This is a genomic window from Corynebacterium sp. AOP40-4SA-5 (assembly GCF_052377355.1).
GTDB lineage: Bacteria > Actinomycetota > Actinomycetes > Mycobacteriales > Mycobacteriaceae > Corynebacterium.
On record NZ_JBQSWS010000019.1, the window covers coordinates 1 to 56,748 of the forward strand.

The following is a 56,748-nucleotide window of genomic DNA, read 5'->3' on the forward strand; positions in this document are numbered from 1 at the left end:
AAGGTCGACGATGGTCACAGTTCCGGTTTGATCCTAGTCTCAGTATCCATAGCTGTTACCTGGATGGCCTCGATGGTTAGTGCGATTTATGCGGAAGAGGTGGGAATGATCGTCATCCGGAGTTCGGTGAGGCGGCTGAAGGCATCGGAGACTAGGTTGCAAATGGGTGCGCGGTAGGGGGCTCGGTATATACAGGAAAATATTTGGAAACTCTCATCTCGTACCGGCCATGGTATCTAATGTTGTGCCACCCCGGTAGCCGCCCAGATCAAGATTCGCGTGCCCATTTGCAAAGAAGCGGTATGCTATTGGTTGTCATTGTTGTGAATTATATTGTACGGTGGGCGAAGCATTTTTATAAGATCCTTTTCTCGTGCTAGGGCTCGTTCTCGAGTGTGTTCGTATTCGATAACGAGACGATCGGTGTCGTAGAACCACTTCGAAGTGTTTGAATGCTCGGCCATTCTGTGAAATATTGAATTGGACTGACCAACGTAGAGTACTTTCCCGTCTGTTCCGAGGGCGAGATATACCCAGTAGCCGCGAACTGCGTGTTGGGCCTTCCACTGATTGGCATATTCGAGATCTATTTCCGTTTGCTGGATAATGGAGTCGAGAATTTCTAAAAACGTGCGTAATGATTCAGTTATTGCGTTTTGTAATTCTATTTCTGTTTTCATTCTATCGAGGATATCGGCAAAGAGCCATTGCATTCCATTCTTTCGCTCTTCCACAACCTCCGTACCCGCTAGAAGCTCCAAGTGTTCGATGAATTCATCTGATTCGATATGGCAGAGAACATTCTCGGGCGACATGAATCCCGACCAGTCTATAACTGTGTTAATGATGTCATCTAAAAGTGTTTCATTTCTGATTGAGGCTATGTCCTGTTCGATTTCGTTAATGTAACTCTTCAGGAACTCGCGACGTTCTTTGGCGGGCTCATGGACATATGTGGGGTCTGCCTTGTTGTGGTATAGATCTGCATATTCTTTGACCAGCTGTTTGGTGATTTTAGATTGCAGGTCAAAAGCTCTGTAATTCTCGCTGATTATAGTTCTGTATTTGGCGGCGCGTCGTAATTGAAATGCGTATTCTGATGCGACGTAATATGCTTCACGCGTCTTACCCAGTGACCTCTTGGCTTCTTCTAGTGTGTTGTATGTTGAAAGATGGCAGCTATTGGCCTCGGGATCCGCATACTCAAGATGCGTGTTCCATTTTGGCTGCTTTGTTATAATTAGTTGTTCTTTGCCTTTGGCTGTTATTGAGATATACAAGGGAGTCCCGTTATTCTCGTCCAAGACTTCCAAAAGTGACCATTTTGGATCTGGTGGTCTGTTCACGATTTTGTACTTCCGTGTTGTGGTTAGGATTGGGCGATCGTTGCATTGTATTGGACGAATAGGAGTGTTTTCGACTGTCACACTTTTAGGTCGGACACGTTTGTTAGGGGCGGCTCGTGTTTGGGTGATATTTTATTCGTCCGTCTCGAAATTTGATGACATTGGCGATTTTCCGTAGGGGGCAATTTGCACTTTCTGATTAATTGTGTAGACGAATCGGTGATCTTGGTGACTACTACCTAGTATTCTACGTTTTCTGGCCTTCCCCGCAAATGGGCCTGACCCCCGTGTGGTGGACACCCAACCCCCAGCAGTGAGCTGGGGAAGAAAGGTAGTGTTTCCCCATGCCAAAGAACACCTACACGGAGCAGTTCAAGCGTGACGCCATCGCGCTGTACGAGAACACTCCAGGCGCATCGATGAAAACCATCGCCGCCGAACTCGGCATCAACCGCAACACCCTCAAGAACTGGGCCGGACGGTTCTCCAGTGATCCCCGCGCCGGCAGCGCTGACACGTCCGAGGCGGCTGCAGTCACCGATGCCGAACACATCCGTAGACTGCAACGTGACGTCGCCCGGCTGCGCGAGGAACGTGACATCCTACGGCGGGCCGCGAAATATTTCGCGGAAGAGACTTGCCTGGTGAGCCGCTTCAAGTTCGTTGACGACGCCAAGGCCGACTATCCGGTCAAGCGGCTCTGCGAGGTCCTGACGATCAACCGGTCCTCGTTCTACAGATGGAAGATCACTGCTGGTGGTCGCCGACAGCGCCTGATCGATGACGCGTTGCTCGCCGCGCGGATCACTGCGGTGTTCGACGCGAACAACGGCTGTTACGGCGCCAAGCGCATCACCGCCGACATCAATGACCCCGATGACGATGCCTCGGGCGCTTGCAGTTCAGCGCCGGTCAACCACAAGCGCGTCGCCCGGCTCATGCGAGCCAACGGGCTGGCCGGCTACACGAAAAGGCGCCGGGTGAAAACCACCGTCGCCGATAAGCGTCGGCGGGTATTCGCTGACCTGCTGCGTCGCCGGTTCACCGCCAACCGGGCCAACGACACCTATGTTGGCGACATCACTTACCTACCGATTGCCGACGGGTCGAATATGTACCTGGCCACGGTCATCGACTGCTACTCACGCCGGCTGGTCGGTTTCGCGATTACCGATCACATGCGCACCGAGTTGGTACAGGAAGCGTTGGTGATGGCGAAGAACCAGCGTGGCAGTCTCGCCGGTGCGGTCTTTCACTCGGACCACGGCAGTGTCTACACGTCCGGGGCATTTCAGGACACCTGTCGCCGCCTGGGGCTGCGTCAGTCGATGGGCGCGATCGGTACCAGCGCGGACAACGCGCTGGCCGAGTGGTTCAATGCCGCACTCAAGCGCGAGGTCCTCCAGGACGCGAAGACCTTCACCAACCAGCTGGTGTGCCGTCGGGACGTGTGCCGGTGGTGTATCCGCTACAACACCGTCCGTCGGCATTCGTGGTGCGGGTATCTCACACCACAGGCGTTTGAGTCGCAGTCGTCCGGTAAGCTCCGACTCGTATCTTGACTACATCCCCGTGTCCACCATCAGGGGTTCGGGCCCCACCGCTGGATCGTCCGCTTCGATCTACCGACAATTACGGCGGCTTCAGACGGTGGCACCCACACTTCCCCGACAACCGGGAACACCGCGTGGGACACGGCCCTGACGGTGAGTACCCACCCTTCGATGAACCTCATGAGATCCTCGTTCTCGGCGATCTTGTCTGCGACCCCGGCCAGGACGGTTGCGAGGATGCCGACGTGACGGAGACTGCGGTACCCACCGGCACGCCAGGATGCGAGCATTGCGCCCATAGCCTGCGGAACGAGAATGCGTTCAGTCATGACCAGGCGGTGCCACTGCTCGGGCAACAGGTCGTAGCATTCCCACCACAGGTGGGCGACCAGCTCTGCCTCGTGTCGTGCGTGGTCGAGCATGATCTCATCGGGTTCACCGCGCTTGTCCCGGAACCGCTGCTCGAACTCGTAGATCATCTCCACGGTTTCAGCGAGGACGCGCTGCACACCGTGGGCAAGAGTGCCGGCAGGGAACGTGATCGGCACCTCCGGGTAGTCCGGGATGATTGGGGTGATCTGCTGCGGAACCTCCCGCCACGGGGACGGCCCGTTCTTAATCTGTTGGCGTAGGTCGGCGCGGAGCATGGACAGGCGCGCCCGGCACTCCTGCTGGTGCTGCAAACAATCACGGCGAATGCGCTGGTGGGAACGGAAATCAGTCGTCAAGTAGAAGCCCTTTCAGGGTCGATGGGACCGTCACCTCACGGCGAGGGTGTTCATATAATGGGACTCCAGATCCCACGGAGAGAGAGAAACAAGACTGCGGGGCGGCGGGGCCGAGTCGCGGACCCATCCCCCTCATGATTTCTGGGGGTGGGGTGTTTCGCGGGGTTGTTGGATGAGTGAGCGATTGCCGGTGCGCCTCTCGGCCAGCGTTTCACTCTGTGGGATTTTCTTGCGTTTGTTGTCGCTCTCACGCGGGAGGGGTGTCCACGCTGTCCACGGTGTCCACTTGCAGGTCAGAGCGTTTTAAGGCGTCCACGTTAGTGTCCCAGCGTGGACACCTGGGGACGGGAGCGTGGACAGTGGATATGTGCTCCTACCTGCGGGTGGACAGTGTGGACACCGTGGACGGGGGTGCCGAGCGGTGAGACCAGAGGACGCCCTAGAATCCCACTCAATGGGACGCGCTTATGGGACGACAGACATGCTGCTGGTGCGCTCAATCCACACCACGGGCTTGCCGTTGTCACCGAGCTGCTCATCCATCCGGAGGTTCCCCAGTCTTAGCTGTCGGTCGAGTTCACGGGTGAAGGCGTCCCGGAACCGTCGGGCGTTCCGCTTCGCGTCAGACAGTCGAAACCTTCCCTCACCTTCGGCTAGGGTCTTGTCGATGTAGTTGATGGCACGGTGCTTCCGGTTTTCGGATACGGCATCCTTGGCGTCCTGTCGCGCTTCCTCGACCTTTGCCTTCTCTCGTGCGAGGGCCTGCATTCCGGCTTCGTAGCAGTCGTCACGGACGGTTCGGCAGTGTTCCCAGACAATGCGGGACAGCTCCCAGTCGTCCACGGTCACATCACCGTCCCGCTGGTCGAGGAGTGACAGGACTACGGCGAGCTTCTCCCGGGCGAGCATCATGTGGGAGTCCCAGCCGTTCTCGACACGCTCTCCCCTGGTGATCTGGATCCTGCGCGCTTTAATCTCGTCCATTACGGTGTCGGGGACGTGGATGATTCGGGGGGCACAGTTCCACTGCGGTACGCGAACCTCGATTGCGGTCGGGCACTCTGCGTCAGGTATGAGCCGTAGATCGGAGTCGATTCCGTTGACCCATAGGAGACGCTGCGGGAGACCACTCACGGCCCGGTCGAGGAGCTTTCCGGACAGTCCCGGTTGGATGCCAGTGAGCATCGTGAGGCGGTAGGAGTGCGGCTCTAGGTGTCGTGCACGGTCCTCGGAGGCGTTGAGGTTGCCGTCGCCGGAACCGGACCACAGGCTGTTGAGTACGCCCTCCAGTGTTGTACCTGATCTGTCGAAGAGTGCGGCGAGACTGCTCACTTCGTCAACCGACAGCAACAGAGACTTAGGTTCGGCCTGGTTCATGGATTCGATCTGCACTCCCCCGATTGAGTCCCGTCCGGGGGCGTTCTCGTTGATCCATGTGAGTGCCTGTTCTGCGGTGGTTTTCCCTAGCAGCTCGGTCATGAGCGCTCTGGTCTCAGCTTCCTTGTCCCCCGTCATGAGGGCAGTGATCAGGCCTTCACCAGATCCGGGGTGTCGGACGGTGACGTCTACGAGGTGGCCGGCATCGTTGAGGATCATGACAGCGTTCTCAGCGGTGTTGATTGCGTCGGACTTGCCGCCCCCGGACGGGCTTGCAATGCCGAAGTACATGTTGAGCGACGCCGGGGATGATTTCGCTCCGAGGGGTGGGAGTTGAACTTGCGGTGGGACACAGGCGAGGATGCGTGCCGAGACGGCGGCGAACAGCGCCCAGGGACTCATGCCTGCGTTCCAGGCGATGTCGCGGAGGTCGTGGAGACCGGGCCGTGAAGTGAAAAGGTCTGTGGTGCTCATGCGTTGTCCTTTCCGTCACGGTGACAGTTCCCTGGTGTTGTGTGGGCTGCCGCCCTCCCTCCGGTCGGTTGCCTCTTAGATGATTCGTGGCTAGTGTCGTGTGTCAGAGTGATGTTCCTTCGTCGGAGTATCTTCGTTTGATCGTTTGCAGCAGCTTTCACTGAGACGCCTACAGTTCCCGCCGTATCGTCTTCGTGTCCTGCTGCTTTTCGTTGTTCTAGGTGCCCCATGTGTCGGTCTCCAGTCGCTTCATCGATGCGCAGGAGGCACAGCGGTCGAGCGTGTATCCCTGGGCGATTGCTTCACGAGGTGGGATGTTCAGGGCTTCGGGGACTTGTATTCCGCACAGTGTGAGTAGGCCTTCCCCGATGGGGCTGGGGCCTCCGTGGTGTAGTTCGATGGTCTTGCTTCTCACTGGTGTGCTCATGGTTGCGCCTTCCAGAATTCAATGATCGGGCAGATGTTCCCCGATTCGTTGCGGGGCAGTTGTATGAGCACTTTCAAGCCGTGTGCTCTGAGGATGTTGGCGACCTTGTAGTACGCCGGGTGCCAGGTGTAGGGGTGTGAGCGCCACACGGTTCCCCTCTCGTCGTGGATCACTTCGTCTCGGTGCGTCCATGTCATGTGGTGCAGTCCGATGTCTTCCTCTTCGGCTTCTGTCCAGTGGGCTGAGGCGAGGATCTCGCGGAGCCGGTCTTTGATTGCCGAGGGCCAGGTGTTGTCGATTCCCATGCCGGCAAGGGGGTCTTGCGTGTTCACTGCTGTGCTCCTCGGGCGTGCTCCAGACGGCCGAAGAACGCTTCTCGTTCGGCGTTGCGGTCAACGCCCACGTACTCGTCGATCTCCCCTGAGAGCGCGTCAGTGAGGGATGAGGGCGCTACCTTCAGGGTGTCGAAGGCGCGGCGGATGTAGTCGGGGGTCAGGCCGACCTTCCAGATGTAGGCCTCCTCCTCCATCTCTTTCTCGGTGAGGTGGGAGTGGATGAACATCTCTCCGATGTTGCGGATGATGAGGTCTTGCAGTGTCTAGGTGGGTTGCATGTCAGTTGTCCTGTTCTGTGACGGTGTACGGGATCGGCTCATTGTCGGCGGTGAGCGCGTAGGGGATCGGAATGTCAGTCGGCATCGGGTTCCCCTTCGGTGTGCGGTAGTTCGACGCCGGCGAACACGGCCAGGAGGTCGATGTATCCGGCAAGAGTGGCGAGGGTGTCCAAGGCTGCGGTGGGCGCGTCGGGAACATCCGGCACGCCCTGACAAGTAGGTCGAGGGCGTCTTCCCGTGCCATGACGGCGGTGATCCGTCCGAGGGTGTCTGTGTCACTCATCGACGAACTCCCCTTCGTCCCCTTCGCGGAGGATGCCGACGAGGTTGACGTGGTTTTTCTTCATGTGTGTCTCCTTGTTTCTAGGCCCTCTGTGCGGTGCCGGTGGTTTCGTATGCGGTGTTGAGCCATGCGTCAACGTCGCTGGCCTTGTAGAAGCTCTTGCGTCCAAGCTTGAAGTGTCGGGGGCCTTGTCCTCGGTGCCGCCAGGCGCGGAGGGTGACTTCGGGGATGCCGGTGTGGGCTGAGAGTGCTGGGGTGTCGAGTAGTGCGGGTGTGATGTTGTCGGTCATGTGTTGTCCCTTCTGGGTTGTTGTCTTGGTCCTCCCGGGGCGGGTGCTCCGGTGAGGTGTCTTGCTGCGCGTCGTCTCTATAACGCCCGTGACTGGGGGTTCATGCTCCCCGCTTACGTCCGTGGCGCTTCGGCTAACGACCTGTGTCGCGCTTCCTGTGTCCACTGTTCAGTTGTCAAACATCGAAGGTGCTTCGCTGTCTTCATCCCCCAGGGCCACTTCACTGGGTTCCTACCGGCTATTCGGTATGAGGTTGAATCTACCTCGTCATATCAACCGTTTCCAGACTATCTTTCAACCGTTCAACGGTTATCAACATAGATTTTCGTATATCCGCAGGTAAGAACCTTAGCGCTCCTAGCAGGTGTGATGTATATCACATTGATGATGGGCCAGGAATCAACCTTTTGAAGGTGGGTACGTCTATGCCACAATCGGATGCATGACAGACCAGAGCATCCAGAGGCGCAAGCAAATAGGTTCCTTCCTAAAGGAATCCCGCACGCGAGTTGGACTCTCTCAGGCAGATGTGGCCAGCGCGATGAGCACACCCGGGGAGACCTACCACCAGACCCAGATAGCTAAAATGGAACGTGGCGAGCGTAGCGTCAGCCTGCTCGAAGCCCTTAGCTTCATGGAAGCGGTGCACCGTCCCCCGCACGAGCTGCTCACAGCTTTTGACGAAACCCCATCCGGCGCATTGGTGGCGATAGCTGCCAAGCTGGAGAAGCTGGGAGACCAGATCACAGAGCTGGCGGAAGCCTACGACGGAAATGAGCTTTCCCCGATGCTCCCTGTTGTCCAGGTATCAATTGACGCCGGCGACGACCAAGACACGACCATGCGGTACGGTACGACCTCCAGCCAGTCCAATACGGCAGTAGCCGCGTTGCTCAGACGAGCATCCTTAGTGAACACGATGCATCTGAGCTTCCTCCGGAGCATAGTCACGGGATCACCCGACCCTTCAGAGATGGCAGACCAACTTCAGAAGTACGTCACTGACGTGAGCAAGAACGATGACTAGCCAGCGCCGAACCCCCGGCACTACCCGCATCGAAGACCGCTGGACCAGGCGCGACGGCACCCCCAGCGCACGCCACGGCCAAGGGAAACGCTGGCTCCTACGCTGGATCGACCACAACAGCAAAGAAAAAACTGCATCGTATAGCCGCAAGATCGACGCACAGAACCACGAGAAAACCATCATCGCCCAGTTCCACAGCGGCGACTACATAGACCCGAACAACGCCCGCACGACCCTCGGCCACCTCCACGACCAATGGGCCACTACCACCAAACCCACCATCAAACCCAGCACCCACGCCGACCGGGAATCCAACTGGAACAAACACGTCGCTCCCGACTGGAAAGACCGGGAGATCGGCAGTATCCGCAAAGCCGATATTCAACAATGGGTAGCTGAAAAGCACGACGACGGCACCGGGGCCTCGACCCTCGAAACATGCCTCCAGAACATCCGAGGCACCCTCAACCACGCCGTGGACGCGGGACTACTCAAAGCGAGCCCAGCCACCGGCATACGACTCCCCAAGGCAACGGTCAGGGCACAGCACATCCTCACCGTCGCCCAGGTCGAACAACTCGCCCGCACAGTCAACCACCTCCCCGAGATCGTCCGGTTCCTCGCCTACACCGGCCTACGGTGGGGAGAAGCCTCAGCCCTCACCATCCGGGACATCGACCCCAAACACCACAAGATCACCGTCAACAAGGCGTACAGCGACGTACAAGGCCGACTCATCCTCGGTGACACCAAGACCTACGAGACCCGCACAGTGCGCTACCCCACCGCCCTCGACGAACACCTACACCCCCTCCTGCAAGACCGACCCCTCAGTGAGCTAGTGTTCCGCTCCTTGGAGTTGAAACCCATCCGCCACAGCAACTACGGCAGACGCACCTTCCGCCCCGCCGTGAAGCAACTACACGCCACCATCCCCGACTTCCCCAATCTCACCCTCCACGACCTCAGGCACACAGCCGCATCCCTCGCTATATCCTCCGGTGCCACACCACCAGCCGTTCAACGCATGCTCGGCCACTCCAACGCCGCCTTCACCCTCCGCGTGTACACAGGCCTGTTCGATGACGACCTCGACTCAGTAGCCATGAAGATGGATGCGCTGATCAATAGCGGACTGAAAGCGGACCAGACAAAGAAAGACCCTCACCCCGAAGAATCGGAATGAGGGTCTGACCTGGTGCTTATCCTGTGGAGCTGAGGGGAATCGAACCCCTGACCTTCTGCTTGCAAAGCAGATGCTCTACCAATTGAGCTACAGCCCCGAGGGGTCTTACTGGTGGGCCTAGGAGGACTTGAACCTCCGACCTCTTCGTTATCAGCGAAGCGCTCTAACCGCCTGAGCTATAGGCCCTCGAACGAGACAGAACTTTACCCACACAGCCCTGAACACACAAACCGTGTGGTCAGGCTACGTTTTCAACGTCCTGCGGCTCGTTCACCGACTCCGGCTCGATCGTCACGCGCAACCCGCCCACGAGCCCGGTCGCCGCGTTGTAGAGCAACGCCGTGACGGGGGCGAAGAGCGTCACCACGACGAACTCCAGCAGCCCCACACCGGCGGCCACACCGAAGTACAGGCCGGCGGAGATACGGTCCGCCCCGATGAGGTCGGCCAGCAGGTTGTTCATCCGGTCCCACACACCGCCGAGGCCCAGGAAGATGTAGATCAGGGCTGCGGCGACCATCCAGGCGGCGAACACGCACGCGCTGAGGACCGCACCGATCTTCAGCGCGCTCAGCGGCGCGATCTCCCGGAGCGAGGCCCTCATGACTTCTCCGCCGTCTGGTTGACCGCTTCCTCACCCTCGTCCTCGACGTTGCGGTCGATGGCGAGCAGTTCCACACCCTTGGCCAGGTCGACCAGACGCACACCCATCGTGGCGCGCGAGGAGCTGCGGATCTGCTTCACCGGGGTACGGATCACCCCGCCGGCGGAGGTGATGGCGAAGACCTCGTCGTCGAGGCCCACCGTCACCGCGCCGATGAGCTTGCCGCGCTTCGGGTCGTACTTGAACGTCATCACGCCCAGGGTGCCGCGCCCCTTCACGGGGTACTCCTCCACCGCGGTGCGCTTGCCGTAGCCACCGGACGTGGCGACCAGGAGGTAGGAGTTGTCGTCGGCGACGGTGAGCGCCAGGAGCTGGTCGTCACCCTTGAAACGCATGCCCTTCACGCCGGCGGTGGCACGTCCCATGGGACGCAGCGTGTCGTCGTCTGCGGTGAAGCGCAGCGCCTGGCCCTCCTCGGAGACCAGCAGCAGGTCGTCCTCCCCGGTGCACAGGCGCGCACCGATGAGCTTGTCGCCCTCGTTGAGGTTGATGGCGATCAGGCCGCCGGAGCGGGCGGTGTCGTAGTCGGTGAGGTGCGACTTCTTCACGCGGCCCTGCTGCGTGGCGAGCACCAGGTAGGGGGCGTCCTCGAAGGACTGGATCTGGATGACCTGGGCGATCTGCTCACCCGGCTGGAACTCCAGCAGGTTCGCCACGTGCTGGCCGCGTGCGGTACGGCTGGCCTCGGGCAGCTCGTAGGCCTTGAGCCGGTAGACCCGTCCGTAGTTGGTGAGGAACAGGATGATGTCGTGGGTGGAGCACACGAAGAAGTGCCGGACGATGTCGTCCTGCTTCAGCTCGGCTCCGCGCACGCCCTTGCCGCCGCGGCGCTGCGAGCGGTAGGAGTCCACCTTCGTGCGCTTGGCGTAGCCGGTGGAGGTGATCGTGACGACCACGTTCTCCCGGGCGATGAGGTCCTCCTCGGAGACGTCGCCGGTGGCGCCGACGATCTCGGTGCGGCGCTCGTCGCCGAACTTCTCCACGATCTCGGCCAGCTCGTCGTGCACGATGGTGCGCTGACGGTCGGGGGACGCCAGGATGTCCTTGAGGTCCGCGATGGTCTCCTCGATCTCGGCGAGCTCGTCGATGATCTTCTGGCGCTCCAGGGCGGCCAGACGGCGCAGCTGCATCGCCAGGATGGCGTCCGCCTGCACGTCGTCGATGTCGAGCAGGTCGCGCAGGCCCTCGCGGGCGATGTCGACGGTCTGGGAGCGACGGATCAGCGCGATGACCTCGTCCAACGCGTCCAGCGCCTTGGCCAGGCCGCGCAGGATGTGGGCCCGCTTCTCTGCCTCGTCGAGCCGGTGCTGGGTGCGCCGGACGATGACCTCGATCTGGTGCTTCACGTAGTAGCGCAGCATCTGGTCCAGGCGCAGCGTGCGCGGCACGCCCTCGACGATGGAGAGCATGTTGGCGCCGAAGCTGGTCTGCAGCTGCGAGTGCTTGTACAGGTTGTTCAGCACCACGCGCGGCACGGAGTCGCGCTTCAGGGTGACGACGATGCGCATGCCCACGCGGTCGGACGACTCGTCGTCGATCTTGGCGATGCCGGCGATCTTGCCGTCGCGGACCTGCTCGGCGATCGAGGCGACGAGGTTGTCCGGGTTGACCTGGTAGGGCAGCTCGGTGATGACGATGATCTGCCGGTTGCCCTCCTCCTCGATGGTGGTCTTGCCGCGCATACGGATCGAGCCACGTCCGGTGGTGTAGGCGTCCTTGATGCCGGTGTCGCCGACGATCATGCCCGCGGTCGGGAAGTCCGGGCCCTTGACGCGCTCCATGCAGGCGTCCAACGCGGTCTGCTCGTCCGCCTCGAAGTTCTCCAGCAGCCAGAAGACGGCCTCGGCGAGCTCGTTGAGGTTGTGCGGCGGGATGTTCGTCGCCATGCCGACGGCAATGCCGCCGGAACCGTTCATGAGCAGGTTGGGCACGCGCGACGGCAGGACGTCCGGCTCGGTCGTCTTGCCGTCGTAGTTCGGGGAGAAGTCGACGGTGTTCTCGCGGATGTCGCGGACCATCTCCAGCGCCAGCGGGGTCAGCCGGCACTCGGTGTAACGCATGGCGGCGGGGCCGTCGTTGCCGCGGGAACCGAAGTTGCCCTGCCCGTCGACCAGCGGGTAACGCATCGACCAGGGCTGCGCCATACGCACGAGGGTGTCGTAGATGGCGGTGTCGCCGTGGGGGTGGTAGTTACCCATCGTCTCGGCGACCGGCTTCGCGGACTTGACGTAGCTGCGGTCCGGGCGGAAGCCGGAGTCGTACATCGCGTACAGGACGCGGCGGTGGACGGGCTTCAGCCCGTCCCGGACCTCGGGCAGCGCACGGCCGACGATGACGCTCATGGCGTAGTCGATGTAGCTGTTCCGCATCTCCTCATTGAGGTCAATGGGGGTGATGCGGTCGAACAGCGTCTCGCCGCCGCCGTAGTTGTCGTCGCTCACTTCGGTGCGATCCCTTCCAGAAGACTAGGTATAGACCTGGCAATCTTACCACCTCATGACCCATATCCGGGTCAGGTGCGTACCATGGTCGGCGACCACCGACACCGCAGTAGAAGGAAAGCCTGTCCATGCCCCGTCCCGCCCGTCCCGTTCACTCCGCCACCGTGACCGGTTCCTCCCGGATTTCCCGCGACATGGTGCGCGTCACGCTCGCGTGCGACTCCCTGCCCTACGCCGACCTGGAGCACACCGACCATTACGTGAAGCTGCTCTTCCCGCCGGAGGGGGCGTCCTACAGCTGGCCGTTCGACCCGGCGCAGGTACGCGAGGAGCTGCCGCGGGAGGAGTGGCCGGTGACGCGGACGTACACGCTGCGTTCCTGGGACGCCGGGGCACAGACCGTGGACATCGACTTCGTCTCCCACGGTGACTCAGGCCTGGCCGGACCGTGGGCGGACGCCGCCCGTCCGGGCGACGGCATCGGGTTCATGGGCCCCGGCGGCGCGTGGCACCCCGAGGGGGAGCACGTCGTCTTCGCCGGCGACGAAGCCGCCGCCCCGGCGATCTTCGCCGGTATCGAGGCGTTGCCGCAGGACGTCACGGCGGAGGCGTGGGTCGAGGTGTCGGACGCCGACGCGCACCTGCCCGCCCCGTCGCACCCGGGGACGACGATCCACTGGGTCGAGCGCGACGGCGCGACGCACGGCACGGAACTGGTCCGCGCCGTCGTCGCGGCGGGTGTACCGTCCGGCGAGACCCGGTGGTTCATCCACGGGGTGGCGGAGATGATCCGTGACCTGCGCCGTCACCTGTTCGTGGACAGCGGTGTCCCGAAGTCGGACGTCTCGATCTCCGGCTACTGGCGTCTCGGAATGGTCGAGGACGAGTGGCAGGCGAGCAAGCGGGAGTTCACCGAGGAGATCGAGGCGGACGAGGCTCAGGCGGCGGCGAACAGGTAGTCGCGCTGTTCCGGTGCGATGTCACCGGTACGACGTCCCGTGACGTGCATGAGGGCGACGGTGTGGTCGCCGGCGTCGAACTCCTGGTAGAGCCGGGCGGTGAGGTGCACCGCCGCGCCGTCGACGACGCCCGCACCATCCTCCGAGGACAGTGAGTGGGCGATGTTCGCCACTCCGATGGTCTGCAGCGGGTTGAGCACGGAGATGCCCAGACGGGGGGCGGTGCGCAGCTGGCGCCAGGTGAGGTCGTCAGAGGGGATGCGCACGGAGACGAGTCCGGGGGCCAGGCTCTCGTCGAAGTAGGAGTCGATGACCACGCACATCATGGTGCCGTTGACCTCTGCTGCCAGGACGGCCAGGGGAAGACGGGGTGCGGACACGGTGTCCGTGGGTGCTGTGATCATGGTGACCAGTAGACCAGTCTGTCTGCAAAAACGCAAGGGCCGCAATGCACCTGGAAGTCATTTGCGCAGGTCACACCATGAATATTATGCAGACCGAGCGGTCTATATTGCGGGTGCCCCCACTTCTGCCCCGCTGGAAGCTTATTCGAACACACTGTTGACCGTGTCCATGGGGTCAGGTAGAGTGTTCACCAACAAAGGAAAATACCTCCGGATCGCAGTTCGGGACAAGGGGTGGGGACCATGGCAGTTGACCTGGTGGAGATGCCGACGGACGCTGAACTACTGGTGTATCCCATCAACAGGGCCGAGATGACCCTAGTCGCCCACCTGTCCACCGTCGCCGCCGACCAACGCCACAGTACCGCACTGGCCCGCCGGGGACGGGGTCGCGGTGAAGCACGTCGTTTCGCTCACTCTGGCGAACGGGCGGTTCGTATGCCTGATCTCTTCACCATCGCCGGTGAGGACGGCCGGCTCAGCCTCGAACACCTGGATCTCGTGTGGTTGATCATCAACCGCCATCTCCGCCACCTCCCGTCCCGGGAGGCTGAGCCGGTACGCCGGGCACTGGACCTCGCCGTCGAGTGCGCGGTCGTCGAGTGGATCGACGGCATCACCTACCCCTCCCCCGTCCCACTTGAGGCCCTCGGGGATCTCGTCGAGGAGGTGATTCTCGCCCTGGACTCCGATCTCGTCACCGAGACCGAGGAGTTCGAGACCGGCCAGGCCCGCGTCTTCCGGCGGGACAACCGCATCGTGCTCGACTGCGGCAGCAAGGCGACCGCCACCCGCGTATGGGACGCCGTCAACAACGCCGGCTGGAAGATACTCCAGGACCTGAAGGAGACCACCGAGATCCCGGACGTCCGGGAAACCCTGTCAGCATGCCGTGCCAAGGTCATTCTCGAAGCACTCGGAGACGGGGCGAATAACATCACTGTGACGGTAAACCTCTACCGTCTGACCCAGGACGACCACACCGGCTACGGCCCCGGATTCATCCCCGGAGTCGGCTGGGTGTCCACCGCGGCGGCCGGGATGCTGGAGTCCCGGGCGTACTCCCCCCGACTCCTGACCGGAACCCTCGACCCGGTGGAGGCCTACACGTTTCCCGTGAAACACAAGGCGGCGATCATGGGGCGGGATTCGCACTGCCGCTTCCCCAACTGCACGGTGCCCGCATCCCAGTGCCAGTTCGACCACATCGAGAACAGTCCGCACACGGACCCCACGAGCAACGGTCCCACCTCCGTGGCGAAGGGCCACCTACTCTGCCGCCACCACCACAAGTTGAAGACGCAGAGACGGTGGTCGTGCTCCACCGAGGACGACGGGGTCACCATCCACTGGATCGGCCCGGCCAACGACCACTACACCACCACCGCCGGCGGACCGGTCCTGAGAATCAGATCTGACTGACCGAGGATATGAGCTCGGTGACCTGGCGGCGAAGATCCACGATCTCCGGATTCGTCGACAGTTCCCGAAGGCGTGCCTGGATGGTTTCACGTGGAACATCTGCGTCCACATCCACCCGCAGCGATTCAGGGACCGCGACTTCCTCCAACACCCTGCCCGGACCTCCCGCCATCACGATCACCCGATGGCCCAACAAGAGCGCCTCCTCGACACTGTGCGTCACGAAGACGACGGAGGGAAACGCCGTGGCCCACACACGCAGTAGCTCAGCCTGCAACTGCTCGCGGGTGAAGGGATCCAGTGCGCCGAAAGGCTCATCCATCAACACATGCTCCGGTCCAGCCGCCAGAACCCGCGCAATCTGGGCTCGCTGCTGCATGCCACCGGACAGTTCATGAGGCAGACGATCGGCGGCATCCTCGAGACCGACGAGTGCGAGCAACTCATCGGCACGCGCGGACTGCTCCTCACTTCCTGAGTACCGGTGGGCCAGCCTCGTGTTCTCCCGCACGGAGTACCACGGGAACAACGTCGGCTGCTGGAAGACCACTGCCCTCTCCGTGCCCGGTCCACCGATCTTGCTCCCGTCGACCTCCACCAGCCCGGAACTCGGCTCCAGGAAGCCAGCCAGCAGTCGCAGCAACGTCGACTTCCCGCAGCCGGACGGCCCCACGAGGCAGACGATCTCGCCGTCCTCGAAGCGCAGCGAGATGTCACGCAGCGCCTCGACCTCTCCCCCACTCTGCGTCCGGTAGATCTCACCGACACTCTTCAACTCGATCATTTGCCGTCCTCCCACAGGTCTGTGCGGACCACGTCGGAGTAGTCCTGCTTCGCACTCGGTATGTCGCCCTGCTCCACGAGGAACTGCGCGGTGGAATGCAAGGCCTCGGCGACGTCGCCGAGGTATTCACTCTGCTCGTCCCCGCGGATGAACCGCTGACCGTCCACCTGGAGCTCCGCCGCCTCCTCGTCCATCCCGGACGCGGTGGCGTTCACCGACACGAAGTCATCCAGCTCCCCGGTCCGGTCGGCGATCCAGGACTCCAGTTCCAGCCATGTCGACAAGAGCTCCGGATTCGCCTCGGACCACGGGTTGGACGCCAGGGACACGTTGTAGGTCGCATGGCCCGCCGCCGCCTGCTCCTCGGAGTCAGTGAGCACCGTACCGGGGGTCGTTCCACCGGTGCCGTCCTTCAACTCCTGCAAGGTCGGATCCCACACGTAGGCGGCGTCGATCCGGTCGGACTTCCACGCTGCGGGCAGCTTGTCCGGGGAGATGTTGGTGATCTCCACGTCCCGGGACGGGTCGAGTCCGGCGTCGATGAGAGCGTTGAGGAGCGAGTAGTGCGCCGGCGACGAGAAGGGTACGGCGATGCGGGCACCCTTCAGGTCCTTGATCGAGCTGGCGTCCTTCGCCACCAGAGCCTCGGTCGTTCCGATCACCGAGTTCGCCTGGACCACCGACACGTCCAGATCGAGCGGTTCACTGAGCGCCTTCGTGGTGGGGGTCGAACCCAGTGCGGCGAGGTCCACTGAACCGGCCGCGAAGCCCTGGACGATGTCCTGACCCGTCGGATAGCGTGTCCAGTCGATCTCCGCGTTCGGCAGGCACGCCTCGGCGAGACCCGTCGCCTCCGTGTAGAGGTCCGTGGCCGGACCGCCGAGGTAGCCGACGCGGACCGACCCGGAGGCCTCGGAAGGTTTCACGGGACACGTCGCGTCCTCTCCCCTGTCCTCCCATTCGCTCGCCGGCGGGCCCACACATCCGGCCACGGACGTGAGGAGGACCGCCGCGCACAGCGCGGCCGTTCTGCGGATGGTCACTGTTTTGTCCTCCAGGGTGAGTACCGGGCTTCGACGGCCAGGAGTAGTTTGTCCACGATCAGTGCCGCGACACCGATGACGATGATGCAGGCGATCGTCAGAGAGGTGTCGAGCTGGGTGCCCGAGATGTAGGCGAGCCCGCCGATGCCGGGAATACCGTCGTTCATCTCCGCAGCGACGATGGCGGACCAACACAGTCCGGCGGCCACGCGGGAGCCGCTGATGATCTCCGGGAGGGCGGCCGGCAGCAGCACGGTGCGGAACACCTGCACCCGGGAAGCGCCCAGCGACGTCGCCGCACGGATCCAGTCCTGGCGCACACCGGTGACGCCGAGCAGGGTGGCGACGGCCACGGTCGGGAATGCCGCGAGGAAGAGGAGGATCACCTTCGACTGGTCGCCGATCCCGAACCACACGATCAGCAGACCGATGTAACCCAGTGGCGGCAGCGCCCGGAGGAAGGAGAGGTACGGCTCCACGACACTGCGAACCGTCGCATTGGAACCGAGCCACCATCCCAGCAGGACACCAACGACGATTCCGGCGGTGAGGCCCACCGCGATACGTTGCAAGGTGGCGAGGAGATGCTGCCAGAGGAAGTAGTCCTGAACTCCACAGGTGCTTGTGCATAAGTTCGTGTCGACGAGTTGCCGGGCAACGTCGTCGGGGCCGGGCAGCAGGACCGGGTCGATTCCCGTGAAACGTGCGATAAGCCACCAGACGGCGAGAACTCCGGCGAATGTCAGGAGATGGAGAGGTAACCTCCTCATGCATCGAAATTCGTCACAGTGACGCCTCGGGCCCGGATGGCGGGGACGACCCCCTCCCCCACCTGATAGGCCTCCTCGAGATGCGGAACCCCGGAGAGGACGAAGTGGGACACACCGACGGCGCGGTAGTCGTCGATCCGCTCGGCGATCTCCTCGTAGGAACCGACGAGTGCCGTGCCGGCCCCGCCACGCACCAGACCGATCCCCGCCCACAGGTTCGGGGAGACCTCCAACGTCCGGGCGTCCTGCCCCGGGGCGAAGTCTGCGCCGCGGCCATGGAGCTCACTCATGCGCCGCTGCCCCTCGGACTGTGAGGTCGCGAGTCCCTCCTGTGCGGTACGCACACGTTCCGGATCCAGGGAGTCGAAGAGTCGCTGAGCCACCGACCACGCCTCCTCGGCGGTCGGCCGGGCGATCACATGGAGGCGCACACCGTACTCCAGCGTCCGCCCGTGGGCGGAGGCCCGTTCACGGACGCGCTCCAACTTCTCGCCCACCTGCTCCGGTGGTTCGCCCCAGGTGAGGTAGACGTCCGAACGTTTCGCCGCCACCTCGATCCCCTCGGGTGAGGACCCGCCGAAGTAGACGGGCGGTACCACCTCGGGACGCTGCTTCAGTGCCGCGTCGTCCACACTGAGATGTTTCCCGTGAAACGTCAACGGTTCATCGGACGTCCAGAGGTGGTCGGCGACGGCGAGGGTCTCGTCGGCGATGCCGTAGCGCTCCGCCTTGGTGGTGTAGTCGCCGAAGGCGCGTTGTTCGGAGTCCTCTCCCCCGACCACCACGTTGAGCAGCAGGCGTCCACCGGACAGCTCCTGGTAGGTCGCGGCCTGGTGCGCAGTGAGCGAGGGCCCGATGAGGCCCGGTCGGATGGCCACGAGGAACTTCAGACGGCTGGTGGTGGCCAACAGGGCCGCGGTAGTCACCCAGGCGTCCTGGCACCACCGACCGGTCGGGGTGAGCACGGACTCGAAGCCGTTGCGCTCGGCAGCGTGAGCCACCTCGGAGAGGTACTCCAGGTCGGCGGGTCGCTCGCCGCGTTCCGGGCCGGCACCGTGCCCGCCACCCACGATGTTCCGGGAATCGCCCGAGGTCGGCAGAAACCAGTGCAGTGTGATGTTCTGTGTCATGACCGCTGAGTAGACCATCCTGTCTGCAGCCACGGCGAACGTTTTGCTCAGCACGAATTAATAGACCGATCGGTCTGTCTTTTCAGCGTGATCTGAATTACGCTGAATGCCATGACCACCGTCCAACTCTCCCCGACTGCGCACTTCACCGCCCCTGCCACCGGCCCGGCGAAGTGCCTCCACCAGATCCGCACGTCCCCGGGAATCACCCGTGGACGCCTCCACGCGGACCTCGGCATGTCGCAGCCCACGGTCACACGCCACGTCAGCGCCCTCATCGACGCCGGGCTGGTCGAACAGGTCTCCCCCACCAGCGGCGGCGGAGTCGGACGTCCCGGCTCCACGCTGCAGCCCGACGGGCGCGACCTCACCGCGCTCGGCGCCCACGTGGGCCTGCGCAGCACTCAGCTGGTCGCCGTCGACGGCGTGGGCCGTCCCCTCCGCAAGCGGACGCTGCGGCTCCCGGTCGCCGAACTCAGCCCGGAGGACGCCATGGAGGCCGTGCACCACGCCCTGATGACACTGGGGCGGGACTTCCCCACCCCGGTCAGCCTCGGCATCGCCTTCTCCGCCCACGTGGACTACGCCGGACGCATCACCTCACCGTCCTACGGCTGGCAGGACGTCGACCCCGTCGCGCAGCTCGACACCGACATCCCCGTCGCAGTGTCCACCGGTGTCGGCGCGATGGCCGGCTCCGAGCTCAGCAGTTCCCCCCTCGCCCTCAGCCGCGACCCCCTGGCCTCCACGTTGTACGTCTACGCCCGCGAGCTCGTCGGACACGCGTGGATCGTGGGCAGTGCCGTGCACCAGCCGTACACGGGCTCGGCGCCGTCGGCGTTCAACGACATCGCCGCGTCCGGCAGTTTCTCTGACCGCCACGGGCACCCGTTGGGGTCGACAGCGGTGCTGGACGTCGCCCGGCGGCGCGGCCTGAACGTCTCCACGGTGCCCGACCTGGTCGCGCTGGCCGAACGCAACCCCGTGGGCCGGGAGGTCCTGGACGAACGCGCCACGCTGCTCTCCCGGATCATCTCACTGGCCGTCGACGTGGTCGACCCGTCCACCGTGGTCTTCGCCGGAGAGACGTTCACCGCCGACCCGGGCACCGTGCGCATCATCGCCGAGGGGCTGCGCGGGACGGGACGCCAGCTCAGCATCCAGCGCGCCGGCGACGGCATCCTCTCGCGCGCCGCCGCGGTCACCGCCCTGCACCGCCTGTGGCAGGACCCGCTGGCCGCCCAGAGCGCCTAGAGCGCAGCGACGAAGCGCTCGAGGCGCTCGGCGACGTCATGCGGCTCCCGCGCCCACCGGTTGTGCCCGAGCGTGCCGGGGAACTCCTCCACCTGCGCCGGAAGCAGCTCCGCCAGCGCCTCGCAGGACGCGAGGGTGCAGTACGTGTCGTCGCTGTAGCGGGTGAGCAGCACGGGGACGTCCACGGTGCGCATCGCCGCCATGTAGTCCAGGTCGGCGCCACGCAGGTCGCGCAGCTGGTTGCTCCGCCCGAACCGGGCCCACTCCCCGATGTGGACGCCGGACTGGCGACCGTAGTTCGTGACGTCGAGGCGTCCGTCCGGCCAGTAGCCGAGCAGGCGGCTGACGCCCTCCATGAGGTAGCCGCCGAAGTGCAGGCGTGAGCGCTCGGGATTGTCGAACGTCCGGTAGTACGGCGAACCGCTGCCGACACCGAACATGCCGGTCACGTTGAGTTCGCGGGCCTCCGGGCGGGCCAGGAACAGCGATCCGATCTGTCCGCCCATCGAGTGCGTCAGCAGGACGGTGGGGTGCTCGACCGGCAGGCCGAGCGCCTCCTTCGCCGCGCGGATCGTCCGCGGGTAGTCGCCGGACGCCATGTCGTGGTAGCCCCAGCTCGCCGTCCGGCTCGCATGGGCGGTGCTGTCACCCTGGCCGCGCAGCTCGCCGACGGCGACGGGGAATCCGCGTGCCGCCAGGTCCTCGGCGATGGGGCGGTAGTAGCGTGCACCCATGCCGAGACCCGGCCAGACCATGACCAGGGCTCGGTCTGCACCGGGGAACAGCCGCACCGGGGAGGTGCTGCCGTCGGGCATCGCGACGTCAGACATCGAGGAACCGGACGTCCTTGGCGTTGCGGGTGATGAAGCTGCGGCGGGCGACGACGTCGTCGCCCATGAGGATGCTGAAGGTCTCGTCGGCGCTGGCGGCGTCCTCCAGGGTGACCTTCTTCAGGATGCGGTCGGTGGGGTCCATGGTGGTCTCCCACAGCTCCTTGGCGTTCATCTCGCCGAGGCCCTTGTAGCGCTGGATGCCGTCGTCCTTGTTGATCTTGCGGCCGTTGGCCAGGCCCTCCTGCAGCTGCCCGTCGCGCTCGGCGTCGGAGAAGGCGAAGCCGGGCTCGCCCTTGCCCCACTTCAGCTTGTACAGCGGCGGCTGCGCGAGGTACACGTGGCCCTCCTCGACGAGCGGGCGCATGAAGCGGAAGAGCAGGGTGAGCAGCAGCGTGGCGATGTGCTGGCCGTCCACGTCGGCGTCGGCCATCAGGACGATCTTGTGGTAGCGCAACTTCGTGATGTCGAACTCGTCGTGGATGCCGGTGCCCAGGGCGGTGATGATCGCCTGGACCTCGTTGTTCTTCAGCACCTTGTCCAGGCGTGCCTTCTCCACGTTGAGGATCTTGCCGCGCAACGGGAGGATCGCCTGGTACATCGAGTCGCGGCCGGACTTCGCCGAGCCGCCGGCGGAGTCGCCCTCCACGATGTAGAGCTCGGACTTCACCGGGTCCTTGGACCGGCAGTCGGCCAGCTTGCCGGGCAGTCCGCCGACGTCGGTGGCGGACTTGCGGCGCACCAGGTCGCGGGCCTTACGTGCGGCGTCGCGGGCCTGGGCGGAGGAGACGGCCTTGTTGATGATGGCCTTCGCCTCGGCCGGGTTCGCGTCGAACCAGCCGGAGACGTGCTCGTTGACCATCTTCTGCACGAAGCTCTTGATCTCGGTGTTGCCGAGCTTCGTCTTGGTCTGGCCCTCGAACTGCGGGTCGCCGACACGCACGGAGATCACCGCGGCGAGGCCCTCACGGCAGTCGTCGCCGGAGAGCTTGGTGTCCTTCTCCTTGAGCAGCTTGTGGTCGCGGGCGTACTTGTTCATCAGGTACGTCAGCGCGGCGCGGAAGCCCTCCTCGTGGGTGCCTCCCTCGATGGTGTTGATGGTGTTGGCGAAGGTGTGGACCGACTGGGAGTAGCCGGAGTTCCACTGCATCGCGATCTCGACCTCGTGGTCCTCGCCCTCGGCGTCGAAGCCGACGATGGAGGGGTGGATCGCGGTCTTCGTCCGGTTGAGGTGCGTGACGTAGTCCTTGAGGCCGTCCGGGTAGTGGAAGACCTTCTTGCGCTCCTTGGGGACGGGACGGTTGTCCTCGTCCGGCTTCGGTGCGGCGGCGTCCTCCACGGACTCCGCGGCGACCTCGGCCTCCACGTCCTGCTCGATGACCTTGACCCGCTCGTCGGTGAGCGTGATGGTCAGGCCCTTGTTCAGGAAGGCCATCTCCTGGAGTCGACGCGAGACCGTCTCGAAGTTGTAGTCGGTGGTCTCGAAGATGTCCGGGTCGGCCCAGAAACGCTGCCGGGTACCGGTGCCGCGGGCCTTCTTGACCTGCTCCAGTTCCTCGGGGACGGCGTGGTCGAACACCTGGCGCCACATGACGCCGTCGCGCGTGATCTGGGTCTCGACACGGGTCGACAGGGCGTTGACCACGGAGATGCCCACACCGTGCAGACCGCCGGAGACCGCGTAGGCCTGGGAGTCGAACTTACCGCCGGCGTGGAGCTCGGTCATCACGACCTGGACGGTGGGACGCCCGGTGGGGTGCATCTCCACGGGGATGCCGCGGCCGTTGTCCGTGACCTCCACGGAGCCGTCGTCGTGGAGGATGACCTCGACGTGGGTGGCGAAGCCGGCCATGGCCTCGTCCACGGAGTTGTCCACGACCTCCCAGATCAGGTGGTGCAGCCCTCGCTCACCGGTGGAGCCGATGTACATGCCGGGGCGCTTGCGGACAGCCTCCAGGCCCTCGAGGATGGTGATGGAGTCCGCGCCGTACTCTCCGTTGGCGGGGGTGTTCTCGGCGGGGATGTTATCGGCCTCGGCCACAGTCGCTTCAGCTCCTTCTCGGCAAATGGGTTAACCCCCACATTGTACCAGGTGAAAGGGCTCAGCCGTAGGTGTCCCGGGGGCCGCGTCCCTTCACGTGCAGCGGCCCGTGACGCCAGCTCGGGGCCTTCGGCCCGTAGATCTTGAGCTCCGCGACGACGTCCGGCCCGATGCGTGCCGCGATGGTCTTCAGGATCGTCGACTGCATCAGCCGCAGGTTCGTGGCCCAGGCCGTGGAGTCGCTCTCCACGTGCAGCTGACGCTTCTTCTCGTTGTACATCACCACGTGGGTGTGCCGGCCGATGTTCTCACCGACGATCTCGGGCCAGGCGCTGCGCAACGACCCTGCGGCGAAGTTGCGTCCCCAGCCGTTGCGCTTGATCTCGCGCTGCACCAGTTCGCTGAACTCGCCAGGGTCGCGGTAACTGCGGTCGAGGCGTCCGTCGTAGCGGGTCTTCATCGTGCGGGGACGACGCCCCTTGCGCCGGACAGGACGCCCGGGGCGTCCTGCCGCGGCGCGCAGCATCTCCATGCGCTCGGCGACGGGGTCACGCTCGGGCCCGGACTCGTCTCCGGTACCCTGCTCACTCACCGTCGAGCTCCGAGACCCGGCCGTCGTCGGTGTCGTGGGCGACGACGGTGTGCACCGCGGCGACCGAGCGCAGGTCGGCGGGGATGTCGTCCCCCACCGCCGCGGTGATGAGCACCTGCTCGGCCTCGGCGGCGAGGTCTACGAGGGCGGCCCGGCGGTGGCGGTCGAGTTCGGCGAAGACGTCGTCGAGGATCACGACGGGTTCCGTCCCGTCGGCGCGGTGCATGCGGTGCGCGGCGAGGCGCAGGGTGAGCGCGAAGGACCAGGACTCGCCGTGGCTGGCGAAGCCCTTCGCCGGTTGCGTGCCGAGCACGAGGGTGAGGTCGTCGCGGTGCGGGCCGGTCAGTGTGGTGCCGCGTTCGATCTCCGCGTCGCGTCGTCGGGCGAAGCCCTCCAGCAGGACGGCTTCCGCGACGTCCGGGTCGAGCAGTTGCGGACTGCCCGGCTCACCGAGGTCGACGCTGGTGGCGTAGGAGATGAGCGCAGGACGCGACCCGGGTGCGAGACGCGCGTAGGTCTCGCGCACGTGCGGTTCCAGGTCGTGGACGAGCTGCGCGCGGGCCGACATGATCTGGCCGCCGAGGGCGGCCAGGCGTGCGTCCCACACGTCGAGGGTGGGCAGGGTGTCGGAGTCGACGCCGTGGCGCAGCAGCGCGTTGCGCTGCTTGAGCGCCTTGTCGTAGTCCGTGCGGACGCCGGCGAGGCGCGGGTAGCGCGCGACCATGGTCTGGTCGAGGAAGGCGCGGCGCTGCTCGGGTTCCCCTCGCACCAGGGCGAGGTCCTCGGGGGCGAACAACGTGGTCCGCACGATGCCGGCGATGCCCCGCTGGTTCTTGACCTGCGTCCGGTTCACCGCCGCCTGGTTCGCCCCACGGGCGTTGAGGACGAGGTGGGCGGTGAGTTCGCGTCCGTGGTTCACCGCGGTGGCCGACAGACGGGCGGAGTCGCACCCCTCGCGGACGAGGGCGGCGTCCGAGCTGACGCGGTGGGAGCCCTGGTGGGCGAGGTAGCCGACGGCCTCGACGATGTTGGTCTTGCCGTTGCCGTTGGGGCCGGTGAAGACGGTGACCCCGGGGGTCAGCTCCAGGTCGAGCTGGCGCCACGACCGGAAGTCACCCAGGTGGAGCGAGCGGATGTACATCCGGTCAGCCCGGCAGGCGGACAGGCATCAGCAGGTAGGTGAAGGAGCTCTCCGGGGTGGGGAAGGTTCCGTCGGCGGAGGCCTCCGGCAGCTCGTCCGGCTCGGGGACGAGCACGGCGGAACGGGACGCCTGGTTGAAGCCGAAGACCACCCGGTCGGTGTGCACCGAGCCGAGGCCGTCCTTCAGGTACCCGGGGTGGAAGGCAATGACCAGGGGCTCGCCGGCGAAGGCGCAGGGCAGCTGTTCCTTGGCGACACCCAGGTCGCTGCCGCCGGCGGACAGGGTGAGGGTGCCTTCCTCGAAGTCCATCTTCACCGGGGAGTTGCCGTCGGTGACCAGGGAGACGCGGCGGATGGCGTCCAGCAGCGGCGCGATCTCCACGCTGGCCAGGGAGGTGTGGGTCTTCGGGAACAGCGACCGGAACTTCGGGAAGTCGGAGTCGATGAGCCGGGTGGTGGTCTTGCGGTCCGAGGTGGAGATGCCCAGCAGGCGGCCACCCTCCTGGTCCAGGGCGATCTCGACGGGCTCGCCGGTGGAGTCCAGTGAACGTGCGGTCTCGGCGAGGGTGCGTGCCGGGATGAGCAGCTCTGCGGAGATGTCGGCCCGGGCCGGGACCCAGTCCAGGGTGCGCACGGCGAAGCGGAAGCGGTCGGTGGCGGCGAGGACCAGGTGCTCGCCGTCGATCTCCATCCGAATACCGGTCAGCATGGGCAGGGTGTCGTCCCGGCTGGAGGCGATGGCGACCTGGCTGATGACCTCGGTGAACAGGTGCGGGTCCAGGGATCCGGCGACCTGCGGGAAGTCAGGGAGGACGGGGTAGTCGTCGATGGTCATGGCGGGGAGCTCGAAGTGCGAGCTGCCGCAGTTGACCAGGACCTTGGTGCCGTCGTAGTCCAGGCGGACGGGCTTGTCCGGGAGGGCGCCGATGATGTTGGACGCCAGACGTCCGGCGACGAGGACCTTGCCGGGCTCGGAGACGTCCGCCGAGACGCGGACCTTGGTGGAGACCTCACGGTCGAAGCCGGAGAGCTGGAGGCCGTCGTCGGTGGCCTCGATGAGCACGCCCCGGAGGATCGGCTGTGAGGCCTTGCTCGGCAAGGTGCGAGCGACCCAGGCCAGTGCCGAGGAGAAGTCGTCCTTGGACACGGTGAAACTGACGGACGGGTGGTCCACGCCTGGGATCCTTTCGCTGATGCGGGAGCTTGGTGAATCTAGGTCGTAACCCTAGCCGACACCGAGGTCGGACGGTACCGGTGCACACCTCCTCCGCCGGAGTCCCGGCGGACCGGTCGGTGAGGTTTGTGCACACCGGTTATTTCTTCTTTGAATTCTCCATGGATGGAACCGGTAGAAGCAGTAGGGGCTGTGCAGACTGTGGAGGAACGGCCGGCGGGGCGGTCGAGCGCTGGTCGGGGCCGTGGGCGACATTGTTGTAAGTTGTTCACAGCCGGTGGATGAATCTGTGGATAACTGTGGGTGGTTGTGGATAACTTTCCGTGGGTGTGAGTTGTCCACACTGGCCGCACCGCCACTCCCCCGCCCTGCGGCGGTTATCCACAGGAGCGACCTGGGGATTTGCGGAGACGTCGTTTCAAGGATGGCTCTCTGACCTGCGAAATGATAAGAGTGTAAGTCCCAGGTCGCGGAAAGTAACCGCAGGTGGAGGGACTCCCGAAAACGCCCGCGGGACCACGAATGTGATCAAGGTCACTGAATTACAAGACTGTAATTACACTGCTGTGGACAAGGCTGTGGAAACTGTGCACAACTTCCGTCCCCGGCTGGTGACGGGCCGACGGAGCTGTGTACTACTGCCTCGCGCGGGACTTGATGCGCTGGGTGAGCTCCTGGATCTGCTGGAAGGTCTTGCGGTCCTCCTGGATGGACTTACGGATCTTGCGCTCCGCGTACATCGCCGTGGTGTGGTCACGGCCACCGAAGACCTTGCCGATCTGGGGCAGCGAGAGCTCCGTGAGCTCACGGCACAGGTACATGGCGAACTGGCGCGCGGTGACCAGGCGGCGCACCTTGCCTTTACCCACCATTTCGTCGACGGTCACGTCGAAGTACCCGGTGATCACCTCGATGATGATCTGTGGGGTGATCTCCACGTCCTTGGGGTCCGGCATGATGTCGCGCAGCGCGATCTCGGCGGCCTGGCGGGTCACCGGCTCCTTGCTGAGTGAGCAGTAGGCGGTGACGCGGATCATCGCGCCCTCGAGCTCGCGGATGGAGGTCTCGTACCGGCTGGCGATGAGCTCCAGGACGTCGTCCGGCAGATAGGTCCCCTCCATCTGCGCCTTCTTGGAGAGGATCGCCATGCGGGTCTCCAGGTCAGGGGTCTGCACGTCGGTGATCAGCCCGCCCTCGAAGCGGGTGCGCAGGCGGTCCTCCAGCGTGGTCAACTGCTTCGGCGGGCGGTCGGAGGACAGCACGATCTGCCGGTGGTTCTGCTGCAGAGCGTTGAAGGTGTGGAAGAACTCCTCCTGGGTGCTCTCCTTGCCCTGGAGGAACTGGATGTCGTCCACGATCAGCATGTCGAGGTTGCGGTAGTGGCGCTTGAACTGCTCACCCCGGCCGTCACGCAGGGCGTTGACGAACTCGTTCGTCATCTCCTCACTGGAGATGTACCGCACCTTCATCCCGTGGCGCAGTTCCCGGGCGTAGTGGCCGATGGCGTGGAGCAGGTGGGTCTTCCCCAGGCCGGACTCCCCCCAGATGAACAGCGGGTTGTAGGCGTAGGCGGGTTTCTCGGCGACCGCGCGGCAGGCGGCGTTGGCGAACTGGTTGGACGACCCGGTGACGAAGGTGTCGAAGGTGTACTGGGGGTTCAGCCGGTTCTCGGTGGCGTCGTCCTGCGCCTTCTTCGGTGCCTCCGGCACCGTCTCCTTGCGCGCGGGGACCTGTCGCTGCTGGTAGCCGCCGCCGGTGAGGTCCTCCCAGTGCTGTCGCTGACGCTCGGGGGACGGCTCGGGTGCCGGCGCCGGTGCTGGCGTGGGCGTGGCCTCGGCCTCCGTGACGGACTCGTCGACACTGAGGGACAACGAGACGCTGTGTCCGAGCTCCTCCTCCAGGACGTCGCAGATCAGACCGGAGAGGTTGTTCTCGGTCTCGGTGCGCGCCCACTTCGACGGGGTCTTCAGCACGGCGATGCCGTCGACCACGATCACGGGGCTGAGTTGGCGCAGCAGACTACGCGACCGGGAGCTCAAACGCGGGAATTCTGCGGAGTCCTCGTCGGCGTTGATCCACCTGTCGAGGAGTGAGCCCCAGACCTCCTTGAAGTCCACAGCATCGGGCATGGCGGGTCACCTTTCGGCGGGTGGGTCGGGTCTCGGAGTTCGCTTCGTGTTCATACGCAGGAATCTGACGTTCATGTGCACAACACCGTAGTGGCGGTGGCCTGCGTATCCACAGCGTTGTACACACCTGTGGATAACTCTGTCCTGCTAGTTGTCAACAGGTTACTGCAGTGCTGTGGACAACCCCAACATGTGTACACAGATCGCGTTGACCTGCGGGAACAGGGGTAAATCTACAGTCGAGGGTTCGGGGGTGGATAAAGTTGTCCACAGCCCCTCCCCGTGAACTGCAAGGATTCACAGCGACCTGGCAGTTCTCCTGTGGACAACCTTGTGCACCTTGCGCGGCGCCGTTCGATGTGCGTGTCCGTTGTTTGGGAGCTTGACCTGCACCGGGCCGGAGGTTGAATGACACGCCTGTGATGGACCGGGATTTTGATTTACCGGGCCGAGCACGTAGGCTCGTCACCGTCTTCGAGTGTCACTGAACCCGGATTCCGGCGTCTCTGGCACTCACCCCCGTCATAGAACGGATGGATGGCCCGGGATCACATGATCCTGTCCGGTCTTCCGACCCACCAGACCGCAGTCGCGGTGGATGGGCCGGGCCCGGTTCGCGGAGCGGACCGAACCCGGCCGACCGCGGCGTTGAACAAAGAAGGAGTGAGTACCGTGGCCAAGGGCAAGCGTACTTTCCAGCCCAACAACCGTCGTCGTTCGCGTAAGCACGGTTTCCGTGCCCGCATGAGCACCCGCGCCGGCCGCGCTATTGTGTCGGCCCGTCGTCGTAAGGGCCGTGACAGCGTCACCGCGTAACGCGTCGCGACACACGAACCACCACCGTGCTTCCCCCGGAACACCGGCTCCGGTCGACCTCACTCTTCGGTGAGACCGTCCGTCGAGGTCGGAAGAAGGGATCCCGCACGGTGGTGGTTTATTTGTATGCCCGGACGGACCAGGTGGTGACCGGCGGTCCCCGGATGGGCCTCGTGGTCTCCAAGGCCGTCGGCAACGCCGTCACGCGGCACGCCGTGTCGCGCCGGCTCCGGCACGTCACCGCCGACCTGCTCGGGGACGTCCCCCTGGAGCCGTGGCACACACTGGTGATCCGGGCGCTGCCCGCCTCGGGGGACGCCACGTCCGCGGAGTTGGCTTCTGATGTGCGACGAGCACTCCGACGCCTCACCGACTGACGCCTGGGACGTGTCCCGTGGGCGGGCACGGACGTTGCGCCGGTTCGTTCTGGGTTACCAGAACCATGTTTCACCCCTTAAACTGGGACCGTCCTGCCGTTTTGAGCCGTCGTGCAGCGCCTACTCGCTGATAGCCTTTTCTCGTCATGGCGTGGTGAAGGGTTTTTTGCTCAGCGTTGCCCGCCTCGCCAAATGCGGTCCCTGGCACCCCGGCGGCTGGGATCCGGTTCCCCCGCTCCGGTCACGGCCACGCAGGTGACCGTCCCCCTACAACAAGGAGATTGCACCACAAGTGCTTGACTTCATCTACTACCCCATCTCGGCGGTGTTGTGGTTCTGGCACAAAGTCTTCGGCTTTGTACTGAGTCCCGACTCCGGCCTGTCCTGGGCCCTGGCGATCATCTTCCTGGTCGTCACGATCCGCGGCCTCCTCGTCCGACCCACGATCAAGCAGCTACGCTCCAGTCGCAAGATGCAGGAGATGCAGCCCCGGATGCAGGAGATCCGGAAGAAGTACGCCAAGGACCAGCAGACGCAGGCCCTGGAGATGCGCAAGCTCCAGAAGGAGATGGGCGTCAACCCGCTGGCGAGCTGCCTGCCGATGCTGGTGCAGATCCCGATCTTCATCGGTCTGTTCCACGTGCTGCGGTCCTTCAACCGCACCGGCAGCGGCATGGGCCAGGGCGACGCCATGACGATCGAGCAGACGAGGAACACCCCGAACTACTTCTTCGGTGTGGACGAGGTCCAGTCCTTCCTGGACGCCCGTCTCTTCGGTACCCCGCTCTCCGCGTTCATCACCATGGAGAAGGACTCCTACGGTGCGTTCTCCGATGACGGAAACGTGGACTTCGCCCAGTGGAACATCGTCATCGTGGTGCTCCCGCTGATGCTCATCGCCTCGGTGCTCATGCACTTCAACGCCCGCATGTCGATGGACCGGCAGAAGAAGCGTCAGGCTGCGCAGCCGAAGAAGAAGAACGCGACTGCGCAGGAAGACATGATGCAGAACCAGATGATGATGATGCAGAAGCTCATGCTCTGGGTCATGCCGGTGATGATGTTCGCCGGTGGCTTCCTCTGGCAGGTCGGTCTCGCCGTGTACATGGCCGCGAACACCACCTGGATGTACGTCCAGCAGCGTCTCGTGTTCAACAAGATGGACCGCGAAGAGGAGGAGGAGAAGGCCGCCAAGATCGAGGCGAAGCGCTCCACCGCCCCCAAGCCCGGCGCCAAGCCGAAGAACCAGAAGAAGCGCGACGGGAACTAGTTCCCGCCCCGCCCGGCCCCGCTCCCTCCTCGAGGGTGCGGGGTCTTTTTCATGTCCGGGCGCTCGCTACACTGGGGGTGTGAGCCAGTCAGATGAGAAACTCCCGTCCAGTGACGTCCCCTCCCCTCCCCCGGAGGCGGAGGCGGTCTTCGGTGACCGCCTCGGCCTCGCCGTCGACTACGCCGGCTGGCTGGGCGATGCAGGTGTCGTCCGCGGCCTCATCGGCCCGCGTGAGGTCGGACGGCTCTGGGACCGCCACATCCTCAACAGTGCCGTTCTCGCGGAGGTCATCGACAACGGTCAGCGTGTCGTCGACGTCGGCTCCGGGGCGGGGCTGCCGGGTATCCCCCTGGCGATCGCGCGGCCCGATCTGCGGGTGCAGCTCGTCGAACCTCTTCTGCGTCGGGTGACCTTCCTGAACGAGGTCGTTGACGCGCTCGGACTGGAGAACGTCGAGGTCTTCCGCGGACGCGCTGAGGAGAAGGATATCCGCAAGGCCGTCGGTGGCGCCGATGTCGTCACCTCCCGCGCGGTGGCGCCGGTCGGCCGACTGATCAACTGGTCGCTGCCGTTGGCGCGCGTGGGAGGTCACGTGAAGGCCCTGAAGGGCTCCTCTGCGGGCGAGGAGCTCGTACGGGACGCCAAGGACCTCACACGGGCTGGAGGATCGCCTGGAGAGGTCCTGGAGGTCGGTTCCGAGGCTCTGGGGAACCCCACTTTCGTGGTGGCCGTCGAACGCCTACGCTGAATCACAACGATGTGATTCACCCCGGGGTTTCACGTGAAACCTCCGTTGTTACACGGACCCGGGGAGACTAAACTGACTGTGCAGGGTGATCCGCACAGTGTTTCACGTGAAACCCGCTCCGCCGCACCGCCCACTCCGTCATGCAAAGGAAGTACATGATTCCTCCCGAATGGGATGACACCCCTATCGCCGACGCGGCACGTCGCGCTGCGCGAATCCAGAACCCGGAGCGACTGTCCCTCCCCCGCCCGCCTCGGACGCGGCGGATCACGATCGCGAACCAGAAGGGCGGCGTCGGCAAAACCACCTCGGCAGTGAACCTTGCATGGGCTCTGGCGCTGCACGGGATGAAGGTTCTCGTGGTCGACCTCGACCCCCAGGGGAACTCGTCCACGGCCTGCGGGGCGGAGCACCGGATGGGCACACCCTCCAGCTATGAATTGCTCATCGGCGAGAAGTCGGCTTCCGAAGTGACCCAGCAGAATTCGGAGAACGAGAACCTCTTCTGCATCCCGGCCACGATCGACCTCGCCGGCGCGGAGATTGAACTGGTCTCCATGGTTCGACGGGAATACCGTCTCAGCGACGCGCTCAGCTCCGACTACCTGGCGAGCCAGGGATACGACTACGTCTTCATCGACTGTCCGCCGTCGCTCGGCCTGCTGACCATCAATGCGATGAACACGGTGTCCGAGGTCCTGATCCCCATCCAGTGCGAGTACTACGCCCTGGAAGGTGTCGGGCAGCTGCTCAACAACATCTCCATGATCAGGGAGCACCTGAACCCGGAGATCCACGTGTCCGCCGTCCTGCTCACCATGTACGACGCACGCACGAAGCTCTCGGAGCAGGTTGCCGGAGAGGTGCGCAACCACTTCGGCAGCGCTGTCTTGGACAACCAGATTCCCCGCAGCGTGAAGGTCTCCGAGGCTCCGGGCTACGGCAAGACCGTCCTCCAGTACGATCCGGGCTCCCGTGGGGCATTGGCCTACTTCGATGGCGCCGTGGAGTTCGCGAAACGTGGCGATTACCTCCCCCTCCCCGAGACCGCCCCGATCGGTGTGGCACCTGAATTCCGGACAGGAAGCAACAACTGATGTCAGAGAAGAAGCCGACCCTCCCCCAGCTCCCCCAGACCGAGACCCAACGAGGTGGCCTCGGCCGTGGTCTCGCCGCCCTCATCCCCACCAGTCCGTCGAAGCCGCGCCTCGGTGCCGGTGCGGCGGACGTGATCCTCGGTCCAGCCAGACAGCGTCCGAACGGTCCCGCGGACCAGCGTCACAGTGACGTAAAGGCCGAAGGGTCGAGTAAGGGCGCAGAGACCCCCCAGGAAAGTGTCGAGAGCGTCGGCGCGACCTATCAGGAACTGCCCCTCAACTCGATCACGCGGAACCAGAAGAACCCGCGAGAGAACTTCGAGGAGGAGCCCCTCAACGAACTCGTTCACTCGATCAAGGAGTTCGGCCTCCTCCAGCCGGTCGTCGTCCGTCCGCTCGGGAAGTCCTCCTATGAGTTGATCATGGGCGAGCGTCGTCTGCGTGCGTCCAAGCTCGCCGGTCTTGAGGTCATCCCCGCCATCGTCCGGGAGACCGACGACCAGGACATGCTCCGCGATGCCCTGCTGGAGAATATCCACCGGGTGCAGCTGAATCCCTTGGAGGAGGCGAACGCCTACCAGCAGCTGCTGGAGGAGTTCGATGTGACCCAGGCGGAGCTCGCCCGGCGGCTGGGGCGCTCCCGTCCGCTCATCACGAACATGATCCGCCTCCTGCAGCTCCCGGTCGGTGCCCAGCGAAAGGTTGCCGCCGGCGTGCTGAGCGCGGGCCACGCCCGGGCGCTCCTCGGCGTCAAGGCAGGTCACGAGGCCCAGGACCGCCTCGCCGAGCGCATCATCGCCGAGGGGCTCAGCGTGCGTGCCACCGAGGAAGCCGTCGTCCTGCTGAACCGTGGGGACGAGGTGGCCCCGAAAACCGCCCGCGCGCCGCGGGAGCAGCCTCAGGCGGTCACGCAGTGGGCCTCCTCCGCTGCAGACGCGCTGGACACACGGGTCACCGTGCAGATGGGTGCGAAGAAGGGAAAGATCGTCGTCGAGTTCGGCGACGAGGAGGACTTCTCCCGCATCACGGAACTGCTGAAGCTCCCGAAGGAGAGCTGACAGCGAAAGGTTTCACGTGAAACCTCGCCGGGTTACGCCGTAGCCCGGCGACCCAGGCGTCCGCGCGGTAGAATCGCCATCGACGAAGGAGGACATCGGTGGAGATCAGGTACAGCGCTCTGCGTCACGACAGCGGTGACGTGGTGGCGCCTTCTGCAGGTGGGGATATGTTCTGGGAGCTCTCACCGACGGTGACGAGCCCCGATTCGGCATTCGACAAGCAGATGTGGATACAGTCCGTCCTCTACCGCTGGGGTACCTGCGGCTACACCGCATTCGTCGGGACCGGGGACGAGGGCAGTGGCGAGCGGCCGGCCGCGACGGCGTTCTTCGCTCCCCCACCGAACTTCCCGGGCTCCGCGGCGATGCCCTCGGGGCCGGTCTCCGGGGACGCCATCCAGATCTCCACCGTCTTCGTGGAGCCGCCCTACATGGGCCTCTACCTGGAGCACAGTCTCATCGACACGATCCTTACCGAGGCGGAGCGCCGCGGCGTGGCTGCTGTCGAGGCCTACGGGCGCAATGACGAGGACGGGGCTCCGTCCGGTTACTTCCCGGAGGGCTACCACGGGTGGGAGGACCGCCCCGACGGTCCGGACGCCGACCTCGAGGCTGCGCCGGTGCTTTCCGCGGACATCCTCGAACAGCAGGGGTTCACCATCGTGGGCAAGCACCCCCGCTTCCCCCGGTACCGTAAGAAGCTCGCGGAGGGATCGTCCCTGTTCAGCAACTACGCGACCGACGCGCATGAGCTCATGAACGACAGAGGACCGCTGAGCACGGTGCTCGGCGGTCAGAAGGCCTGAATCACATCGCTGTGATTCAGGCCAGTTTCTCGGCCTCCAGGACGTCGGAGAACCGGAAGGTGCCGGTCGGAGCGGTGTCCGCGTCCAACAGGTAGAGCCGCTTCACCGCCACCACGAGGGCCTCGGCGATGGTGTCCCGGTTGTCCGGGTCGGTCAGCACCGCGACGTCGCCGTCGTTGGTGAGGTAGCCGGCCACGAACTGCACCGCCGGCATCTTCGTCATGCGCAAGAGGTCCCAGGTCCGTCGGTGGGCCCGGCAGTTCGTCAGCGGGGTGCGCGCGGTGACCTCACGCTGGATGAAGCCGGAGAGCTTCTCCCCCGTCACCGACGACGAGCCGGCCTCCGAACCGAAGTAGAACGAGGCGGCACCGTTGGCCAGCGCATTCGGGTACACGTCCGCACGCAACGAGATCACGAGGTCCGCGCCGAAGGCGTTGGCCAGGGAGGCGCGATCCAGGCTCGAGGGGTTACCGCTGCGCGGACGCGAGAGGATCGTCTCCATGCCCGCGGCGATCATCCGGCCCTCGGTACGGGTCGCCAGGTCCCAGAGGATCTCCTCCTCCGTGATGGTGCCGTACGGACCGCTCACGGTGCGTCCTGACACGTCCCCACCCAGACCCGGGTCGATGACGATGCGTTTGCCGGTCAGCTGCGGGCCGGCGGCGCGGATCTGCTCCTTCTCGCGCAGCGCCTGCGGAGACCCGCCGGTGATGCGCCGGCCCAGGTAGCTCAGCGCGCGCAGGGTGACGGGGCCGCAGACACCGTCGTTGGTGAGCCCGTAGTTGAGCTGGTACTTGCGGACCGCGTCGTGGGTGTGCGGCCCGAACTGCCCGTCCACACGGTCGGTGTAGAAACCGAGGTCGTGCAGCTGCCCCTGGAGCTCGGCTACGTCGTCACCGACGAAGAAATGCCCCGGGGGCTGCAGGGACAGCACACGGGCCCCGAGCGTGTAGGAGGCCTCCCTCAGCGCCCGCAGGGTGCCGTCGGTGATGTGTCCGTCGGCGATGATGCCGCGCCCCTGCTGGAACGCACGCAGGGCGATGTCCATGTGTGCGTCGAAGACCTCGTCCTCGGCGGTCCACCGCTGTCCGGCGTCCCCGGAGGTGTCCCCGGTGAATCCGTCGATGAAACCGAGCCGGGCGAGCGTTCCGCGGACCTCGGCCACACGTGGGCTCCGGTCGCCCATCTTCAGTGAACTACGGTGCACGTCATCCTCTCGTTGCCGGCTCAGGTCGGTTGTGGTTGATGGAGGTCACGCCGAGACGAGCGCGTCGAGAGCCTCGGAGAGGTCGGCCTCGGACTGGCGGCCGTGGAGCTCCACGACCTTGCGGCCTTCGTGGTAGATGAACAGGGCGGGGATCGACATCACCTGGAACATGGCCGCCAGGCCGCGTTCCTCCTCCACGTTCACCTTCGCCACGGTCACCGAGTCGCCGTACTTGTCGGCGATGTTGTTCAGCGCAGGTTCCATCTGGATGCACGGCTGGCACCAGCCCGCCCAGAAGTCCACGAGGACGGGGACGTCCGACTCGATGACGGTACTGCGGAACGTGTCCTGGGTGACGGTCACGGGGTCAGCCATGGTCGCAATCTCCTGGGGGTGGTGGGAGCTAGAGTGTCCACACCACAATACCCGCGGGAGTAGCAGCGCGGAAACATGCGCTGAACAGTCACGGAGCGGTCACGGAACGGTCACGTTCCGGATAAGGCGCAAACCGGTGCGCGCCTCAGAGCGCGGCCAGATAACCTTCAGCGTCCAGCGCGGCGCGGCAACCCGAACCGGCGGCGGTGATGGCCTGCTGATAATGGGAGTCCACCAGGTCACCGGCGGCGAAGACGCCGGGCAGGGAGGTGCGGGTGGACGGCTCGTCGACCTGCACGTAACCGTTGTCCTGCAAGGCGACCTGGCCGTCGAAGACGGCGGTGCGCGGGTCGTGGCCGATGGCCACGAACATCGCGTCCATCGGCACCTCACGGGTGTCCCCGGTGACGGTGTCCTCGAGCTTCAGCGCCTGCACGCTGCCCTCACCGAGGACCTCGACGACGCGGGAGTTCATGATCATGTCGATCTTCGGGTTGTTGCGGGCACGCTCCTCCATGATCGCCGAGGCGCGGAACTCGTCGCGACGGTGGATGATGGTCACCCGGTCACCGAACTTGGTCAGGAAGTCGGCCTCCTCCATGGCGGAGTCGCCGCCGCCGATCACGGCGATCTGCTTCTCCTTGAAGAAGAAGCCGTCGCAGGTGGCGCAGGCGGACACGCCGTGGCCCAGCAGGGCCTCCTCGCCCGGGACGCCGAGGTAGCGCGGCTCGGCGCCGGTCGCCAGGATCACGGTGCGGGCGAGGAACTCCTCCTCGTCGGTGACGACCTTCTTCAGGTCGCCGTCCAGCTCCACGCTTACGACGTCCTCCATGCGCAGGTCCGCACCGAAGCGCTCGGCCTGGTTGCGCATGTCGTCCATGAGCGCCGGGCCCATGATCGACTGCGGGAACCCGGGGTAGTTCTCGACCTCGGTGGTCTGCATCAGCAGTCCACCGAAGTCCATCCCCTCGAACACCAGGGGTTTGAGTTCGGCACGGGCGGCGTAGATGGCGGCGGTGTAGCCGGCGGGGCCGGAACCGATGATGACGACGTCGTGGACAGACTGGGTGGAATCACTCATGCCGACGATTCTAGCGACGCCCCGGACACCGCAGGTGCCACCCCGGCCTCTGCGAGACGCTCGCGCAGGTGACGGTGGGCCCGCGCCCGCCGCGACTTCACCGTCCCGGTCGGTATGCCCAGGTGGGCGGCGGTTTCGCTGAGCGACCAGTCACGGACGTCGGTGAGCACGATCACGTCGCGCAGGCCCGGGTGAAGTTGACTGACCGCCTCGCCCAGCAGGATGCGGTGGATCGTGCGGGCGGCGTCCACGTTGCGGTTGTCCGGGAGGGTGCGCAACCGCTCCCCCAGGTCGACGGAGCGGGCGAGCTCGTCGGTACGCCGACGGCTGTCACGCAAATGCGTCAGCGCGGTGTTGCGCATGATGGTGTGCAGCCAGGACGCCGCGGAGTCCTTCCCTCGGAACGAGCCGGCGGTGCGGTGCACCTTCAGCAGTCCGTCCTGCAGGACGTCCGGACGGTCCTCGAGCGGCACGCCCGCCTGGTGCAGTGCCCAGCCCAGCAGCCCGGAGTGCCGGGCGAGCAGGTCGGTGAAGGAGGTGCTGCAGCCGGCGAGGTGCCGGCGCAGAAGCTCGGCGTCCGACGGTGCGGTTTCTGGCGTGATTTCTGGCGCGGTCGATGTTGTCACGGAAAAGTCCCCCGGTGAATTGTGTCCCCTGGCCCCCTGCCGTCCCCGCGGAGGAAGCCTCTGTGCACAACCCTAGCCTGCCGCGCGCCCCGGCGGCAGGGTTGTGGACAACTCTCTGGGCGACGTCCTACTCCCGCACGCCGTGCACCACGACCTCGCCCACGGAGGCGGCGTCCGGCATCGGGAGCTCGGTGATCCACAGGAGCACCCGGTCGCCGGCCGGGGCGTCCTCACCGGTGAGCGTCAAGGTGTCACCGGAGGCGGTTTCGGCGTCCAGCACCTCGGTCTGGTCGATCGAGGTGATGTCGCCGGAGCCGGTGCGCAGCTCGATCCGCGTGCCCTCGGGCACACCCTCGAGATCCACCGAGGTCACCGACGTCTCGCCGTCCAGCGACAGCAGCAGGCCGATGCCCTGCTTCAGGGAGGACGGCCCGTCGCCCAGCTGGTCCAGGTACTGCGCGGAACTCCAGGTGGTGCCCGCGTCGCCGTCGATGACCAGCGGTGCGTCCTCCGGGTTGTCGAGGTTGTCGCCGTCGTCGGCGGTGGCCCACTCGGCGGCGTCGGTCACGCCGACGACCTCGGGCTCCGGGGCGGCCTGCGCACTGCTCGACTGGCTGCCACGGATCGAGTCCGTGGTCACCGGCGAGTCGGGCCGGTCGCCGCCGAAGTACGCCACCGCCGCGACGATCAGTGCGACGGCGAGGAGCAGCCCGCCGATCGTCAGGCCGACGGCCAGGGCCGTGCGCCCGGGCTTCTCCGGGGCGGCACCGAAACCGGCGCGCTGCTCCGGGTCAGGCGCCACGTCGGCACTGGTCACCAGGTCGGAGTCCGGGGACTCCGAGGTCGTCGCCGCACGCAGGCGCGCGGCGAGCTGCCGGGCGTCGACACCGTCGGCGCTGCGGGCGTCGTCCATGATCGTGCGCAGCTCCGCCGGGATCCGGTCGGACGGCACCGCCGCGAGCAGCATGTCCAGGGACACGACCACGGCGTGGACGTCCTGCCGGGCCGAACCGCCCGGCAGCACGCCCGGGAACGCCAGCACGGCGCGACCTTCGGAACTGATGCGCAGCCGGTTGCGGTGGTCGATGCCCAACGAGCCGCCGAGCTCGGCGACGTCCGCCGCAGCGTCCGCCAGGTCCGACATGGCGTAGCCGGCGGCCAACGGGTCCGGACCGGACTCCGCCACGCGCGTCAACGGCGCGCCCTCGGTCCAGTCGGCGACCACGACGACCAGCGTGCGGGCGTCGCAGATCTCGCGCACCCGGGCCACACCCGGGGACGAGACCTTCGCCAACGTCGCACTGCGGTCCAGCAGTTCGCGCGACCCGACCCCGGCGACCTGCGGGTCGAGGATGGTCAGGGCGACCAGGTCGCCGGACTCGTTGTCACGGGCCTGCCACAGGCGCGCGGCGGGCGAGCCGCCGTGGTCCGACAGCAGCCGGAAACGCCCCTGCAGGATCGGCGCACCGGGCACCAGGCGCGGCCCGCGCACCCGACCCGCCGACAGCGGCGGCATCGCGGGGCCCGCGACGTCCTGCCCGGTGATGCCGCCCATGCCGGCGATCGGCATCTCGGTGATGAGCGCCGACTGGCCGTCCTGCCCGTCCTCGGGCACGGCACCGGAGAAGAAGCGTCCGACGACGGGGAGGCGCGCGAAGGACGCGCCGACCGTCATCACCTCGGGGAGCTTGGACCGCGACATGATCAGCATCACGATGGCCAGGAAGACCACGCCGATGATCATGAGGCGCACGAGGTAGCCGAAGCGGAAGCCGTCGGGGATGAGGAAGCGGTCGAGCAGCACGTCCAGACGCCACACGATCAACGCCGCGACCGCGGAGGCCCCGGCCGTCCAGAGCGAGGTCTTCAGCACGCTGCGCATGCCCAGGTGCCCCAGCGAGCGGCGCAGCAGACGGTGACCGATGATCGCACCGGCCACGAAACCCATGCCGTTCGCCGCACCCAGCAGCACCACCACGAGGCGCGGCTCGCTGGCGATGTGCGGCGCCAGGTACGCCAGCGCGACCTTCGTGACCGTGATGCCGCCGATGATGAACGTCGGCGTCCAGACCTCCTCACGCGCGTAGAACACGCGCAGGTGCAGCAGCACGATCGCGTAGGGGATCAGCGTGAACGCCGAGAAGCTGATCGTCCAGCCCAGGACGTTCGCGTTGCCCATGTCGAACTGGCCGAAGGCGAACAGGGCCGGTGCGATGAGCGTGCCGAAGGCGGTGAAGAAGGCGATGACCGGGATCAACGCCAGCATCGTCAGCCGGGTGGCCATCGTCAGGTCCTTGACCACGGCCTTGTCGTCGCCGTCGGCGGCGTTGCGCGACAGGCGCGGCATGATCGCCGTCAGCAGGGTCACGCCGATCACGCCGTAGGGCACCTGCAGCAGCTGCCAGGCCTGCATGTAGATCGTCGGGCCCGGGCCGGACCCGGAGGCGATGCGGTTGTTCAGGATCCAGCCGATCTGGGAGATCAGCACGTACACCACGATCGCCAGCGCCATGCCGCCGAACTGCTTCAGCCGGTCGTCCAGGCCCCACAGCGGGCGGATGTCCACCCCGGCCTTACGCAGGTAGGGCACCATGATCAGTGCCTGGACCACCACACCCAGCGTGGTGCCCAGACCCAGCAGCATGATGTGCGGGTCGGTGATCGTGACGGTGTCGTTCGGACTGAGTTTCGTGTCCTGCGGCAGCGTGAAGTAGATGCCGAGCACAGCGAGGGTCACCAGGTTGTTGACCACCGGCGCCCACGCACCCGGCTTGAAGACGCCCTTCGTGTTCAGCACCGCCATCATCACGGCGAACATCGCGTAGAACACGATCTGCGGCAGCACCAGGTAGGCGAAGGCCGTGGACATGCCGATGTTGACCTTGCCGTCGGCGGCCAGCGAGATCCGGGTCAGCAGCGGCGCGGCGAAGACCGCGACGACCGTGACCGTCATCATCAGGGTGAAGGTGATGGTCAGCAGCCGTCTGATGAAGGCCGCGCCGCGGTCGGAGTCCTCCTTCTCGGCGCGCACCAGCAGCGGCACCACCAGACTGGTGAGCACCGCGCCGAGTACCAGCTCGGTGATGAGGTTCGGCAGCGTGTTCGCCGTGTTGAACGCACTGGCGACCGTGCCGCCCAGGGCGGAGCCGATCATCACGGTGCGCAGGAAGCCGGTGATGCGGCTCAGCAGGGTGGCGAAGGCCATCGACCCGGTGGCACGCACCACGTCGGCGTCGGAGGCGTTCGTCGCACCGGAGCCCTCGTTGCCATCGTCGCTGCCGTTGCCGCCGCCGTCCGTGGTGGTGGTCCTGACGCCGGACGTGCCGGACGCCCCGGACGCCTTCTTCTGCCGGGGGTCCGTCGCCGCCCGCTCGGCGGGCGAGAGGTTCAGCTTCGAGTGGTCGGTCCCGGAGTCGGTGCCGACGGCGTCGCCACCGTCCTGGGCGCGTGAGGGACGGGCGGACGGTGCCTTCGCCGGCGGGGTTGCGGCGCGGAACCGCCCCCGTTCGCCGCTATGGGCGGCGTCGCCGGAGTCTTCTCGAGAATCAGTCACCGCTCCATCTTCGTGCACTCCCCCGGCCGTTCGCTAACTGTCGGCGTCGTTTGACCGTCCGGATGACCGCGAACAGGCCGAACACGACCGCCACACCCACGGTCACGGCGAGCGCCCCGGAGCCCGGGCCGGAGGAGATTCTGATCGTCACCGGCTCGGATATCTGCTGGTTGTCCGGGGTTTCCAGGAACATGGTGAGGTCCGTGCCGGTCACCTCCTCGGGGAAGGTGGTCGTCATCTGGAGCGTCACACTGCCCTGTGCGGGAATCAGTTGCATCCCGGGCGTGTTGAGGGTGACCCCGTCCTGCGACTCGTAGTCCACGCTCACGCGCACGGGCAACGGCAGACCGTTGCGCGCCACCACGATCAGCGGCGAGGAGTCGCTGGTGCGGGTGAAGACGCTGCCCGGCGGCAGCAACGACACCGAGGCACGCAACTCGTCCGACAGGCCCCGGACGCGCCCACGACGCTGCTCCGAGGCGTCCCGCGCCCGGTCGGCCTCCACGGCGACGCGACGACGGTTGTCCGTGAACGACCGCAGCACGTCGTCGAACATCGGCCGGGTGAAGATCTCCGGGGTCAGCGCCACGTTGTCGTTGTCGACCATGATGCTGGTGAAGTTGTGCAGCTCCTCCACGAGCCCCTGCCCCGCCGCGACCTCGCCGTCGGACACCGGGACGGGGTCGGCGACCGGTCCGCGCAGCGTCCCCTCGGACGCCACACCGCCGAGCGCGGCACCGAAGGAGACCGCGCGCGCCGAACCGTCCTCCAGGCGTCCCGTGACGGCCTCGAGCCAGGTCTGCGCGTCCTCGCCGTCGACGGACCACTCCGCCGGCGGCACCGCGAGCACATTGCCGTCACCGGCGCTCAGCTCCAGGTCCAGGACGCCGACGGCGGCGGCCATGCGCTCGGCGGGACTGTCCTCGGCGAGGGGACGCCGCGAGGACGTCGCCCCGTAGGCCGCGGTCGTCGGCGCCTCGCCCGTCGCCGCGAGCGCGGCACCCAGGGCCGCGGGGAAACGCAGCGCGCGCGTGCCGCCCGGCAGCGTCGCCACGGTGCTCGTAGTGTTGTCTGTGTCGCTGGTGTCTGTGTCGCTGTTGTCTGTGTCCACGGTGTCGTCGGCGACGACGACGGTGGCCGGGGTCTCCCGGTCCGACTCGCCGAGACGCTGCAGCGTCTCCTCGCCGACGTAGCCGGAACCCGGGACCACGACACCCTCGGCGGTGTCGGTGTCCAGCACGTCCTCGATCGTCTCCACCCCGCGCGCCGCCAACTCCTCGACCCACGGGTCGTCCAGGGCGGTGACCGCGTCCACGTCCACCCCGGCGAAGGGCAGCGGGACGGTGCACTGGCCGTCGACGACCTCGCGCAGGTCGGCCAACCACGACGCCGCGTCGTCGGCACCGGTGCCCTCGACCGAGCGGTCGCTGCTGTCGTTCTGCGTCCACCGGTCGCGCAGCCGCACCGGCTCCTCCACCGGACTCGGCGCCTCGCCGACCCGGTAGCCCTGGCTCATCCGCGACACCGTCTCCAGCAGGTCCGGGTCGATGGCGATGCACGTCGCCTGCCGCAGGTCGTCGGAATCCCCCGCCGCCGTGCGGTAGGACGACACCAGGGCGCTCAGCCGGCCCTCCGGCTGCAGCTCCTCCGCCAGGGACTCGTCCGGCAGGTAGAGCTCATTGGGCTCCGGGGCGTCGCCGACCTGCCCGGCGGACACCGTCGCCGCCGACGACAGGGGCCACAGCACCGTCAGCCCGGACGGACGCTCGGCAGTGTCGTTGACCTCGTTGACCTCGTTGACCTCGTTGACCTCGTTGTCCTCGTTGTCCTCGTTGTCCTCGTTGTCCTCGTTGTTGTCGGCGTTCTCGCTCTCGCCGCTCACCGTGACCGTGGTGCGCGTCGCCGCCACGAAGGAGGTCCCGGCGTCCCCCAGGTCCGCGTTCAGGTTCAGCAGCAGCGGGTACACGCCGGGAGCGTCCAGACCCAGGCCGCTGAGACTGCCCGCCCGGCCGTCGACCGGCACCGTCAGCCGGAACTGCCGGTCCTCGCCCGGGGCGAGCCGGCCGTCCAACTGCTGGAACGGGCCGACCCACGGGTACTCGCCCTGGTTCGCGATCAGTGAGGTGGCGACGCCCTCCGGGGCGTCCACCGCATTCTGGTGCTGGGTGCGCAGCTGCAGGCCCGAGACGTCCTGGTCCGAGTTGTTCGTCACCCGGATGCGCAGGTCGAGGGCGCCGTCGCCGGTCACCGTGGCCGGCTGCTGGCCCAGGATCTCCAGCTCGACACCGCTGTCCGGGTCCGCCGAGCGCGCCTCCGGGTTCGACCACGCGGCGGGCTGGGTCCCCTGTGCGTCCGGTGCGTCCTGCCCAGCCGCCAGCGGCGCGGCGGCGAGACCCACCGCCGCCACAGCGACGCAGGCCAGCGTCCGGACCGCTCCCGAGAAACCCCCCATCGCTACCGCGGCGTACGCCGTCCGGCCTTCGCCTCGGCGCGGGCGAGGTCGGGCAGCCGGTCATGGGCCTGGCGGGCCAGTTTGCGCTCGTCGGCGTACGCCAGACGCTCCACCAGGTTGCTCACCGGCAGCCACGCCACCTCCGTGACCTCCGGGTCCTCGTCGTTGAGGTCGCCGTCGATGTAGCGCAGCAGGTGGTGGTGCACCGTCTTGTGGATGCGCCGGCCCTCCGAGACGAACCAGTAGTCGATCGTGCCGAGGTCGCTGACCACCTCGCCGCTGACACCGGTCTCCTCCCACACCTCACGCTCGGCGGTGGTGTGGTGCGACTCGTCCGGCTCGATGTGACCCTTCGGGATCGACCACAGCAACCGCCCACGACGGTCCAGCCGGCCGATCAGCGCCACGTACATGCGCGACAGGTCCACCGACCCGTCGCCGCGCACCGCCTCCGCCAGACCCGACAGGACCAGCCCGCCGGCGCTGGTCTCCACCGAGGTCGGCAGTTCACTGTGGTCACGCTGCTGAACGGAGCGTGCCGGAGACCGGCGCTGGTCCGGCCGTGAAGGGCTCCCGTTGGAGCGGCGACGCCGTTGGTTCATGGGGAACAAGGGTAGTGCCTGCGGGTCGGTTTGTGGGAACTGTAAAATCCGGGGGGTGACACAGGAGAACAAGGACGCCGCAACGATGCTCGCCACCGCGTGGTCGGCGGTGAAGGACGGCGACAGGACGGACCGGACGCTCACCGCGCTCGCCGGTGCCTTCGCCGCGCGCGGCCACAGCCTCTACCTCGTCGGCGGATCCGTCCGCGACGCCCTGCTCGGACGCCTCGGCGACGGCGCCGAGTTCGACCTCGACTTCACCACCGACGCCCGCCCCGACGTGGTCACCGGCATCCTCGAGGACGTCGCCGAGACCGTGTGGGACACCGGCATCGAGTTCGGCACCGTCTCCGCCATGTTCCACGGACTGGTCGTGGAGATCACCACCTTCCGCGCCGACTCCTACGACGGGGCGTCCCGCAACCCGCAGGTCACCTTCGGTGACACGCTGGACGGCGACCTGGTGCGCCGCGACTTCCGCTGCAACGCCATCGCCCTGGAACTCTCCGCCGACGGACACCACGACCTGCGCGACCCGCTCAACGGGCTCGACGACCTCGTCGCCGGCGTGCTCGACACCCCGGCCGCCCCCGAACAGTCCTTCCACGACGACCCGCTGCGCATGCTGCGCGCCTGCCGCTTCGCCTCCCAGCTGGGCTTCACCGTGGCCGAACGGGTGCGCGGGGCGATGACGGAGATGTCGGGTCAGATCGAGCGGATCACCGTGGAACGCGTCGCCACCGAACTCAACAAGCTGATGCTCGGCGCCGAACCGTGGACCGGCCTGGAGATGATGTCCGCCACCGGGCTGGCCGACCACGTGCTGCCCGAACTGCCCGCCCTGAAGCTCACGCAGGACGAGCACCGCCAGCACAAGGACGTCTACGCCCACTCCCTGCAGGTGCTGCGCAACGCCACCGAGCTGGAGGGGCGCATGGAGGACGCGACGCAGGACGACCGTCTCGTCCTGCGCTGGGCCGCCCTGCTGCACGACATCGGCAAGCCCGACACACGCGACTTCACCGACACCGGGGCGGTGACCTTCCACCACCACGAGGTCGTGGGTGCGCGCATGGCGCGCCGGCGGCTCAAGGCGCTGAAGTACCCCAAGCGGCAGATCCAGGACATCGGCCAGCTGGTGTTCCTGCACATGCGTTTCCACGGCTACGGCGAGGGAGCGTGGACGGACTCCGCCGTGCGCCGCTACGTCGCCGACGCCGGTGACCTGCTCCCCCAGCTGCAGGTCATCGTGCGTGCCGACTGCACCACCCGCAACAAGCGCAAGGCCGGACGCCTGGCGCGCGCCGTGGAGGACCTGGACTCGCGCATCGTCGAGCTCCGTGAGCAGGAGGACCTCGACGCGGTGCGTCCCGACCTCGACGGTAACGAGATCATGACCGTCCTCGGCCTGCGGCCCGGACCCGAGGTCGGCAAGGCCTGGGCGTTCCTCAAGGAACTGCGCCTGGACCGCGGCCCCATGGACCGCGACGAGGCCGTCGCCGAGCTGACCCGCTGGTGGGAGGCGCAGCAGTGAGCCCCACCGCCCCGGCGGAGTTCAGGAAAGGCATCCAGGACAGTTGGACGGTGGCGTTGGGGCTCGTCCCCCTGGGCCTCGCCTTCGGACTGCTGGTCACCCAGACCGGGTTCGCCTGGTGGTGGACGCCGGTGTTCAGCATCGTGCTCTACGCCGGATCCATGGAGTTCCTCGCGATCAGCCTGGTCACCGGGGGTGTCGCCCCGCTGTCCGCCGCCCTCTACGGCTTCCTGGTGAACTTCCGCCACGTGTTCTACGGCCTGAGCTACCCGGTGGACGCCGTGCGCTCCCCGGCGGCGAAGGCCTACGGCATCTACGCGCTGACCGACGAGACCTACGCGATCCTGTCGACGAAGAAGAAGTCCGTGTGGACGCAGCCGCGGGTCATGGCGGTGCAGATGTTCTGCCAGTCCGCCTGGGTGGTCTTCGGCGTGGTCGGCGCCCTGGTCGGCTCCGCGCTGCCCCTGGACCTCGTCGGGCTCGACTTCGCGCTGACCGCCCTGTTCGTGGTGCTGGCGATCGAGGCGCTGGACGTGAGCCGCGACGTGTGGCTGCCCGTGGTGGCCGTCGTCGCCGGTGCCGTGGGCTACGTGGTGAGCCGGGAGCAGATGCTGCTGGTCGGGTTGTCGCTGTACTTCGTGTACCTGGTCGCGCGGTTCCTGTGGGAGCAGCGGGGAGCCCGGGACGCCCGGGACGCCCGGGGTGGTCGCGATGTCTAGCGGCCTGCCCGCGGGTGTGGACCTGACCAACACCCTGCTCATCCTCGGTGCCGTGGGGCTGGTGACCCTGCTGCTGCGCGCCCTGCCGTTCGCCGCGATGCGCTATTTCCGTGAGTCTGCGCTGGTCGCGTGGCTGGGGATCGCCATGCCGGCCGGGGTGATGACGGTGCTGGTGATGTACACGCTGGCCGGCTCCACGGAGAACCCCGGTGGCGTGTGGGCCGCGCTGATCGCCGTGGTCGCCACCGCCGTCCTGCACCTGTGGCGACGCTCGGCCACGATGTCGATCCTCTTCGGCACGGTGGTCTACATGGTGCTGGTGAACCTGGTCTTCTGACCCCGGCGCACCCCTCGGGAGCGAAATAGTCGCCCTCCCAGGTAGGCAAAGAGCCCGAATCGCTACCTGGGAGGGTGATCGGGCTACATCGTCGTGGAGCGAGCAGTAGGTCAGCCCCCGCTCACGCCTCCCGCGCCGTCATCTCCCGCGCGCGGGCCTCGCAGGCCCGGCGCACCGCGGCGCGTAGCTGCTCCAGCAGTTCCGGCAGGTCGGCGAGCAGCATGCGGTTGACCCGTACCGCCTCCCACCCCACTCCCCTGAGCTTCTGGAACAGCGTGAAGTCGGTGTCGGTCTGGGCCAGCTCGTCGTGGTGCCGTCCGTCGTAGTACAACGCCACCCCGAGGGTCTCGCACGCCAGGTCAGGCACCGTGGAGCGCGCACCGCCACCTGCTCGCCAACTCCCGCCGTCCCCGCCGACCGTCCCGTCGGCGAGGTTGATCCGCACCTGCGAGGTCCACCGGTGATCGTCCGGCAGTTCGTCGCGGACGATCAGGCGCAGCACCGTCTCCATCGGTGACTGCGCTCCCTCGTCCGCCATCGCGAGCAGCCTGGTCAGCACCCGACGGTCCACGATCCCGTGGGCGGCGGCGAGGATCTGGCGCGCGGTCAGGAAGTTGCACTGGTACATCGCGTCGATGAGCTGCACCGCGCGCACGTGCTTCCCGTCCATGCCGGGCACGTGCGGGACGTGCCAGGTCTTCTTTCCCTGGAGGATCGTGGCGAGGCACTGGGCGGTGGCGGTCGCCGCGTCCAGCACCCTCATCTGCGGGAACAGTGGGTCGGCGCGGTCGGTCGGTGTGCCGGGCTTCAGGGTGCGGAAGACCGCTGTGGAGGGCCCGGTGGCGTTGCGACGGGTGCGCGAGGAGAGCAGGACGACCGGTTCGCTGTCCGCCCAGTACGGCAGTCCGTGCAGTGCGGCGGCCGCCCACCCGGCGACCACGGTGTGGGGGCTGATCAGCCAGGATGCGCGTAGCCGGGTGATGATGTCCCAGCGGTACGGGCCGTGTTCGTCGCCGTGGCCACCCGGGCCGAGGCGGATGTTCCCGCTGTAGTCGGGCGCCGGCGGCAGGACGACGCACCGCACGGGTGCCTCCCAGGTGTCCACGGCGGAGCGCGGGACGCCGCGGGCCAGGGCGTCCACCCGTAGCTCCGGTTTGCGTGTCGGCAGGACGCGGCGCGCGTACAGCGGTCCCCATCCCGGTGTGATGCGGTGCGCGCGTTGAGCCGCGTCCCAGTCGGGTCCCCCGAAATTCCCCATGCCCCCGATCAAACACGATCACCCACGCCGGCGCCGCCCTATTGAAGAGGATCACCCTCCCAGGTAGCGAATCGGGGTGATTCGCTGCCTGGGAGGGCGACTATTCCGCAGTGTGGGGAGCGCGGGAGCCTACTTCGCGGCGGCCTCGGCGAGCTTCGGCTCGAGCTGGCCCACGGCCCAGATCATCGCGTCCGGCGTGCCCACGGAGATGGCCTGGCTCAGCTCCTCGTCGGCGACGATTCCGCGGCCGTCCTGCACGGCACCGATGCGCTGCCAGGTGCTGTCCTCCTCGAACTCCTCGGTGGTGAAGCCGATCGGGAAGCCGACGACCACGTCGGCGTCCGCGCGGTCGATGTTCTCCTCGGAGACGTCGATGTAGAAGTTGCTGCCGTCGGCCATCTCGGCGACCTCGTCGGTCTGGGTGAAACCGAGCGCGACCAGCAGGTCCATGCGCGCGTCGCCCTCGGGGTAGATGCCCCAGCCGTCGCCGAACTTGGTGACCACGGAGGCGGTCTTGTCGCCCCACTCCGGGTTGGCGTCCTTGGCCTCGGTGATGCGGTCGTTGACCGAACCGATGAGCTCCTCGCCCTTGTCCTGCACGCCGAGGGCGGCGGCGATCATCTCGACCTGGGTGTCCCAGGAGGTGGTGAAGGAGTCGCCGCCCTCGGGCACGGAGACGGTGGGGGCGATGTCGGAGAGCTGGTCGTAGACGTCCTGCTCACCGGCGGAGCGGGTGTCGAGGATCAGGTCGGGGTCCAGGGCGGCGATCTTCTCGTACTCGACCTCGTCGGTGCCGAGGATCTCGGGCGACTCGTCGTAGGAGTTGTCGTTCCAGGGGCTCACTCCGTCGTCGCCGAAGCCGAGCCAGTCGGTGGCGCCGACGGGCTGGACGCCGAGGTCGAGGGCGATCTCGGCGTCGCCCCAGCCCAGGGCGACCACACGCTGCGGTGCCTCGTCGACGGTGATCTCGCCGAACTTCGTCTCCACGGAGGTCGGGAAGACCCCGTCGGACGCGGTGGCGCCCGTGCTGTCGCCGTCGTTGTCGTCGGAGGAGCAGGCGGTCAGGGCGATGCCCGTGGCCAGGGCTGTGGTGGCGGCGGCGATGCGCAGCAGTGAGCGTCTCATGGTGTAAAGATACCGTAAGCGCAACCCCATGAACAGCTTGAACAGCACGGAGAGCGCGTGGGTATTAGACTCCTCTCCCATGGGTACCCCCTCTTTTATCGTGGAGCTCCGCGAGCGGATCGGCCATGCGCCGCTGTGGCTGCCGGGCGTGACCGCCGTCGTGGTGCGTGACGTGCCGCAGGACGCCCCGGCGTACGCGACGCCGGACGTCCTGCTGGTCAGGCGCGCCGACGACGGCCGCTGGACGCCGGTGTGCGGAATCATCGACCCCGGCGAGGAGGTCGCCGAGGCCGCGGTGCGCGAGGTCGCCGAGGAGACGGGGCTGACCGTGGAGGTCGACGCGTTGATCGGCACCGGTGCCGTGGGGCCGGTGACCTACCCCAACGGCGACGAGTGCAGTTTCATGGACACCACGGTGCGCTGTGTGCTGACCGCGGACAGTGCCGTCGAGCCGCGGGTGAACGACGAGGAGTCGGTGGAGGTCGGCTGGTTCCCGGTGGCGCAGCTGCCGGCGATGGACCCGCGGTTCCGCCTGGTGGTGGCCGACTGCGTGGCGCAGCTCAAGCATCCGGCGGGCTTCCGGCCGCGGATGGGGTACGTCAAGCGGTCGCGTCCGGTCGCCGGGGACCTGCGCGGGATATAGTCTTTCGTTCATGGAACCCGCCGGTCGTCAGCGCGCACTGCCACGGGACGTGGCCGAGGCGTTGGACCGGATCCTGGACGGTGCGGTGGCCGACGACCTGGAGTCCGGCGTGCTGGACTTCAAGGAGGACCCGTCGCACACCCCCACCCGGCGTCCGGACGACAAGGCCGCGGACATGCTGGTCAAGACGGCGTGCTGTTTCGCCAACGGCTCCGCCGGACGCGGCTTCATCGTCTTCGGCATCGCCGACCGCACCCCGGGGCCGGACGCCTTCAACGGCACCGGGCGTGACCCGGCGCAGATCGCGCACCAGATCTTCGCGGCCACCCGCCCGCACCTGACGGTGGACGCCTGGGCGGCCTACGCGCACGGGGCGCGCATCGTGGTGATCCGGGTGCCCGCCGGCCTGGCGGTGTACACCGGCCCGGACCAGGTGGTGCGCCACCGCGTGGGGGACGCCTGCCTGCCGCTGGCCGGCGAGCCGCTGGCGGAGCTGGGCCGCGCCCGCGGCAACCCGGACGCCACGTCCGCGGCGTCCTGCGTGCCCGTGGAACGTTTCGACGCCGAGGCGCTGGACGCCGGACGCTCCCTGCTGGCCGCCGCGCAGCGCGCCGGCACGCTGCCGAACGGGGCGTCCGGCCCGGACCTGCTTCCCGCACTGGACCTGCTCACCGCCGACGGGCGTCCCAGCGTGGCCGCCGAGCTGCTGTTCCACCGGACGGCCGGGGTGCGTCACCTCTACCGCGCCGGGGCGACGGACGCGGCGAACCCGCCGACGGAGACCGTGCTGGACCTGCCCCTGGTGCTGCTGGCCGGGGGCCTGCGCGACCTGGTGCGCGCCCACGACGACTCCTCGGTGCCCGCCGCGGCCGCCGACGAGGCGATCACCAACGCCCTGGTGCACCGCGACTGGATGCGTCCGGAACCGGTGGTGGTCTTCCAGTCGCCGGACCTCATCCGCGTGCACTCCCCCGGCGGACTGCCCGACGGCACCGCCGCCGACCGGCTGCTGTCCGGGCCCTCGCAGCCGCGCAACCCGACGCTGCTCAACGCCATGCAGCTGCTGGGGCTGGAACGCTGGTCCTCGCGCGGTTTCGACCGGATGTGGCTGGCGATGCTGTCGTCCGGCTTCGAGCCGCCGGTGGTGGACGCCAAGGACGACGCGGTGGACGTGACCCTGTTCAACGGGGAGGCCGACATGGAGTTCGTCGGCCTGCTCACCGCGGTGCGCGCCGAGTACGGCCGCGGGGTCGCCCGGGACGCCGCGACGCTGGTCGTGCTGCGCCACCTGATGTCCGCCGGCACGGTGGACCTGCAGGTCGCGGCGATCCTGCAGCAGGCCAGCGAGCCGGACGCCCGCTCGCTGATGACGTGGCTGGCGCAGCGCGGCGTGCTGCAGCGCACCGCCCGTCGGCGCGACGAGTGGCGGTTCTCCGACCGCGTCGCCGCGCTCGTGCCAGGTACGGTCTAGCGGTCTACCAGGTGTTCTCGGGGCGTTTGGCGGCGTAGGTCGCCGCGCGCCCGGAGCAGATCATCAGCTGGACCTGGTGGAAGATCATCAGCGGCACGATCACCAGCCCCGCTCCCCCGCTGAACAGCACCGCGGCGATGGGCAGCCCGGAGGCCAGCGACTTCTTCGTGCCGCAGAACTGGATGGCCACCTGGTCGCCGTAGTCGAAGCCGAGGTGGCGGGCGGTGAAGGAGGTCAGCCAGAGCATGCCGTAGACGGCGACGACCGAGCCGACGCAGATGCCCACGATCGCCACCCACGACACCGAACTCCACACGCCCATCACGATCCCCTCGGAGAACGCCACGTACACGACCAGCCCGATGGAGATCTTGTCCACGTAACTGGTCGGCTTCGCGCCGGCGACCTTCGACACCCCGGGCACGTTGCGCAGCACCTGGCCGGCGACGAACGGGGCGAGCAGCTGCAGGGCGATGTTGACGAACACGGAGGTGTCGATGTGCAGGCCGCCGTCGGCACCGCTCATCAGCAGAAGGACCAGTACCGGGGTGGCGAAGACGCCGATGAGGTTCGACGCCGAGGCACTGACGATCGCGCCGGGGATGTTGCCGCGCGCGATGGAGGTGAACGCCACCGAGGACTGCACCGTGGACGGCACGAGGCACAGGAAGAGGATGCCCTGGTAGAGCTCGTCGCCGATGGCGTACTTCAGCGGGGTGAGCGCCAGCCCGATCAGCGGGAAGACCACGAAGGTGAACGCCAGGATCAGCAGGTGAAGGCGCCAGTGCTTCAGCCCGTTGAGCGCCTCGCGGGTCGACAGCCGTGCACCGTAGAGGAAGAACAGCAGGCCGATGGCGATCTTCACGACCCAGTCCATCACCTCGGCGAAACCGTCGCGCGCCGGGAAGATGAGGGCGAGCACCACACCGAGGACGATCAGCACGATCAACAGGTCCGGACGATATCCCACGATACGGTTGATGAAGTTCCTCATGGTGGGACAGTCTAGAGGACGGTCGCCCCGCGCACGGCGTCCCTCCCCGCGTAGGACGCCGCGGCACCGCGCGAGCGCACCGCCAGGCTGCCCGCCGCCGTGGCGACCGCCGCGGCGTCCGCCAACGACTCCCCCTCCGCCAACGCTGCGGCCAGCGTGCCGCAGAAGGCGTCGCCCGCACCGGTGGTGTCCACCACGTCCCCGGCCGGCACCGGCGCGACCTCGGTGCGTCCCGCGCCCTCGTGGAGCACCGCACCGCGGGCGCCGAGGGTGACCACCACCGAGCGGGCCAGGTCGCTGAGGTCGCCGAGCGCCTCCGCCTCGTACTCGTTGAGGACCAGCGGGTCCGCCGCGGCCAACAGGTCCCGGTCGCGGGTGGTGACCGGTGCGAGGTTCAGCACGAGCCGGGCGCCCAGGCGTTCGGCCAGGCCCGGCAGCGCCGCGGAGTGCTCCGGGGTGAGCTCCCCCTGGGCGAGCAGGACGTCCGCGGAGCCGTCGGCCTGCGCCGCAGGGTCGGTGAGCTCGTTGGCGCCCGAGGTCACCACGATGATGTTCTCCCCGTCGGGGTCGTTCATGATGAACGCCCGGCCCGTCGGCGCCTCCCCGGTGCGCGCGACCGCCGAGACGTCCACCCCGGCGTCGTCGAGGCCGGTGAGGGCGGTGTCGCCGTCGGCGTCCTGCCCCACGGTGGCCAGCAGGACGACCCGGGCGTCCTGCCCCTGCTGGTAGCGCGCGACCGCGACGGCCTGGTTCGCCCCCTTACCGCCCAGGGCCTGCCCGTTCGGCGCGGCGATCACCGTCTCCCCCGCCGACGGGAACCTGTCGACACCGACGAAGGTGTCCATGTTGACGCTGCCGCACACCACCACGGTGCCGGATGCTGTACCCAGTCTGTTCATGGGCACCGATCCTAACCGTGGTGGCCGCGGCAGGGTGTCACTCCTTGGTCATGTTGAGGATGATCGTGGAGTCCGACGGGACCGTGGTGCCGGGTGCGGGCTCGATCGAGGTGACGGTCCAGTTGTTGTACAGGACCGGCATGGCCCGCGAGGGGTCCACGGACGTGGGGTTGACCCCGGTGAAGCCGTCGCCGGTCAGTCGCTCGTAGGCGAGCTGGGCATTCATGCCCTCGAGCCCCTCGGGGATGACCAGGTCCTCCACCGGGGCGGCCTCCGAGGTGGCGGCAGGGACGTCGGCCTGTTCGACAGCGGGGGACGCTTCCTCGGGGGTCTGGGTGACGACCTGGGTGACCGTCTCCGGGGCGGCGGAGTCGTCGGAGCTGTCACCGCATGCGGTGAGTCCGAGGGTGGTGGCTGCGGCAACGGCGGTGGCGACGACGAACCGTGAACGAAGGGGCATGGTGGATTCTCCTGCCTCGAGTGATTTCTGAATAGTAGGCGCAGGATCGAGACGGAAGGATATTTTGTTCGCAAATGGGAATGGGGGGCGTATAGCGGCAGCTCCGGAGTACCCCCGGGGGTGTGCAGAGGTCTGGTGTCCCCTGTGACGCAGCAACCCCCAGGTCGGTGCGACCGGCCTGGGGGTTGCTGCGTGAGTTTGTCGCCTGGGGCTGTTCGGCTAGCTGTCGTCGCGGGACGCCACGGCGCGGCGGGCCGCGTCCAGGTCCAGCTCGACCGGGACGGACGGCGCGGAGTCGTGGCCGCCGCATCCGCCGCCGCACCCATTGCCGCAGCCGTCTCCGCAGCCACCGGAGGTCTCGGCACCGTCGGCGCTGTCGGCGCTGTCCTTCTTGCCTGAGGAGCAGCAGCCCGCCGCAGCACGCGTCTGCTCGGCCTGCTGCGCCTTGGCGTGGTCGATCTTCGCCAGGGTCTGCGCGGCCAGTGCCGCGCCCACACCGATGAGGAACAGTGCGCCGACGACCAGCAGCGCCGTGACGGCCCACAGCCAGCCGCCCTGCAGGCTGACCACGCCCGCGGCGATCAGTGCCACGCCGGCTCCCGCCCAGGTGGGGCCGGCGATCCGGTGGCCGGTGTCCCACATCTCCCGGTTCTTGCGCACCTCCGGGATGCGCAGGCCCACCCACCGGTTGCCCGGCAGTTTCCCGGTGACGGCGAGCACACCGGTGACCAGCACGGCGACACCCAGGACGGACAGCAGGACAGAGAGAACGATCATGGTGACCAGTCTATTACAATGACTGGACATGACTAACTCCAGCGAGTCCACCTCCCACCGATACACCCCGCAACTCGCCGGCGACATCGAAAGTCGCTGGCAGGGGTACTGGCGGGACAACGGCACCTTCAACGCGCCGAACCCGGTAGGCGACCTCGCTGAGGAGGGCGCCGACCTGCAGGGGTCCGAGAAGCTCTTCGTCCAGGACATGTTCCCCTACCCCTCCGGCGTGGGCCTGCACGTCGGCCACCCGCTGGGCTACATCGCCACCGACGTCTACGCCCGGTTCAACCGGATGCTCGGACGCAACGTGCTGCACACCCTCGGCTACGACGCCTTCGGCCTGCCCGCCGAGCAGTACGCCGTGCAGACCGGCACGCACCCGCGCACCACCACCAGCGCGAACATCGACAACATGGAGCGTCAGCTGGGACGCCTCGGCCTGGGCCACGACCGCCGCCGCGTGGTCGCCACCACCGACACCGACTTCTACCGCTGGACCCAGTGGATCTTCCTGCAGATCTACAACTCCTGGTTCGACGTGGAGGCCCAGAAGGCCCGCCCCATCAGCGAACTCGAGGCGAAGCTCGCCGCCGAGCGGGACGACTGGGCCGACCTGGACGCCGCCGCGCAGCAAGCCGAACTCGACGCGCACCGCCTGGTCTACCGCTCCAACTCCACCGTGAACTGGTGTCCCGGGCTCGGCACCGTGCTCGCCAACGAGGAGGTCACCGCCGACGGACGCTCCGAGCGCGGTAACTTCCCCGTGTTCCGCAAGCGCCTGTCGCAGTGGATGATGCGCATCACCGCCTACTCCGACCGCCTGCTCGACGACCTCGAGGACCTCGACTGGCCCGACAAGGTCAAGTCCATGCAGCGCAACTGGATCGGACGCTCCCGCGGCGCCGAGGTCGACTTCGCCGTCTCCCTGGCCGGGCCGAAGTCCGAGGCCCGGATCCGCGTGTTCACCACCCGCCCCGACACGCTCTTCGGCGCGTCCTACATGGTGCTCGCCCCCGAGCACGAGCTCGTCGACGCGCTCGTCGCCGGGGCGTCCTACGCCGACGGCGTCGACCCGCGCTGGACGTACGGCGCGGCGACACCGGCGGACGCAGTGGCGTCCTACCGGGCCGCGATCGCGGCCAAGACCGACCTGGAACGCCAGGAGAGCAAGGAGAAGACCGGTGTCTTCACCGGCGCCTACGCCACCAACCCGGTCAACGGCGCGCAGGTCCCCGTGTTCATCGCCGACTACGTGCTCACCGGCTACGGCACCGGCGCGATCATGGCCGTGCCCGGCCACGACGAGCGCGACCACGAGTTCGCCACCGTCTTCGGCCTGCCCGTCACCGAGGTCGTCTCCGGCGGCGACGTCCCCGTCACAGAGGCCGCGTACACCGGCGACGGCACGCTGGTGAACTCCGCCAACGACGACGGCCTCGACCTCAACGGCCAGGACAAGGCCGCCGCCATCGAGACCACCATCGAGTGGCTCGCCGGCCGCGGCCTCGGCGAGGAGAAGATCCAGTACAAGCTGCGCGACTGGCTCTTCGCCCGCCAGCGCTACTGGGGCGAGCCCTTCCCCGTCGTCTACGACGCCGACGGAGTCGCCCACGCGCTGCCCGAGTCCATGCTGCCCGTCGAGCTCCCCGAGGTCGAGGACTACAAGCCCGTCAGCTTCGACCCCGACGACGCCTCCTCCGAGCCGCAGCCGCCGCTGGCCAAGGCCAAGGAATGGGTCGAGGTCACCCTGGACCTCGGCGACGGCGAGCAGACCTACTGGCGCGACACCAACGTGATGCCCCAGTGGGCCGGGTCCTCCTGGTACCAGCTGCGCTACATCGACCCGACGAACTCCGAGGCGCTCGTCGACATCGACAACGAGCGCTACTGGACGGGTCCGCGCGAGGGTGCGCCGTCCGGCGGCGTGGACCTCTACGTCGGTGGCGTCGAGCACGCCGTGCTGCACCTGCTCTACAGCCGTTTCTGGCACAAGGTGCTCTTCGACCTCGGCCACGTCTCGTCCTACGAGCCGTACCACCGGCTCTACAACCAGGGCTACATCCAGGCCTACGCCTACACCGACGCCCGCGGCGTGTACGTGCCCGCCGACGAGGTCGAGGAGAAGGACGGCACGTTCTACTTCAACGGCGAGGAGGTTACCCAGGAGTACGGCAAGATGGGCAAGTCCCTGAAGAACGCCGTCTCCCCCGACGAGATCTGCGACAACTACGGCGCCGACACCCTGCGCGTCTACGAGATGTCGATGGGTCCGCTGGACACCTCCCGTCCCTGGGCGACGAAGGACGTCGTCGGTGCGCAGCGCTTCCTGCAGCGCGCCTGGCGACTCGTGGTCGACGAGGCCACCGGCGAGTCCGCGG

Annotated in this window: 52 protein-coding genes, 2 tRNA genes and 1 pseudogene (1 of these 55 only partly in view); 20 read left to right on the top strand and 35 right to left on the bottom strand. The window is 66.7% G+C overall.

The window, feature by feature from the left end:
* Window positions 1-305: 305 nt before the first annotated feature.
* Window positions 306-1,346, bottom strand: coding sequence for a GIY-YIG nuclease family protein (locus ACT3S3_RS11280; RefSeq protein WP_444626801.1), 1,041 nt, complete (start codon window positions 1,344-1,346; stop codon window positions 306-308).
* A 344-nt stretch (window positions 1,347-1,690) separates the two neighbouring features.
* On the opposite strand from ACT3S3_RS11280, the gene ACT3S3_RS11285 reads away from it, so the two are divergent.
* The gene (locus ACT3S3_RS11285) at window positions 1,691-2,908 is read left to right on the top strand and encodes an IS3 family transposase (RefSeq protein WP_444626803.1); all 1,218 of its coding nucleotides are present in this window, start codon (window positions 1,691-1,693) and stop codon (window positions 2,906-2,908) included.
* Between the two features lie 20 nt (window positions 2,909-2,928).
* Here the strand turns inward: ACT3S3_RS11285 and ACT3S3_RS11290 are convergent, their stop codons facing one another.
* From ACT3S3_RS11290 to ACT3S3_RS11315, 6 genes are all read right to left on the bottom strand, one after another.
* A complete protein-coding gene (locus ACT3S3_RS11290) occupies window positions 2,929-3,546 on the bottom strand; it encodes a hypothetical protein (RefSeq protein ID WP_444626805.1) in 618 nt (205 codons plus the stop codon).
* A gap of 546 nt (window positions 3,547-4,092) precedes the next feature.
* Window positions 4,093-5,478, bottom strand: a complete 1,386-nt coding sequence (locus ACT3S3_RS11295) for a hypothetical protein (RefSeq protein ID WP_444626806.1) — start codon at window positions 5,476-5,478, stop codon at window positions 4,093-4,095.
* Window positions 5,479-5,901: 423 nt separating this feature from the next.
* A complete protein-coding gene (locus ACT3S3_RS11300; protein WP_444626807.1) occupies window positions 5,902-6,237 on the bottom strand; it encodes a hypothetical protein in 336 nt (111 codons plus the stop codon).
* A complete protein-coding gene (locus ACT3S3_RS11305) occupies window positions 6,234-6,467 on the bottom strand; it encodes a hypothetical protein (RefSeq protein ID WP_441588243.1) in 234 nt (77 codons plus the stop codon). The genes ACT3S3_RS11300 and ACT3S3_RS11305 overlap by 4 nt, the downstream gene beginning before the upstream one ends.
* Window positions 6,468-6,592: 125 nt before the next feature.
* Window positions 6,593-6,724 (bottom strand): hypothetical protein, encoded by a 132-nt coding sequence (locus ACT3S3_RS11310; RefSeq protein ID WP_444626809.1) that lies wholly within the window; start codon window positions 6,722-6,724, stop codon window positions 6,593-6,595.
* A gap of 157 nt (window positions 6,725-6,881) precedes the next feature.
* On the bottom strand, window positions 6,882-7,091 hold the full coding sequence (locus ACT3S3_RS11315) for a helix-turn-helix transcriptional regulator (RefSeq protein ID WP_444626810.1): 210 nt from the start codon (window positions 7,089-7,091) through the stop codon (window positions 6,882-6,884).
* A gap of 442 nt (window positions 7,092-7,533) precedes the next feature.
* On the opposite strand from ACT3S3_RS11315, the gene ACT3S3_RS11320 reads away from it, so the two are divergent.
* A complete protein-coding gene (locus ACT3S3_RS11320) occupies window positions 7,534-8,118 on the top strand; it encodes a helix-turn-helix domain-containing protein (protein WP_441588241.1) in 585 nt (194 codons plus the stop codon).
* Complete coding sequence (locus ACT3S3_RS11325) at window positions 8,111-9,304, top strand: site-specific integrase (protein ID WP_441588240.1); 1,194 nt, start codon at window positions 8,111-8,113, stop codon at window positions 9,302-9,304. Before ACT3S3_RS11320 ends, ACT3S3_RS11325 begins: the two co-directional genes overlap by 8 nt.
* 24 nt (window positions 9,305-9,328) lie before the next feature.
* On the opposite strand, the gene ACT3S3_RS11330 is transcribed toward ACT3S3_RS11325, so the two are convergent.
* From ACT3S3_RS11330 to gyrA, 4 genes are all read right to left on the bottom strand, one after another.
* Window positions 9,329-9,401 (bottom strand) — tRNA-Ala (locus ACT3S3_RS11330).
* Between the two features lie 12 nt (window positions 9,402-9,413).
* Window positions 9,414-9,490 (bottom strand) — tRNA-Ile (locus ACT3S3_RS11335).
* A gap of 52 nt (window positions 9,491-9,542) precedes the next feature.
* On the bottom strand, window positions 9,543-9,908 hold the full coding sequence (locus ACT3S3_RS11340; RefSeq protein WP_441588239.1) for a DUF3566 domain-containing protein: 366 nt from the start codon (window positions 9,906-9,908) through the stop codon (window positions 9,543-9,545).
* The gene (gene gyrA / locus ACT3S3_RS11345; protein WP_441588238.1) at window positions 9,905-12,409 is read right to left on the bottom strand and encodes a DNA gyrase subunit A; all 2,505 of its coding nucleotides are present in this window, start codon (window positions 12,407-12,409) and stop codon (window positions 9,905-9,907) included. Before gyrA ends, ACT3S3_RS11340 begins: the two co-directional genes overlap by 4 nt.
* 128 nt (window positions 12,410-12,537) lie before the next feature.
* Here gyrA and ACT3S3_RS11350 point away from each other — a divergent pair, with 128 nt between their 5' ends.
* On the top strand, window positions 12,538-13,368 hold the full coding sequence (locus ACT3S3_RS11350) for a siderophore-interacting protein (RefSeq protein WP_301442183.1): 831 nt from the start codon (window positions 12,538-12,540) through the stop codon (window positions 13,366-13,368).
* On the opposite strand, the gene ACT3S3_RS11355 is transcribed toward ACT3S3_RS11350, so the two are convergent.
* Window positions 13,347-13,772, bottom strand: coding sequence for a flavin reductase (locus tag ACT3S3_RS11355; RefSeq protein WP_301442184.1), 426 nt, complete (start codon window positions 13,770-13,772; stop codon window positions 13,347-13,349). The genes ACT3S3_RS11350 and ACT3S3_RS11355 overlap by 22 nt on opposite strands.
* A 243-nt stretch (window positions 13,773-14,015) precedes the next feature.
* Between ACT3S3_RS11355 and ACT3S3_RS11360 the strand changes: the two genes are divergently transcribed.
* Entirely contained in the window at window positions 14,016-15,194 is a 1,179-nt protein-coding gene (locus ACT3S3_RS11360) for an HNH endonuclease signature motif containing protein (RefSeq protein WP_444626812.1), read from the top strand.
* Here ACT3S3_RS11360 and ACT3S3_RS11365 read toward each other — a convergent pair.
* The 4 genes from ACT3S3_RS11365 to ACT3S3_RS11380 form a co-directional block, all read right to left on the bottom strand.
* The gene (locus tag ACT3S3_RS11365; RefSeq protein ID WP_301442186.1) at window positions 15,181-15,978 is read right to left on the bottom strand and encodes an ABC transporter ATP-binding protein; all 798 of its coding nucleotides are present in this window, start codon (window positions 15,976-15,978) and stop codon (window positions 15,181-15,183) included. The genes ACT3S3_RS11360 and ACT3S3_RS11365 overlap by 14 nt on opposite strands.
* Window positions 15,975-16,904 (bottom strand): taurine ABC transporter substrate-binding protein, encoded by a 930-nt coding sequence (locus tag ACT3S3_RS11370; RefSeq protein WP_301442187.1) that lies wholly within the window; start codon window positions 16,902-16,904, stop codon window positions 15,975-15,977. Before ACT3S3_RS11370 ends, ACT3S3_RS11365 begins: the two co-directional genes overlap by 4 nt.
* A gap of 113 nt (window positions 16,905-17,017) precedes the next feature.
* Window positions 17,018-17,791: an ABC transporter permease gene (locus ACT3S3_RS11375; RefSeq protein WP_301442188.1), complete on the bottom strand. Its 774-nt coding sequence runs from the start codon at window positions 17,789-17,791 to the stop codon at window positions 17,018-17,020.
* Window positions 17,788-18,921 (bottom strand): LLM class flavin-dependent oxidoreductase, encoded by a 1,134-nt coding sequence (locus ACT3S3_RS11380; RefSeq protein ID WP_301442189.1) that lies wholly within the window; start codon window positions 18,919-18,921, stop codon window positions 17,788-17,790. The genes ACT3S3_RS11375 and ACT3S3_RS11380 overlap by 4 nt, the downstream gene beginning before the upstream one ends.
* Before the next feature lie 111 nt (window positions 18,922-19,032).
* On the opposite strand from ACT3S3_RS11380, the gene ACT3S3_RS11385 reads away from it, so the two are divergent.
* A complete protein-coding gene (locus tag ACT3S3_RS11385) occupies window positions 19,033-20,175 on the top strand; it encodes an ArsR family transcriptional regulator (RefSeq protein ID WP_301442190.1) in 1,143 nt (380 codons plus the stop codon).
* On the opposite strand, the gene ACT3S3_RS11390 is transcribed toward ACT3S3_RS11385, so the two are convergent.
* The 6 genes from ACT3S3_RS11390 to dnaA all read right to left on the bottom strand — a co-directional run bounded on the left by ACT3S3_RS11390 (window position 20,172) and on the right by dnaA (window position 28,082).
* A complete protein-coding gene (locus tag ACT3S3_RS11390) occupies window positions 20,172-21,005 on the bottom strand; it encodes an alpha/beta fold hydrolase (protein ID WP_301442191.1) in 834 nt (277 codons plus the stop codon). The two genes, ACT3S3_RS11385 and ACT3S3_RS11390, sit on opposite strands and share 4 nt — an antisense overlap.
* Window positions 20,998-23,046, bottom strand: a complete 2,049-nt coding sequence (gene gyrB, locus ACT3S3_RS11395) for a DNA topoisomerase (ATP-hydrolyzing) subunit B (RefSeq protein ID WP_301442192.1) — start codon at window positions 23,044-23,046, stop codon at window positions 20,998-21,000. Before gyrB ends, ACT3S3_RS11390 begins: the two co-directional genes overlap by 8 nt.
* A 61-nt stretch (window positions 23,047-23,107) precedes the next feature.
* Complete coding sequence (locus ACT3S3_RS11400; RefSeq protein ID WP_301442201.1) at window positions 23,108-23,578, bottom strand: DciA family protein; 471 nt, start codon at window positions 23,576-23,578, stop codon at window positions 23,108-23,110.
* 52 nt (window positions 23,579-23,630) lie between these two features.
* Window positions 23,631-24,779: a DNA replication/repair protein RecF gene (gene recF / locus ACT3S3_RS11405; protein WP_301442193.1), complete on the bottom strand. Its 1,149-nt coding sequence runs from the start codon at window positions 24,777-24,779 to the stop codon at window positions 23,631-23,633.
* A 4-nt stretch (window positions 24,780-24,783) separates the two neighbouring features.
* The gene (gene dnaN, locus ACT3S3_RS11410) at window positions 24,784-25,953 is read right to left on the bottom strand and encodes a DNA polymerase III subunit beta (RefSeq protein ID WP_301442194.1); all 1,170 of its coding nucleotides are present in this window, start codon (window positions 25,951-25,953) and stop codon (window positions 24,784-24,786) included.
* Window positions 25,954-26,588: 635 nt separating this feature from the next.
* The gene (gene dnaA / locus ACT3S3_RS11415; protein ID WP_301442195.1) at window positions 26,589-28,082 is read right to left on the bottom strand and encodes a chromosomal replication initiator protein DnaA; all 1,494 of its coding nucleotides are present in this window, start codon (window positions 28,080-28,082) and stop codon (window positions 26,589-26,591) included.
* Window positions 28,083-28,754: 672 nt separating this feature from the next.
* Between dnaA and rpmH the strand changes: the two genes are divergently transcribed.
* The 8 genes from rpmH (at window position 28,755) to ACT3S3_RS11455 (ending at window position 34,254) form a co-directional block, all read left to right on the top strand.
* Window positions 28,755-28,898 carry a 50S ribosomal protein L34 gene (gene rpmH, locus ACT3S3_RS11420; RefSeq protein ID WP_075811958.1) on the top strand — a complete coding sequence of 48 codons (144 nt, stop codon included), beginning with the start codon at window positions 28,755-28,757 and terminating at the stop codon, window positions 28,896-28,898.
* A 26-nt stretch (window positions 28,899-28,924) separates the two neighbouring features.
* Entirely contained in the window at window positions 28,925-29,275 is a 351-nt protein-coding gene (gene rnpA, locus ACT3S3_RS11425; protein ID WP_301442196.1) for a ribonuclease P protein component, read from the top strand.
* Window positions 29,241-29,534, top strand: a complete 294-nt coding sequence (yidD, locus tag ACT3S3_RS11430) for a membrane protein insertion efficiency factor YidD (protein ID WP_301442197.1) — start codon at window positions 29,241-29,243, stop codon at window positions 29,532-29,534. Before rnpA ends, yidD begins: the two co-directional genes overlap by 35 nt.
* A 33-nt stretch (window positions 29,535-29,567) precedes the next feature.
* Window positions 29,568-30,545 carry a membrane protein insertase YidC gene (gene yidC / locus ACT3S3_RS11435; RefSeq protein WP_301442198.1) on the top strand — a complete coding sequence of 326 codons (978 nt, stop codon included), beginning with the start codon at window positions 29,568-29,570 and terminating at the stop codon, window positions 30,543-30,545.
* Between the two features lie 79 nt (window positions 30,546-30,624).
* Window positions 30,625-31,293, top strand: coding sequence for a 16S rRNA (guanine(527)-N(7))-methyltransferase RsmG (rsmG, locus tag ACT3S3_RS11440; protein ID WP_301442199.1), 669 nt, complete (start codon window positions 30,625-30,627; stop codon window positions 31,291-31,293).
* A gap of 155 nt (window positions 31,294-31,448) precedes the next feature.
* Complete coding sequence (locus ACT3S3_RS11445; RefSeq protein ID WP_301442200.1) at window positions 31,449-32,390, top strand: ParA family protein; 942 nt, start codon at window positions 31,449-31,451, stop codon at window positions 32,388-32,390.
* Complete coding sequence (locus ACT3S3_RS11450; RefSeq protein ID WP_441578829.1) at window positions 32,390-33,448, top strand: ParB/RepB/Spo0J family partition protein; 1,059 nt, start codon at window positions 32,390-32,392, stop codon at window positions 33,446-33,448. The genes ACT3S3_RS11445 and ACT3S3_RS11450 overlap by 1 nt, the downstream gene beginning before the upstream one ends.
* 98 nt (window positions 33,449-33,546) lie before the next feature.
* On the top strand, window positions 33,547-34,254 hold the full coding sequence (locus tag ACT3S3_RS11455) for a hypothetical protein (RefSeq protein ID WP_441578830.1): 708 nt from the start codon (window positions 33,547-33,549) through the stop codon (window positions 34,252-34,254).
* A gap of 16 nt (window positions 34,255-34,270) precedes the next feature.
* Here ACT3S3_RS11455 and ACT3S3_RS11460 read toward each other — a convergent pair whose 3' ends face one another.
* The 7 genes and pseudogenes from ACT3S3_RS11460 to ACT3S3_RS11490 all read right to left on the bottom strand — a co-directional run.
* The gene (locus ACT3S3_RS11460; RefSeq protein ID WP_301442284.1) at window positions 34,271-35,440 is read right to left on the bottom strand and encodes an N-acetylmuramoyl-L-alanine amidase; all 1,170 of its coding nucleotides are present in this window, start codon (window positions 35,438-35,440) and stop codon (window positions 34,271-34,273) included.
* Between the two features lie 66 nt (window positions 35,441-35,506).
* Window positions 35,507-35,836, bottom strand: coding sequence for a thioredoxin family protein (locus tag ACT3S3_RS11465; protein WP_301442271.1), 330 nt, complete (start codon window positions 35,834-35,836; stop codon window positions 35,507-35,509).
* A 145-nt stretch (window positions 35,837-35,981) separates the two neighbouring features.
* A complete protein-coding gene (gene trxB / locus ACT3S3_RS11470) occupies window positions 35,982-36,917 on the bottom strand; it encodes a thioredoxin-disulfide reductase (protein ID WP_301442272.1) in 936 nt (311 codons plus the stop codon).
* Window positions 36,914-37,543, bottom strand: coding sequence for an RNA polymerase sigma factor (locus ACT3S3_RS11475; protein WP_301442273.1), 630 nt, complete (start codon window positions 37,541-37,543; stop codon window positions 36,914-36,916). Before ACT3S3_RS11475 ends, trxB begins: the two co-directional genes overlap by 4 nt.
* A gap of 127 nt (window positions 37,544-37,670) precedes the next feature.
* Window positions 37,671-41,096, bottom strand: a complete 3,426-nt coding sequence (locus ACT3S3_RS11480; protein WP_301442274.1) for a murein biosynthesis integral membrane protein MurJ — start codon at window positions 41,094-41,096, stop codon at window positions 37,671-37,673.
* Entirely contained in the window at window positions 41,089-43,503 is a 2,415-nt protein-coding gene (locus ACT3S3_RS11485) for a hypothetical protein (RefSeq protein WP_444626816.1), read from the bottom strand. Before ACT3S3_RS11485 ends, ACT3S3_RS11480 begins: the two co-directional genes overlap by 8 nt.
* 47 nt (window positions 43,504-43,550) lie before the next feature.
* Window positions 43,551-44,048, bottom strand: a pseudogene (locus ACT3S3_RS11490) (NUDIX hydrolase); the annotation flags it as partial.
* 187 nt (window positions 44,049-44,235) lie between these two features.
* Here ACT3S3_RS11490 and ACT3S3_RS11495 point away from each other — a divergent pair.
* The 3 genes from ACT3S3_RS11495 to ACT3S3_RS11505 are packed head-to-tail and all read left to right on the top strand — an operon-like array spanning window position 44,236 to window position 46,740.
* On the top strand, window positions 44,236-45,684 hold the full coding sequence (locus ACT3S3_RS11495; protein ID WP_301442285.1) for a CCA tRNA nucleotidyltransferase: 1,449 nt from the start codon (window positions 44,236-44,238) through the stop codon (window positions 45,682-45,684).
* Window positions 45,681-46,403 carry an AzlC family ABC transporter permease gene (locus tag ACT3S3_RS11500; RefSeq protein ID WP_301442277.1) on the top strand — a complete coding sequence of 241 codons (723 nt, stop codon included), beginning with the start codon at window positions 45,681-45,683 and terminating at the stop codon, window positions 46,401-46,403. The genes ACT3S3_RS11495 and ACT3S3_RS11500 overlap by 4 nt, the downstream gene beginning before the upstream one ends.
* Window positions 46,396-46,740, top strand: a complete 345-nt coding sequence (locus ACT3S3_RS11505; protein ID WP_301442278.1) for a branched-chain amino acid transporter permease — start codon at window positions 46,396-46,398, stop codon at window positions 46,738-46,740. Before ACT3S3_RS11500 ends, ACT3S3_RS11505 begins: the two co-directional genes overlap by 8 nt.
* A gap of 121 nt (window positions 46,741-46,861) precedes the next feature.
* Here ACT3S3_RS11505 and ACT3S3_RS11510 read toward each other — a convergent pair whose 3' ends face one another.
* Together ACT3S3_RS11510 and ACT3S3_RS11515 are read right to left on the bottom strand one after the other, a co-directional pair.
* Window positions 46,862-47,998, bottom strand: a complete 1,137-nt coding sequence (locus ACT3S3_RS11510) for a hypothetical protein (protein ID WP_301442279.1) — start codon at window positions 47,996-47,998, stop codon at window positions 46,862-46,864.
* Between the two features lie 129 nt (window positions 47,999-48,127).
* Window positions 48,128-49,123 (bottom strand): iron-siderophore ABC transporter substrate-binding protein, encoded by a 996-nt coding sequence (locus ACT3S3_RS11515; RefSeq protein ID WP_301442280.1) that lies wholly within the window; start codon window positions 49,121-49,123, stop codon window positions 48,128-48,130.
* 79 nt (window positions 49,124-49,202) lie between these two features.
* Between ACT3S3_RS11515 and ACT3S3_RS11520 the strand changes: the two genes are divergently transcribed.
* Both ACT3S3_RS11520 and ACT3S3_RS11525 read left to right on the top strand, forming a co-directional pair.
* The gene (locus ACT3S3_RS11520) at window positions 49,203-49,766 is read left to right on the top strand and encodes an NUDIX hydrolase (RefSeq protein ID WP_301442281.1); all 564 of its coding nucleotides are present in this window, start codon (window positions 49,203-49,205) and stop codon (window positions 49,764-49,766) included.
* A 10-nt stretch (window positions 49,767-49,776) separates the two neighbouring features.
* Window positions 49,777-51,237, top strand: coding sequence for an RNA-binding domain-containing protein (locus tag ACT3S3_RS11525; protein WP_301442282.1), 1,461 nt, complete (start codon window positions 49,777-49,779; stop codon window positions 51,235-51,237).
* Window positions 51,238-51,241: 4 nt separating this feature from the next.
* Here the strand turns inward: ACT3S3_RS11525 and ACT3S3_RS11530 are convergent, their stop codons facing one another.
* The 4 genes from ACT3S3_RS11530 to ACT3S3_RS11545 all read right to left on the bottom strand — a co-directional run bounded on the left by ACT3S3_RS11530 (window position 51,242) and on the right by ACT3S3_RS11545 (window position 54,367).
* Entirely contained in the window at window positions 51,242-52,231 is a 990-nt protein-coding gene (locus ACT3S3_RS11530) for a bile acid:sodium symporter family protein (protein WP_441578833.1), read from the bottom strand.
* An 11-nt stretch (window positions 52,232-52,242) separates the two neighbouring features.
* Window positions 52,243-53,130, bottom strand: a complete 888-nt coding sequence (locus ACT3S3_RS11535) for a ribokinase (protein WP_301443063.1) — start codon at window positions 53,128-53,130, stop codon at window positions 52,243-52,245.
* A gap of 37 nt (window positions 53,131-53,167) precedes the next feature.
* Window positions 53,168-53,590: a hypothetical protein gene (locus ACT3S3_RS11540; RefSeq protein WP_301443062.1), complete on the bottom strand. Its 423-nt coding sequence runs from the start codon at window positions 53,588-53,590 to the stop codon at window positions 53,168-53,170.
* Between the two features lie 219 nt (window positions 53,591-53,809).
* Window positions 53,810-54,367: an SdpI family protein gene (locus ACT3S3_RS11545; RefSeq protein WP_301443061.1), complete on the bottom strand. Its 558-nt coding sequence runs from the start codon at window positions 54,365-54,367 to the stop codon at window positions 53,810-53,812.
* A 28-nt stretch (window positions 54,368-54,395) separates the two neighbouring features.
* Between ACT3S3_RS11545 and leuS the strand changes: the two genes are divergently transcribed.
* A protein-coding gene (leuS, locus tag ACT3S3_RS11550) for a leucine--tRNA ligase (protein ID WP_301443060.1) crosses the window boundary here: on the top strand, window positions 54,396-56,748 show its 5' portion. 500 nt of this gene lie beyond the right edge of the window; only the first 2,353 of its 2,853 coding nucleotides appear in the window; the start codon lies at window positions 54,396-54,398; its stop codon lies off the right edge, out of view.

Bases quoted from the DNA above. Each gene is read 5' to 3' on its own strand.
- ACT3S3_RS11285 (WP_444626803.1), top strand. From the start codon at position 1,691: ATGCCAAAGAACACCTACACGGAGCAGTTCAAGCGTGACGCCATCGCG.
- ACT3S3_RS11290 (WP_444626805.1), bottom strand. From the start codon at position 3,546: ATGCTCCGCGCCGACCTACGCCAACAGATTAAGAACGGGCCGTCCCCG.
- ACT3S3_RS11295 (WP_444626806.1), bottom strand. From the start codon at position 5,478: ATGAGCACCACAGACCTTTTCACTTCACGGCCCGGTCTCCACGACCTC.
- ACT3S3_RS11305 (WP_441588243.1), bottom strand. From the start codon at position 6,467: ATGTTCATCCACTCCCACCTCACCGAGAAAGAGATGGAGGAGGAGGCC.
- ACT3S3_RS11315 (WP_444626810.1), bottom strand. From the start codon at position 7,091: ATGACCGACAACATCACACCCGCACTACTCGACACCCCAGCACTCTCA.
- ACT3S3_RS11320 (WP_441588241.1), top strand. From the start codon at position 7,534: ATGACAGACCAGAGCATCCAGAGGCGCAAGCAAATAGGTTCCTTCCTA.
- ACT3S3_RS11325 (WP_441588240.1), top strand. From the start codon at position 8,111: ATGACTAGCCAGCGCCGAACCCCCGGCACTACCCGCATCGAAGACCGC.
- ACT3S3_RS11340 (WP_441588239.1), bottom strand. From the start codon at position 9,908: ATGAGGGCCTCGCTCCGGGAGATCGCGCCGCTGAGCGCGCTGAAGATC.
- ACT3S3_RS11350 (WP_301442183.1), top strand. From the start codon at position 12,538: ATGCCCCGTCCCGCCCGTCCCGTTCACTCCGCCACCGTGACCGGTTCC.
- ACT3S3_RS11355 (WP_301442184.1), bottom strand. From the start codon at position 13,772: ATGATCACAGCACCCACGGACACCGTGTCCGCACCCCGTCTTCCCCTG.
- ACT3S3_RS11360 (WP_444626812.1), top strand. From the start codon at position 14,016: ATGGCAGTTGACCTGGTGGAGATGCCGACGGACGCTGAACTACTGGTG.
- ACT3S3_RS11365 (WP_301442186.1), bottom strand. From the start codon at position 15,978: ATGATCGAGTTGAAGAGTGTCGGTGAGATCTACCGGACGCAGAGTGGG.
- ACT3S3_RS11375 (WP_301442188.1), bottom strand. From the start codon at position 17,791: ATGAGGAGGTTACCTCTCCATCTCCTGACATTCGCCGGAGTTCTCGCC.
- ACT3S3_RS11380 (WP_301442189.1), bottom strand. From the start codon at position 18,921: ATGACACAGAACATCACACTGCACTGGTTTCTGCCGACCTCGGGCGAT.
- ACT3S3_RS11385 (WP_301442190.1), top strand. From the start codon at position 19,033: ATGACCACCGTCCAACTCTCCCCGACTGCGCACTTCACCGCCCCTGCC.
- ACT3S3_RS11390 (WP_301442191.1), bottom strand. From the start codon at position 21,005: ATGTCTGACGTCGCGATGCCCGACGGCAGCACCTCCCCGGTGCGGCTG.
- ACT3S3_RS11400 (WP_301442201.1), bottom strand. From the start codon at position 23,578: ATGGAGATGCTGCGCGCCGCGGCAGGACGCCCCGGGCGTCCTGTCCGG.
- recF (WP_301442193.1), bottom strand. From the start codon at position 24,779: ATGTACATCCGCTCGCTCCACCTGGGTGACTTCCGGTCGTGGCGCCAG.
- dnaA (WP_301442195.1), bottom strand. From the start codon at position 28,082: ATGCCCGATGCTGTGGACTTCAAGGAGGTCTGGGGCTCACTCCTCGAC.
- yidD (WP_301442197.1), top strand. From the start codon at position 29,241: ATGTGCGACGAGCACTCCGACGCCTCACCGACTGACGCCTGGGACGTG.
- ACT3S3_RS11445 (WP_301442200.1), top strand. From the start codon at position 31,449: ATGATTCCTCCCGAATGGGATGACACCCCTATCGCCGACGCGGCACGT.
- ACT3S3_RS11450 (WP_441578829.1), top strand. From the start codon at position 32,390: ATGTCAGAGAAGAAGCCGACCCTCCCCCAGCTCCCCCAGACCGAGACC.
- ACT3S3_RS11460 (WP_301442284.1), bottom strand. From the start codon at position 35,440: ATGGGCGACCGGAGCCCACGTGTGGCCGAGGTCCGCGGAACGCTCGCC.
- ACT3S3_RS11465 (WP_301442271.1), bottom strand. From the start codon at position 35,836: ATGGCTGACCCCGTGACCGTCACCCAGGACACGTTCCGCAGTACCGTC.
- trxB (WP_301442272.1), bottom strand. From the start codon at position 36,917: ATGAGTGATTCCACCCAGTCTGTCCACGACGTCGTCATCATCGGTTCC.
- ACT3S3_RS11495 (WP_301442285.1), top strand. From the start codon at position 44,236: ATGCTCGCCACCGCGTGGTCGGCGGTGAAGGACGGCGACAGGACGGAC.
- ACT3S3_RS11505 (WP_301442278.1), top strand. From the start codon at position 46,396: ATGTCTAGCGGCCTGCCCGCGGGTGTGGACCTGACCAACACCCTGCTC.
- ACT3S3_RS11510 (WP_301442279.1), bottom strand. From the start codon at position 47,998: ATGGGGAATTTCGGGGGACCCGACTGGGACGCGGCTCAACGCGCGCAC.
- ACT3S3_RS11515 (WP_301442280.1), bottom strand. From the start codon at position 49,123: ATGAGACGCTCACTGCTGCGCATCGCCGCCGCCACCACAGCCCTGGCC.
- ACT3S3_RS11520 (WP_301442281.1), top strand. From the start codon at position 49,203: ATGGGTACCCCCTCTTTTATCGTGGAGCTCCGCGAGCGGATCGGCCAT.
- ACT3S3_RS11525 (WP_301442282.1), top strand. From the start codon at position 49,777: ATGGAACCCGCCGGTCGTCAGCGCGCACTGCCACGGGACGTGGCCGAG.
- ACT3S3_RS11530 (WP_441578833.1), bottom strand. From the start codon at position 52,231: ATGAGGAACTTCATCAACCGTATCGTGGGATATCGTCCGGACCTGTTG.
- ACT3S3_RS11535 (WP_301443063.1), bottom strand. From the start codon at position 53,130: ATGAACAGACTGGGTACAGCATCCGGCACCGTGGTGGTGTGCGGCAGC.
- ACT3S3_RS11540 (WP_301443062.1), bottom strand. From the start codon at position 53,590: ATGCCCCTTCGTTCACGGTTCGTCGTCGCCACCGCCGTTGCCGCAGCC.
- ACT3S3_RS11545 (WP_301443061.1), bottom strand. From the start codon at position 54,367: ATGATCGTTCTCTCTGTCCTGCTGTCCGTCCTGGGTGTCGCCGTGCTG.